The sequence below is a fragment of the Actinoplanes sp. NPDC026670 genome (assembly GCF_040638175.1).
In the GTDB taxonomy this organism is placed as follows: domain Bacteria; phylum Actinomycetota; class Actinomycetes; order Mycobacteriales; family Micromonosporaceae; genus Actinoplanes.
On sequence record NZ_JBEZXU010000029.1, the window covers coordinates 1 to 57,035 of the forward strand.

Sequence of the window (57,035 nt, forward strand, 5' to 3'; positions counted from 1 at the left end):
TCGCCAAGGAAACCCGCAACAAACGCTCATAACCGCAGGTCAGGGGGTTAACTTTCCCGAACCCGCAGAGGGTCAGTTTTCGGAAAGCGCTGACAAATGTGTGCGCTGGTCAACGTTGCCGACCCGCGCCGCCGGCAATGGCAGTGGCAGGCACCCCGGATGTCAACGGTCAGGACGAAGCGGAGCGGGCCGCGGACCCCAGCCGGCCGTCGCCCAGCACGGTAATGCCGCCCGTATTCCAGTGGTGAGCGACGGCTGGCGGACTGGGCGTGGGCGAGCTGACTGCTGGACCCTGACCGTGAAGCTCCGTAGCGACGGCTGACCGTGGTTCGACCGGCGTTGACCGCCGTCTTGGAGCCGGCGGGACAACGGTCAGAGTCGGCTGGCCGAGATCCGCCGCTGCTCGGCGCGACGGTCCCGGGGTTGGGCGGTCCCGCGACGGCAGGTGGGGCGATAGCGGGTGGGCGATGGCAGGCGAGGCGACCGCCGGGGACGACGGTGGGTGGGGTGACGGCGGGTGGGGTGAGGTGGGTGGGTTGTTGGCTGTGTTGCGGTTTGGGGGGAAGGGACTACATTGCGGCTAAGGTGATCGATTGATCTGGATGGCTGTCATGTTTGAACAGTTCACGATCGTTACTGATCCGGTTGGTGGCTCGGTCGGGCTTTCGGCGATCTTTGCCTCGCTTTCTCTGGTCACGTTGTTCGTGCTGCTCGGTGTGCTTCGGATGCGGGCCTGGCTGGCCGGACTGATCTCGCTCGGGGTGGCGCTCGGCGTTGCGGTGATCGTCTACTCGATGCCGATCGGGCAGGCGCTGCTCTCGGCCAGTGAAGGGGCCGCGTTCGGGTTCTTTCCGATTCTGTGGATCGTCATCAATGCGATCTGGGTGTACAACCTGACCGTCGTCAGTGGGCACTTCGATGTGCTTCGGCGGTCGATGGAGCGGGTCAGTCCGGACATGCGGATTCAGGCGATCATCGTGGCGTTCTGTTTCGGGGCGTTGCTGGAGGCGCTGGCCGGATTCGGGACTCCGGTCGCGGTCACTGTGGTGATGCTGATGGCGCTCGGGTTCCGGCCGTTGCGGGCGGCTGCGGTGGCGTTGATCGCGAACACGGCTCCGGTCGCCTATGGGGCGCTGGCCACGCCGATTGTGACTCTCGGGACGGTCACCTCGGGAGCGGTCGCTGATCCGCGGCTCAACACCGACACACTGGGGGCGATGGTCGGGCGGCAGACTCCGATCCTGGCTGTGCTCGTACCCCTGGTGCTGGTGGCTGTCGTCGATGGGCGCCGAGGGGTACGGCAGACCTGGCCGGTCGCGGTCGTCGCGGGGTTGACCTTTGGGGTGGGGCAGTTCGTGGCGTCGAACTATGTGTCGGTGCCGCTCACCGACATCGTCGCGGCGCTGGTCTCGGCGGCCGCGGTGGTGCTGTTGCTGCGGGTGTGGCGCCCGGTCGAGTCACCTGATCTGCACGCAGAAGCGGCATCGGGAGAGCCGGCGGCAGAAGCAGCGGACGGACCGTCGGCGGATGGCGAACGCGCGGTGGCAGGAACAAGGGCAGCCGATCGCGCGGCAGGAACAAGGGCGGCCGATCGCGCGGCAAGAACGGGTGAAGCCGATCGTGCGGCAAGAACGAGCGAAGCCGAACGTGCGGTGGCAAGAACGAGCGAAGCCGAACGTGCGGCAGAAACGAGCGGAGGTAATCGCGCGGCAGGAAGGAGCGAAGCCGAACGCGCGGCGGCAGGAACAAGGGCAGCCGAACGCGCGGCAGGAACAAGCGAAGGCGAACGCGCGGCAGGAACGAGCGAAGGTGAACGCGCGGGCGCGCGGAAAGTGGGGAATGCGGGTGCCGGGGCTGCCGGAACGGTGGGAGGCGCGGGGACGGGTGGCGAGGTTCGGGTGGGGGCGGGAGGTGTGCGGCGGGATCCGGGCGGGGAGGTGTTGCGCGCTTATGCGCCGTACCTGATCATCATTGCGATTTTCTCGGTGGCGAATCTGGCGCCGGTCAAGAAAGCGCTCGCCGGGGAGCCGTGGACGGTTGTCTTCGGCTGGCCGGGGCTGGATGTGCTGGGGGCGAACGGCAAGCCGCTGTCGTCGGTGAATTTCACGTTCGGGTGGCTGCCGGCGGCGGGGACGTTGATGATTCTGGCCGGGATTCTGACGGCGCTGGTGTTGCGGGTCGGGCCGGGTGCGGCGGTGCGGGCGTACGGGCGTACCTATGTGGAATTGCGGCACGCGATCGTGACGGTGATGGCGGTGCTGGCGCTGGCGTACGTGCTGAATCAGTCGGGTCAGACGGCGACGCTGGGCGCTTTCTTTGCGGCGGCGGGTGGGGTGTTCGTGTTCCTGTCGTCGATTCTGGGTTGGATCGGGGTGGCGGTGACCGGGTCGGATACGTCGTCGAATGCGTTGTTCGGGGCGTTGCAGGTGCAGACGGCGGTGAATACCGGTCTGGATCCGGTGTTGCTGGCGGCGGCGAATTCGTCGGGTGGTGTGCTGGGCAAGATGATTTCGCCGCAGAATCTGGCGATCGCGGCGTCGGCGGTGGGGATGGCGGGCCGGGAGGGTGACATCTTCCGGCGGGTGGTCGGCTGGAGTCTGGTGTTGCTGTTGTTCATGTGTGTGCTGGTCACGTTGCAGGCGACGCCGGTGCTGGATTGGATGGTGCCGAAGTAGTGGCGTAGCGGCCGGGGCTGATGCCGAGGATTCGTTTGAAGTGCCGGTTGAGGTGGGGCTGGTCGTGGAATCCGCTGCCGGCGGCGACGGCGCGTAATGGCTGGCCGGTGAGGATGAGGCGGCGGGCGGTGTCGACGCGGCGGGAGATCAGGTATTGGTGTGGGGCCATGCCGAATTCGCGGTGGAATGAGCGGACCAGATGGGCCGGGTCGAAATGCAGGATCGCGGCGGCGGTGGCGAGGGGGAGTCCGTCGATGATGTGTTCTTCGAGCAGGTCGCGCAGGGCGTGTGCGGCGGCGCGGCCGTCCGGCCGCGGTGCGGGTGGTTCGCCGAGGTGGGTGCGGAGCCGGGCGAGGGCGACGGCGAGCAGGTCTTCGGCGGCTGGGGCTTCGGCGGGGGTACGGAGGAGCCGGTGCACCCGGGAGATGGTGTGGTGCAGGGCGCGGTCGGTGATGGCGGGGGTGTCGACGGTGGCGCCGATGAGGTGGGCCGGGAGTTGGTCGTGTTCGAGGTAGAGGACGCGTTTGCGGAAGCCGCCGGGCCGGGCGGAGGTGCCGTTGTGCGGGACGTGCGGGGGTAGGACGGTGATGAGCTGGCCGTAGGCGCCGCGCTGGTGGCGGTCGAGGTCGTAGCGGACGGCGCCGTCGTCGACGAGGAGCACGGTCCAGGTGTCGTGGGCGTGCATGGGGTAGGCGTGTTCGTCGAAGTGGGCGTGCAGCACTTCGGTCACGCCGTGCAGTGGTGGCCGCCAGGCTTCGAGCCGGTGCACGTCAAAATCGTACAAGACCTGGTGGGGGCCTGGTGGCGACGATGTGGCGCATGAGGTTCGACAACAAGATCGCTGTGGTGTTGCGGGATGACCTGTTGACGTGGCAGCGGCTGAACGTGACTGCTTTTCTGGTGTCCGGGCTGGGTTCGGTGGTGCCGGAGGTGGTGGGTGAGCCGTATGCCGACGGTGGTGGGGTGGAGTATCTGCCGATGTTCCGGCAGCCGGTGATGGTGTTCGAGGGTGGCAAGGAGTTGTTGTCGGCGGCACATGGGCGGGCGTTGGGCCGGGTGCGGATGGCGGTGTTCACGTCGGATCTGTTCGCGACCGGGCATGATGCGGCGAACCGGGCGGCGGTGCGTGCGGTGGCGACGGCTGATCTGGATCTGGTGGGGATCGCGGTGTTCGGGCCGCGCAATGTGGTCGACAAGGTGGTCAAGGGCGCGTCGATGCACCCATGAGGTAGGTGGTGGTTTCCGCCTCCGGTCGCCGTGGTGTGGCCGGGGGCGGTTCGTCGTGTGTGGGGTAGCCGCAGCGGATGACGAGGTAAGGGTGGCTGGGTTCGCCGATGAGGGTGGCGAGCAGGCCGCGGGGCCAGGGTGCTTCGACGGGTTCGCTCATCGGGGAGCAGGCGAGGCCGTGGACGGTGGCGGTGAGCAGCAGGGCGGAGAGGGCTTCGCCCGCGCGTAGCCAGTCGGTGGGGGTGTCGCCGGGGCCGTGCAGGACGAGGTAGCGGGCGCCGATGTCGCCGTCGCGCAGGGGTACGGCGCGGTGGCCGGCGGTTGAGTCGGCGCCGTCGGTCCAGTGCGCGATTTCGGGGGTGTGGCCTGGTCGGTGGGTTGCGTCAGAGGCGGCTCGGGCGGTGGTCGCTGCGAGGAGTGGGATCTCGTCCCGGCGTACCAGATGGGTGTGCAGTCCTTGGTTTTCGGCGGCGTGGCGCAGGACGGCGATGGTCTTGTCGCTGGGGGTCTGTGCGCTGAAGGGTCGCCGGTCGGTGTGGCGGCGGGTGATGGCGGCGGCGAGGTCGGTGTCGCGTTGGGTGGCAGGGCGGGTCAGGACGAGGCGGGCGAGGGGGGCGGTGCCGCGTTCGATGTCGACGTCCCAGCCGAGGGCGTGGATGGCGACGGTGGCGTGGTGCAGGGCGGCGCCGCAGCTGAGGTGGGTGAGGTGCTGCTGGGGGTCGACGAGCGGTAGGGCGCGGGTGGGGTCGGTGCGGAGTTCTGCGGTGTGCCGGCCGATCCGCCACTGCCAGGGCTGGGTGTTGAGGATCGAGGGGGCGTGCCGGGCCAGGCGGGCCGCGTGGGCGAGAACTGCCGTCCGGTTGGTCATGGTTCCAGCGTGGGCCGGGTGGGGTGGGCCGGGCAGGGCCGGAGGTCCTCTCCTGGGGTGGCCGGTGATTAGTGGCTGGTGCCAACAAATACGATGATCGCCGTCTGGTTACGGAACGTGGATGCTGAACGCCTCTTCAGGGTGTTTGGTCGCCTCCTCGGTCACGGGGAGTGTTACGCAGCCGTTACGAACCCCCGCGTGAAAGTCTTTCGGAAGCATCGTATGTTGTGCCGAGCAACAAATCGAAGCTTCGGAGGCCCGGCAGCGGGCCCGATAGAAAGGAGACGTCGAGGTGTCCAAGAACTTCCGGGTCCTCGCGTCCGTCGCGCTGGCCGCATCGCTGGCCGCGACCTCCGCTTGCAGCAGCACCCGTGACGAGTCGTCCTCGTCGAGCACCGAGACCTCGAACCTGATCGGCATCGCGATGCCGCAGAAGAGCCTCGAGCGCTGGAACAAGGACGGTTCGCACCTGGACGAGATCCTGAAGAAGGCCGGGTACCAGACCTCGCTGCAGCACGCGGACAGCGTCGAGCAGCAGATCACCCAGATCCAGAACATGATCAACCAGAACCCGAAGGTTCTGGTCGTCGCCTCCATCGACGGCACCGCCCTGGCGCCGGCGCTGGAGAAGGCTGCCGAGAAGAAGGTCAAGGTCATCGCCTACGACCGTCTGATCAACTCGACGCCGAACGTCGACTACTACGCGACCTTCGACAACTACCAGGTCGGCAAGCTCCAGGGCGAGTTCATCGTCGACAAGCTGGGCCTGAAGGACGGCAAGGGCCCGTTCAACCTGGAGGCCTTCGCGGGTTCGTCGGACGACAACAACGCGAAGTTCTTCTTCTCCGGCGCGTGGGACGTGCTCAAGCCGTACGTGGACAGCGGCAAGCTGGTCATCCCGTCCGGCAAGAAGCCGGCCAGCAACGAGGAGTGGACCACCGTGTCCATCCAGGGCTGGAAGACCGAGACCGCGCAGTCCGAGATGGACAACCGCCTGAACTCGTTCTACACCGGTGGCAAGAAGGTCAACGTCGTTCTGTCCCCGAACGACTCGCTGGCCCTGGGTATCGCGCAGTCGCTGGAGTCGAAGGGCTACCTGCCGGGCGCCGACTACCCGATCATCACCGGTCAGGACGCCGACCTGGCGAACACCAAGAACATCCTCGCCGACAAGCAGGCGATGACGGTCTGGAAGGACACCCGCACCCTGGGTGACCAGGTGCTGAAGATGGTCGACGCGATCGTCAAGGGCGGCACCGTCGAGACCAACGACACCAAGACCTACAACAACGGTGTCAAGGTCGTCCCGTCGTACCTGCTCCCGCCGGTCGTCGTCACCAAGGACGACGTCAAGACCAAGCTGGTCGACTCCGGCTTCTACACCGCCGACAAGCTCGGCCTGTAAGTCGAACTCCGGCCGGGCCCACCTTCTGCGGGCCCGGCCGGTCCCGGTCGGTTCTAGAGCAAGCGAGTTGTGCGATGGCCAACGACACGACCCCGATCCTGGAAATGCGGGGGATCACCAAGACCTTCCCGGGCGTCAAGGCGCTCTCGGACGTCACGCTGAGCGTGAGCCGCGGGGAGGTCCACGCCATTTGCGGCGAGAACGGCGCGGGCAAGTCGACCCTGATGAAGGTGCTCAGTGGTGTCTACGGGCACGGCACCTACGAGGGCGACATCGTCTTCGAGGGCGAGACCTGCCGATTCAGGACGGTGCGTGACTCCGAGGAGCGGGGCATCGTCATCATCCACCAGGAGCTGGCGCTCAGCCCGTACCTGTCGATCGCCGAGAACATCTTCCTCGGCAACGAGCGGGCCCGCGGTGGCGTCATCAACTGGGCGCAGACCAACAAGCAGGCCGCCGACCTGCTGGCCCGGGTCGGTCTGTCGGAGTCCCCGGACACGAAGATCGAGGACATCGGGGTCGGCAAGCAGCAGCTCGTGGAGATCGCCAAGGCGCTGTCCAAGAAGGTGAAGCTGCTCATCCTCGACGAGCCGACCGCGGCGCTCAACGACGAGGACTCGGCGCACCTGCTCGACCTGATCCGGCACCTCAAGGGTCAGGGGATCACGTCGATCATCATCTCGCACAAGCTCAACGAGATCGCCGCGATCGCCGACAGCACGACGATCATCCGGGACGGCCACAGCATCGAGACGCTCGACATGCACGGCGCCGAGCCGGTGACCGAGGACCGGATCATCCGCGGGATGGTCGGCCGGGACCTGGAGAACCGGTTCCCGTCGCACGAGCCCACCATCGGCGACGAGGTGCTGCGGATCGCGAACTGGACCGTGCACCACCCCACCGACCACAGCCGGGTCGTCGTCGACCGCGCCGATCTCGACGTGCGGGCCGGGGAGATCGTCGGCATCGCCGGGCTGATGGGCGCCGGCCGGACCGAGCTGGCCATGAGCATCTTCGGGCGCAGCTACGGGTCGGGCATCTCCGGGCAGCTGTTCCTGCACGGCAAGCCGGTCACGCTCAAGACCGTCGACGCGGCCATCGAGCACGGGATCGCGTACGCGACCGAGGACCGCAAGCACTACGGGCTGAACCTGATCGAGGACATCAAGCGCAACACGTCCGCGGCGAAGCTCAAGCGCATCACCAAGGGCGGCGTCGTCGACGCGGCCCGGGAGGTGATCATGGCCGAGCAGTACCGCAAGGACATGAAGACCAAGGCCAACAGCGTGGATGTGGTCGTCGGGAAGCTGTCCGGCGGCAACCAGCAGAAGGTCGTCCTCGCCAAGTGGCTCTTCGCCGAGCCCGAGGTGCTGATCCTCGACGAGCCCACCCGCGGCATCGACGTCGGCGCCAAGTACGAGATCTACGAGATCATCAACAAGCTCGCGGACGCCGGCAAGGCCGTCATCGTGATCTCCTCGGAGCTGCCCGAGCTGCTCGGCATCTGCGACCGGATCTACGCGATGAGCCAGGGCCGGATCACCGGGCAACTGCCCCGCGCCGAGGCCAGCCAGGAGAGCCTCATGCGCTACATGACCATGGAGAAGAGCGGAGCAACCCGGTGAGCGCCACCACCACGCTCGAGCAGCCGAAGGCACAGCCCGAGCCCCCCAGGAAGAACGACGGCGGGTCGCTGAAGGCCTACCTCGGTCAGAACATCCAGCAGTACGGCATGATCGCGGCGCTGCTGGTGATCATCGCGATCTTCCAGGTCACGACTGACGGCCTGATGCTCAACCCGGACAACATCGCGGCGCTGATCCAGCAGAACGCGTACGTGTTCATCCTGGCCATCGGCATGGTCATGGTGATCGTGGCCGGGCACATCGACCTGTCGGTCGGCTCGGTGGTCGCGTTCGTCGGTGGCATCTGCGCCATCCTGATGACCGACTTCGAGCTGTCGTGGCCGGTCGCGGTCGCCATCTCCATCGCCATCGGTGGCCTGGTCGGCTGCTGGCAGGGCTTCTGGGTCGCGTACGTCGGCATCCCGGCCTTCATCGTCACCCTCGGTGGCATGCTGCTCTTCCGTGGCCTGGCGATCGTCGTGCTCGACCAGACCGTCGCCGGCCTGCCCGACGGCTTCAAGAAGATCAGCAACGGCTCGCTGTCGCCGGTCGCCGGCTACCTCGGCAACCTCGACGGCATCACCGTGTTCATCGGTGTGTTCGCGTTCGTCGGCCTGGCCGTCGCCCAGGTCCGGGCCCGGCGTGAGCTGAACAAGCTGGAGCTGCACACCGAGCCGTTCGCCGCGTTCGTCGGCAAGCTGGTCCTGGCCGCCCTGGCCATCGGCGCGCTCACCTACCTGCTCGCGTCCAGCGCGGGCGGCACCCCGATCGTGCTGATCATCGTCGGCGTGCTGGTGCTGATCTACACGTTCCTGATGAACAACACGATCTTCGGCCGGCACATCTACGCGATGGGCGGCAACCTGCCGGCCGCCATGCTGTCCGGTGTGAAGACCAAGCGGGTCAACTTCCTGATCTTCGTGAACATGGGCCTGCTCGCCGGCGTCGCCGCGGTCATCACCACGTCGCGGGCCGGGGCCGGCATCGCCGCGGCGGGCACCAACTACGAGCTCGACGCGATCGCCGCGGCCTTCATCGGCGGCACGTCCGTCAACGGCGGCATCGGCAAGATCACCGGCGCGATCATCGGCGCCCTGATCATGGGCGTGCTCAACATGGGCCTGTCCATCATGGGCACCGACCCGGCCTACCAGCAGGTGATCAAGGGCCTGGTCCTGATCGCCGCCGTCGCGCTGGACATCCTGAACAAGCGTCGCGGCAAGTAAGACCTTCCGGGGGGAAGGAATCAGCGCCGTCCGGGGGGACATACCCGGGCGGCGCTGACATTTTCTGCGCCTCAGCATGTCGCCGGCCCAGCCGAAGGTAGGGGCATGACCGTCCCCGCTACGGAGGGCGACACCGCCTCCGGGCTGACCGTGCGGGTGAGCCGGATCCCGCTGCTGGCCGCCGCCGTCGTGCCGGTCGTGGCGCTGATCTTCTACCTGCTCGCGGACCGGCAGTGGGGGCAGCTGCCCGCGTTCATGCCCGCCTTCCTGGCCGTGGTCTGGGTTCTCGACCTGCTCACCGCGTTCCTGCTGTTCCACCAGTACGTGGCCGGCGGCTCACCCCGGCTCGCGATGCTGGCCGGCGCCTACCTCTGGTCGTCGACGGTGATCGTGCCGCACGCCCTGGTCTTCCCCGGCCTGTTCGCGCCGGCCGGCCTGCTCGGCGCCGTCCCGAGCAGCGCGCCCTGGTTGTGGGCGGCCTGGCACACCGGGTTCCCGCTGCTCATCGGCGCGGCCCTGGCCCCGTGGGGATACCGGCGGCCCACCGGCGGCCACCGTGCCCGGCTGTTCGTGGTCGCCGCGCTCACCCTGGTCGTGGTGGCCCTGGTGTCGGCGGTGACCTGGCTGGTCACGGGCGGGCACGAGCACGTCACGGTGATCATTCAGAACGGCGACTACACGGTCCTGACCGAGCGGTTCGGGCCGTACATCATCGGCGCCAACCTGCTCGCCCTGCTCACCGCCGTCTTCCAGTTCCGCCGCGAACGGACCCGGGGCCTGGAGGCCTGGGCGTTCGTCGCCGTCGCCGCCTCCTGCGGGGACACGGTGCTCACCCTGTTCGCGCGGTCGCGGTTCACCGCCGGCTGGTACGGCGCCCGCCTGCTCGCCCTGGTCGCGGCGCTGGTCGTGCTCGCCGCGCTGCTGCACGAGGTGACCCTGCTCTACCGGCGGGTCCGCACCACCGCCATCGAACTCGCCGAACGCAACGAGCAACTACGCACCGCCAACTCGCTGCGTGACCACCTCGTCGCCGTCGTCTCGCATGAGCTGCGTACCCCGCTGACCGGCCTGTCGGGCATCGTGGAGATCCTCCGCGAAGGCCGTGACCAGCTGTCCGCGACGCAGGTCGACGACATGCTCGGCCGGGCCGACTCGCTGACCCGCCGGCTCAGCCTGCTCACCGAGGACCTGCTGGCGGTGTCGACGCTCGACCACGGCGAACTGCACGTGTCACCGACGGACCTGGACCTGGCCGACGCGCTCGGCGAATGCGCCCGCACCTTTCCCCGCAACGACGTGCATGCCGACTGCCCGCCGGGCGCCGTCGTGCACGCCGACCCGCTGCGCCTGCAGCAGATGCTCGCCAACTACGTACGGAACTCGATCAAATACGGCCGGGCCCCGATCGTGCTGTCCGCGGCGGTCCGGGACGGCACCGCCGAGATCCGGGTCCGGGACCACGGCCCGGGTGTGCCGGCCGAGTTCGTGCCGCGCCTGTTCGACAGGTTCAGCCGCGCCGACGAGGCCAAGGTGTCAGAGATGTCCGGATCCGGGCTGGGGCTGTCGATCGTCGCCACGCTGGCCGCATCGCACGGCGGCCGTGTCTGGTACGAGCCGGCCGACCCGGGCGCCTGTTTCGTCTTCACCGTGCCCGGCCGGATCGATGAACCTGCCGCCGGCCCGCACATGGCCGCCACGGCCGAGAGGATGGCCTGACCATGGCCCGGGTGCTGATCGTGGACGACGACGAGGACATCCGTGACACGACGGCGCTGCGGCTGCGGATGCTCGGCCACGACGTGGTCGCCGTCGACGACGCCGCCACCGCCCGCGACGCCGGGGCGCGGTTCGACGTCGCGGTCGTGGACATCCACATGCCGGGCACCGACGGCATCACCCTGCTGCACCAGCTGCGTGCGCAGCCCGGCACGGCCGGCCTGCCGATCATCTTCTACACCGCGCACTGGTCGGCGTCGGTCGCCGCCGAGGCCGCCCCGCTCGCCGACGTCTATCTGACCAAGAATCAGCCGATGTCGCGACTCGTCCAGGCGATCGACGAGCTGGCCGGCCGCCCCGGGTAGCGTGAACACCGGGCTGCCGCCACGGCTGCCGCAACCGGTGAGGAGAGACGATGACGAGCATTCCCGACGACCTTCGCGACCTGCTGGACCGTCCGCTGTTCGCGGACCTCGCGACGATCCGGGAAGACGGCACGCCGCAGGTCAACCCGATGTGGTATGCGTGGGACGGCGAGTTCCTGAAGTTCACGCACACCAACTATCGCAAGAAGTTCAAGAACATCAGCGCCAACCCGGCTGTCGCGATCTCGATCATCGATCAGGACAACCCGTACCGGTATGTCGAGATCCGCGGTGTCGTCGACCACATCGACGCCGACCCGACCGGCGCCTTCTTCGTCGAGCTGGCCAAACGTTACGACGCCCCGTTCGGCACCGCGGTCCCCAAGGACGCCGCCGACCGGGTGATCATCTACGTGCGGCCGACGTTCGCGGGCGGTCACTGACCACCGGATTCAGCCCGGCGGCCGCGTTGCGGCCTCGGGTTTCCTCGGTCTCGCGGTGACCTCACGCGAGGCGATGGGTTGCGGTTGGTGACAGCCTCGGCCGTACGATCAAAGTGCTGTTGATCTTATGATGACGCGATGTCGTCGCCGGAGATCGTGCTGGACCACCGATTGTTGACCGCCGCTGTCGGGGCGGCCGGCTTCATGCCGGCCGACGAGGGGCGGGCGCTGGCCGAGGCCGCGCTCGCCGCACCCGCCGGGCCGATCCTGGAGGTCGGCAGTTACCTGGGCAAATCGACGCTCTACCTGGCCGCCGCAGCCCGCGCCCGAGGCGGCAAGGTGGTGACCGTCGACCACCACCGGGGCTCCGAGGAGCATCAGGTGGGATGGGAGTACCACGATCCGGGACTCGTCGACCCGCTGACCGGGAAGATCGACACGCTGCCCGGATTCCGGCGGGCCATCGCCGAGGCCGGCGCCGAGGATGCCGTGGTCGCGGTCGTGGCCCGCGCCGAGGAGTTCGCGGCGCTGTGGTCGACGCCGCTGGCGTTGCTGTTCCTCGACGGCAGCCACACCGACGAATCAGCGCAGCGTGACCTCGCGAGCTGGGCGCCGCACCTGGCGGCCGGTGGGGTCCTCGCCATCCACGACGTGTTCCCCGACCCGGCCGACGGTGGGCAGGCCCCCTACCGCATCTACCGCAAAGCGGTCGAATCCGGCGACTATGTGGAGCTCACCGGCTGTGGTTCGCTGCGACTTCTCCGGCGAAACCAGGCGTCCTGAAGATCTCCGACCGCGGATGGGCCGCGTGCAGCGCGTCGACGGCCAGCACCACCGCCGCCGCCGTCCACGTGGTCCGCTCCACCGGCCAGCGCACCCCGTCGGTGAGCACCAGACCGGTCCAGTAGGAGCCGTCCGGCTCCCGCAGATGCTGCATCGCCGCGACCAGCTCGGTCGCGGCGTCCCGGTCACCGACCGTGTCCAGGGCCAGGGCCAGCTCACACGTCTCCGCGCCGGTCACCCACGGCCGGTCGGAGACACAGCGCGCGCCCCGGCCCGGCACCACGAACTCGTCCCACCGCTGCTGTAGCCGCTGCCGGGCCGGTTCGCCGCGCAGCGCCCCGCCCAGCACCGGGTAGTACCAGTCCATCGAGAACCGGTCCTTGTCGGCGAACGCCGGATGCCCGCCGATGGCATGCTTCCGGATCGGATCCTTGTCGGTCGCATCCCTTTCGGCCGGATCCTTTTCGGTCGCATCCTTGTCGGTCGCGTGCCTTTCGGTCGTGTGCTTTTCGGACGCGTGTTTTTTGGTCGCGTGTTTTCGGATCGCTTGGGCCAGCAGGTCGGCGGCCAGGTCCCAATCCGGCTGCGGCTCACCGGCCCGGTCGGCGATCGCGACACCGCAGCGCAGCGCCTGATGAATGCTCGACGACCCGGTCAGCAGCGCCACCTCGTCACCGGCCGCCCACCAGATCTCCCCGCCCGGCGCCTGACAGCCGGTCACGAAATCCAGCGCCGCCCTGATCGACGGCCACATCCGGGCCAGGAAGTCGTCGTCGCCGGTACACAGGAAGTGATGCCAGCAGCCGACCGCCAGATACGCGGCGTGATTGGTCTCGGCCGTGGCGTCGGCGACCACCCCGTTCTCGTAACGCGACGCCCAGCTGCCGTCGGCGCGCTGCGTGCGGCGCAGCCACTCGTAGGCGTCCGCCGCCCGTTGCGTCTCACCGCCGACGTCCAGCGCCATCGCCGCCTCGACGTGATCCCACGGATCCAGCTGCCCGCCGGCGTACCAGGGAATCGCCCCGGAACCCTCCTGCTCGGCGGCGATGCTGGCGACTGTGACCCGGATGTCGTCGGCGCTCAGCACGCCCGGTAGGTCAGGCACCGACACCCACGGTCACCTCCTCCTTTTTCAGGTAGATCGCCACGCTCTTGCCGATCAGCGGATTCAGCGCCTGCTCCAGCACCCGGGTCAGCGCCGGCTTCTCGGTGATGTCCCACACCAGCATCCGGTGGTAGGCCTTGGTCAGCCCGGCGTCGCCGATCGCGCATTTCAGCCACCAGTACGGGCTGTGCAGCGCATGAGCGAACCCGTTGCCGGTCACCGTCAGGCCCGCGTCACGCAGCCGGCCGGACAGCTCGTCCTCCTTGTAGATGCGCACGTGGCCGCCCTCGTTGGCGTGGTACTCGTCGGACAGCGCCCAGCACACCCGCTCCGGCAGCCACCGCGGCACCGTCACCGCCGCCAGCCCACCCGGCCGCAACACCCGGGTCAGCTCCCGGATCGCCGTCACGTCGTCCGGAATGTGCTCCAGCACCTCCGACGCAATGATCCGGTCGAAACTGGCGTCCGGGAACGGCAGGGCCAGCAGGTCACCTTGGATCGTCGTGGCGCTCGCCCCCACCGGAACCTCACCGGCCAGCTCCATCGCCGCACACCAGGACGCGGTCGTGGCCAGATCCTTGACGCTCAGATCCAGGGCGACGACGTCCGCGCCCCGCCGCAACGCCTCGAAGGTGTGCCGGCCCTCACCGCAGCCGAGATCGAGGACCCGCATCCCCGGCCGCACGTCCAGCCGGTCGTAGTCGACGGTCAACAATGTGCCCCTACCTGCCCTTTCATTCCGTTGCTCCCCGCACCGGCGGCGCCGTTGTGGGGTCTTGTCTCGCACTTGTCCTCGGGCCGCCTCGCTGCCGGCGGCTTCCTGTGTCGTGTCTCGTCCTGCCCAGCCTCGCGGTTGCGAGTTTCGGCCTCGTGTCCCGTCCCGTCTCGGCCTCGCGGTTGCGGGCTTCGGCGTTCCTGTCCCGTCTCGGCCTCGCGGTTGCAGGCTTCGGCGTTCCTGTTCCGTCTCGCGGTTGCGAGTTTCGGCCTCGTGTCCCGTCTCGGCCCGGCCCTGCGGCTGCGGGTTTCGGTCAGCGGCTTCCGGCCTCGTGGGCCTCCGGCTCGCTGGCCGTGGCCGGCCTGCGGCTCTTCCCGTGCGCGGCGATCGCGTCGGCATACCACTCGGCGGTCCGGATCGCGGTCCGCCGCCACGTGAAATGCTCGACCGCCCGCCGCCGTCCCTCCGCGCCGAGCCGCCGGCGCAGGGTCTCGTCGTCGAGCAGCCGCCCGATCGCCGCCGACAGCGCCCCCGGATCACCCGGCGGCACGTGCAGCGACGCCAGCCCGTCCGGCCCGGTCACCTCCGGCAGCGCCCCCGCCGTAGTCACGACCAGCGGCACCCCGCACGCCATCGCCTCCACCGCCGGCAGCGAGAACCCCTCATACCGCGACGGCACCGCGGCCACCGTCGCCGACCGGAACAGATCAGCCAGCTCCCCGTCGGAGATCCCCGACACGAACCGCACCGCATCGTCCAGACCCAGCCGCGTGATCGCTTTCGCCGCCGCGCCGTCCGGCCGCGCCGAACCCACCACGACCAGCTCCACCTCATGGTCGGCGCGCAACTTCGCGACCGCCTCGATCAGCTCCGGCAGCCCCTTCAGCGGAACATCCGCACTGGCCACCGTCACCACCCGGCTGACCGTCGGCAGCTTGTTCGGCGTGTCACTCCCGGCTGGGCCGACCGTCTTTTTCGGCGTGTCGCTCCCGGCTGGGCTGATCGTCTTCTTCAGCGTGTCGCTCCCGGCCGGGCTGAACGTTGGCACCTTTTTCGGGGCCTCGCTCCCGGCCGGGCTGAACGTGTCGACGTCCACACCGACCCCGATCACCCGCAGCCGCTCGGCGGGCACCCGGAACGCCTCGACGATCTCGTCGCGCGCCGCCTGCGACACCGTCGTCAGCCACGGCAGCCGCCGCGCCACCCGCCCCTGCATGCGTGTGAACGCATACCACCGCCGCAACGAGGCCCGCCGTTTCCAGTCCGGCGCGGCTGCCAGCTCGAGATCCCGGTCGACCGTGATCGGATGGTGAATGGTCGCCACCAGCGGCGTATCGGACCAGCTCAACGGCAGCAGCCCATAGCCGAGGCACTGGTTGTCGTGCACCACGTCGAACTCGGCGAGCCGCTCACGCAGATGCCGCCACGCCCGCAACGAGAACGTCAGCGGCTCCGGAAACGCGCCCGTGCACATCGCCGTCCACTCGAGAACATCGATGCTGCTCTTGAATTCCGAGCGCTTCGGCGTACGAAACGGATCAGGCTCGCGATACAGGTCGAGGCTCGGCAGAACCGTCAGATCGACCCCGTCGTCCAGCTCCGGAAGCGGCGGCCCCGAGAACACCTCCACCCGGTGCCCGAGCCGCACCAGCTCCCGCGACAGATGCCGGACATAGATCCCCTGCCCCCCACTGTGCGGTTTGCTCCGATACGACAGGAAGGCGATGCGAAGAGGCGCGGAGATCACCAGATGACCCTAAGAGGCGGGGGACAGATGATCACTACTGTTCCGGCCTGAGGATTCGATCACTTTACGAAAATCAGAAACATTCTCACTCTGTACGGCCACAGCACCCCCGCAACGTACCCACCCGAACACAGCTAGTCATTCCTGCCCGGCCCCCTTCCACCCCGTCGGATCATCCCGCCCCGGAAGCCAGACAGAGGGCAGCCGCCGACGCCTGCACCCGGAAGCCAGACAGTGGCAGCCGCTGAAGCTTCCGCCCGGCCGCCGAGCAGAGCCTGCCGTTGGTGCCTGCACCCGTTGATGCCTCCATTCGGCCGCTGAGCGGAAGCTGCCAATTACGCCCCCATTCAGCCGCTGAGCGGAAGCTGCCGTTGACGCCTCCATTCGGCCGTAGAGGGGAAGCTGCCGTTGACGCACCCCATTCCGGCCGCTGAGCGGAAGCTGCCGTTGACGCTTCCGCCCGGCCGCTGGGCAGAGTCGGTCGGCTGCGCCGGAGCCGGTGTCAGCGGAACGACCACCGCTGGTTACCGCCGCCGGCGCAGGTCGTGACGATGACCGCGTTGCCTGGCCGGGCCCCCACGTAGGGGTCGGTCAGGCAGCGGCCGTTCGCCGCGTTCGTCAGAGTGCCATCGCTCAGCAGTTGCCATTGTGCGGTCGTGCGCCCGTCACAACCGGTCAACTCGACAGTGCCGTCACCCACGAGATAGGCGCACAGGCCGAGCACTTCCAGGGTGCGGTTCGAGTTGAGCTTCCAGCGTTGCGGACTGGTGCCGTTGCAGTCGTCGATGTGGACGTCGCTGCCCTCAGCGGCGGTGCCGCCACGCAGGTCCAGGCACAGCCCGTTACCGGTGACCAGCAGCCCGCTCCCGCTCGCGATCGCCGTGGGCAGCAGATCGATGGGGGCCACCGGCGCCACCGGCGTCGTGCTGCTCGAACCACCGGCCGTCGACCCGGCTGACGGATTCGCCGAAGCCCCACCGGTGGCCGCGGACGTGACCGCCGTCCGGGTCGGCCGTTTCGACGAGACCGTCTCACCGCCCGCGCCGGGACCGGTGACCTGGCCGTCATCCTGGGGTTCGCTAGGCACGACACCCTCCGACGTGGCCGGCCCCACCGCGGCCGGCAACGACTGCCCAGGCACCGACACCCAGCTCTCCTGCCGATCGCTGGGCCGCAACACCACATACCCGGCGATCGTGACCAGCGCAACCGCCGCAGCCCCACTCAACAACACGATCCGACGCCGCCGATTGGCGCCCGCACCCTCCGGCGCACGCTCGGGATCCTCAGCCAGAACACCGGGAACCGTCGGCAACAACTGCGTGGGCATCTCGCCGGCCCGCTGCTCCACCGGCCAGGTCGACGCCGACGAAGGTGGCTCCTGCCGAGCGCCGTCCGGCAGAACGAACGGACGCACCAGCAACGGATCACGTTCGTCGCCCACTTGGCGTTGCCACCCCCGGTCTCGGTACCGGTGCCCCAACTTACCGTCATTCAGCGACCGGCGTGGGGACCGTTCAGTCGAAGTTCGTCGTTATCTGCCCGCCCAGAACCAGCTCCCCTGGTCACCGCAGCCCTCAACCCGCAGCCCGGAGCCCTCGAGCCCGCCGTCCCATGCCGGAGCTCGCGGCCCGTACCCCACGTCCCGGAAGCCCGCGGCCCGCGGCTTATAGTCCGGAGCTCGCGGCCCGTAGTCCGTAGGTGGCTGCCCGGAGCCGCGAGCCCGAAGCCGGAGCCCGGAGCCGCGAGCCCGAAGCCGGAGCCCGGAGCCCGGAGCCGCGAGCCCGGAGCCCGGAGCCGGGAGCCCGGAACCGCGAGCCCGGAGCCTGGAGCCCGTGGCCCGAAGCTCCGGCGAGCCGGGAGCCCGTGGCCGACTCCCCGAAGCTCCGAGTCCGGACCGTCGGTGTGCGCTGTCCGCCGCGCGGAGAACGGAAGGCCGCCGTGCGAAGCGGAACGGGTCCGCTTCGCACGGCCTGGCGTCAGGACTTCCAGAACGAGCGCTTCGCGGCGGCCTTTCCGGCGGCGAACTCCTCCAGCACCCGGATCGCGGTCGCCCACCTCTCCTCCAGCGGCGTGTCGCCGCGGAGCAGGGTGATCAGCTCCCGGACCGGGTCGAGTGCGGTGTCGGTGACCGGCTCGAGCAGAACCGTGAGGCGACTGACCAGGTCGTCGAGCAGATCACGGCGGTCCAGTGACGGCTGGCCGACGGCCTCGTGCAGTCGCGAGACCTCGACCGCGGCGAGTTCCCGCAGTTCGTCCACGGACAGCCCGTCGCCCGAACCGGATTGGCGTGACTTCGCCTGGACCGGTGCACCGACACGGGACCGCCGCACCGCTCCGGTGAACCCACGTGGCATCGCAGCCGCGCTCTCGGCGGCGGAATCGGTCCGGGCCGTGGCCTGCCCACCACCACCGGCGCCGGCCGGCGGTGCGGACGTGTCGGCGACGCCGAAGGATGCCGGTTCGGCAACGGACCAGACGGCGCTGTCGGCTTCCGGAGCGGCACCCACCGTCGCCTCGTCGGCGAGCGTGTCACGGGCGACCGCACGCTTGGCGCGAGTCGGCATGAACCCGGGCCGGCTCGGCATCGGCGCACCCGGGGCGGGCGCAGCGGGCGGCGGCATCGGCGGAACCGCGCCGGCCACTGCCGCACCGACGGCGCCGGGGAACGGCGACGATGACGCCAGGTAGACCGGCGCCGGCATCGGGGGAGCGGTGGACTCCCACCCGGACGGCATCTCGACCGGCTGGGTGACCTTGCGGGTCTCGCCGCCCTCGTTGACGACCCGGGCGTCAACCGCCACGAATGCGGTGAACCGGCACAGCACACCGAACCGCAGCGACGTGCCGACGATCTCGGTCTCCAGCGAGAGATCACCTGACGCGTACGCATCCTCCAGGTCGCGCAGCCGGGCCCGTGCCCACAGCGAGGTGACAGCCGTCTCGGAGCGCTGCTGAACCGCGACAGAGGTGCGGAACTCCTGGTCGTCACGGGTACGGCCGGTCACGGTGAGCGCACCGCCGGGCGCACCGGTGTAGCGGCCGGTGATCACGAGCGGCACCCCGGGGTAGAGACCGGGCAGGCGCGCCGGGCTCCGCGTGCCGTCGGTGGGCGTGAACCCGTCACCGGTGACGGCGACACCGGTGACCACCGGCGCGCCGATCCGCCGGTGGATCTGCTCCATCGCCTCGTCGAGACGGTCTTCGCTCTCCACCAGTTCGGCCCGGCCTGCGCCGATCGCGGCCAGCCGGCCGAGGAACCCGGCGTTGACCGCCCGGTCGATACCGACGGTGTGCACCCGGATCGTGCCGATCAGTGGGGTCACCTGCTTGACGATCTGATCCTCGTTGCCGACCTGACCGTCGGTGACCAGGACCAGCACACGGTCACGGCCGGGACTGTCGGCCAGCAGAGCGAGGCCGGCGGTCAGCGGGCTGAGCAGCTCGGTGCCGCCGCGCGCGTCGGCGCGGGCCAGGTGCTCGACAGCCCGGTAGCGATGCCGGTCGGTGGCCTCGGCCAGTCCGGAGCCGAGTCCGGCCGGCCGGTCGACCTCGTGATCGAAGGTGAGCACAGCGAACCGGTCATCGGCGGTCAGGGTGTCGATGACCCGGGCCGCGGCACGCCGGGCGGCCACCATCTTCCAGCCGCCCATGCTGCCGGAACGGTCCAGCAGGAGGACGACGTCTTTCGGGCGCGGGGCGACGGCGGGCTCCGGCGGCAGCACCACGAGCTGGTACGTCCCCTGCTCGCCGTCGTCGTCGGGCACCGCGACGGCGGACTCGGCGCCAGCCGCATACGCCAGCCGCAGCACGAAGTCACGGTCGGCCCGCTCGCCCGGCGCGATCCGCAGGGTCCCGCCCTGCTCGGTCACGGTGTGCAGACTGGACCGGACCTCACCGAGCTCGAGACCGGCCGGGTCGACATCGACGCTGATGGACAGCCGCAGCGGATTGGGGAACCCGGGCAGCAGGACCGGTGGCGAGATCCGCGACGCGTCGGGCACGGCGTCGGTGTCCTGCTGCTGGCCGTCGCCGGCGGACGGGCCGGGCAGTGGGAGGCCCGGCACATACCGCGGCGCCACGACCAGGGGGAACCGGAAGGTGGCCGCGCCGTCCTCATACGGCAGAGGGCCGACCAGCCGCAGCGAGACGGTGACCCGCTCGCCGGGCAGGATGTTGCCGACCCGCATGGTGAAGACGTCCGGTCGCTCCTCCTCGGCGATGGAGGCCCGCTGCCCGGCGGCGATGGCCTGGTCGTAGCGCTCCCGGGCGGCGCCGCGCTCGTGCAGCTCGGCGGTGACGACCCGGTCGGCGGCGGTCATCGTCATGCCGGTGACCGCGGCCCGGTCGGGCAGCGGGAAGACGTAGGTCGCCTCCAACGCGGTGTCGTGGGCGTTGACGAACTCGGTGGTCAGCTCGGTGCGGACCAGCAGGCCGCTGATGGAGGCGCGCACGTCGAGACGGTCCAGCGGAAGGTTGCCGCGATCGGTGAGCAGCGTGCCGAAGCCCGCGCCGGACACCTGACGGTGACGCTCCAGCTCAGCCGATCCCATCGGGTTCACGGAAATGATCATGCGGTTCTCCCATCGGTGAGCCCGCGGGAAGCGAGCAGTTCGAGCAGAGGACGGGCTGCCGCGGCGATGTCGTCGCGGTCCAAGTCGGTGGGGTGGTGGGGCAGCAGCAGGATCACGCCGTCACCGAGGGGCACCCCGGTGATCAGCGGCAGCACCGGCGGTGTCGGGCCGAGCGCCTCGACGACGGCGGCGATGTCACGCCGGGTGATGCCGGACTCGGTGTCCGGCGGGGCGCCGCCGGCGGACGCGGGGGAGAAGGCCTCCACGGTGAGATCGCCGTCGTCGGCGAAGGCGTCGGCGTTGAACGACAGTGGATCCGGCGCGGCGGGCGCCGCCTTCCAGAACGCCGGGCGGACCGGTGGCGGCGCGGCCGGCGGCTGATCGGCGCCGAGGAGCCGATCGGGCACCCGCGCGACCGCGGCGAGGGTCTGCTCGGAGGCGCCGGCGAGCTCCTCCTGGATCTCGGCCAGGGTGCGCCCGGCTGCCTGCCGCCGCTTGATCGCGACGAGCTGCAGGAGATGACGCGGCCCGTAGAGGACCGTGCGGCCGCGCGTGCCGAGTGGCCGGTCGACCAGGCCGATCGTCGTATACCACCGGATCGACCTGCGGTCGGGCAGCTCCCGGACGCGGCCGTTGGGTGCGCCCGAGTACTCCGCGGCTAGTGCCGCGCTCACCCGCTCGACCAACTGCTCCATCGTCCACATGCCAGAACAATGACACTGTCACCATGACACTGTCAATGCCATAATGGCGATCTGCCCGCCCCGCAGGCGCGGTGACGGGCAGATCGTCGGGCCGTGGGTCTACGCAGTGGGCTGATAGGGCTCGCCGTCGACCGTCAGCGTGTAGGGGGCGTATTGCGTGACCGTGCCGGTGGGCTCGTCGTAGGCGACGATCGCCACCACCTTCGGATAGTGGCGCAGCTTGGCGAAACCGCTCAGCGGCACCACCTTGACCCGGTTCTCGGCCAGCCCGACCAGGGTCACCTGCCAGTGGTGCACCGGGATCGGGTGGATCTCGGTGGGCGACTTCCAGCCGTCGAGGCTGTTGCCACCGACCGCGGTGGCGCCCACCTTGACGTCCTTGAGGTGCCACCCGCCGATGCTCACGGCACTGTCGCTGACATAGCGGAAACCCAGCAGGACCGACTTCCCGGCGTACGGCTCCAGGTCATAGGAGAGGGTGACGTCGGCGGCTTTGCCGGTGATCGCCGCGCCGAGCGGCCCCTCGACCGTCCGGTCGCCCTTGAGCATCTGATAGGTCCGGCCGCCGTCCGCCGACACTGTCACGTACCCGTAGTCGAAGTTGTCCTCCAGGCCGTAGGTCGTGGTGAACCGCAGCACCGGGTCGGTGGCCGGCACCTGCACCTCGCGGACCGCTGTCGCGTCGGTGTCCGGGGTGTTGCCGGAGAAGAGCATGTCCGAGTCCAGGGTCCAGGCCAGCGGCACCGGCGGCAGGGACGGCGCCCCCTCGAAACCGACCGTCCGCCACCCGTGCGGCAGCTTGAGGTAATCGGCGCCGTTGGGCGGCGCGCCGGGCCGGCCGTGGGCCGACGGGTTGTCCAGGTTCACCGTGGACCGCAGGCTCCGGGCGGTCACCCGCTGCCGTGGCACGCCCCGCACGACGCCGCCCGGGTTGCCGGCGACCTTGTCCACCAGCGTCATCACCTGGAAATCGTGCAGTACGTCGTGCAGGTTCTCGTCCTTCGGCAGGGCGGCCGCGACCGCCGCGAGCCCGTGGTTCTCCTTGTCCAGGTGCATCCGGGTGAGAGTCTTCGCGCCGAACCGGTCGTGGAGGTAGAGCATGAGCTGATAGGTGATGCCGTAATCGGCGAGGACCTCGTCCGGCTCGCCCTCGTTCCACAGGTTCGGCGAATTGGCCGGCCCGCCGCAGTCGCGCGGGTTCGGGTTGTAGGCGGTCTTGACGATGCCGAAACCCTGGAAGCAGACGAGGTGGTTGTCGAAGCCCCGATGCCGTACCCCGATGTCGGTCTCGGAATAACCGGCGAGACGCTGGGCGTAGTCGGCCATCCCCTCGCTGATCCACGCCTCCTCGTCCGGGTCGGTGTAGTAGGTCAGCAGGTGCTGCCACTCGTGGGCGAAGGTCGACTCGTACATCCGCGGGCGCGCCGGGCGGCTGACGCACGGATCGTCGGCGGGCTCGTGTGCCGGGTCGGCGCCGGTGCGATGCGCCCAGTCGAAGGCGTCGATCGTGATCACGTTGCGGTCGAAGAGCTCGTTGAGCTGCTCGGAGAAGAACCCGGAGATGTAGGTGAGCCGTTTCGGGAAGTCGAAGTAGTTGTCGTCGCGGATGTTGTCGACGAGTGTGACGGTCCGGTTGCCGGCCCCGGTGAAGTCGCCGGGCAGCCCGGCGTTGGTGCCGGCCCGGTCCGGCGGGGTGCTGAAGGCCTCGGTCTCCCGCGGGAAGATCACCTCGTCGAACTCGCGGACCAGCGAGGTGACCTGGGCATCGGTGACCTCGGTGGAGTTCTTGCGGCAGTCCTTCTCCGGAAAGGCCAGATCGTTGGCCACCCACACCTCGATGTGCTCGCCGACGCCCCGCAGCGTGTAGTCCTTGCGATAGACGTCGCCGTCGATCGAGTTGAGCCCGGCCCAGCTGCGGACAGTGCCGACGTCAGGCGTTCCCGCGGCGATGCGCGCGCCGGGCCGGGGCTCGTAACTGGGGACCGGGAACGGCTCACCCTCGAAGGTGAGCCGGTCCAGATCGGGTTCGAGGGTCTCACCCTCGAAAGGCGGCATCGGGGTGCTCGGCGCCGGCGGGGGATCAGTCGGTGGCGCGGCCGGCGCCGGGCCAGCAAACAACGGGATGCAAGCGGTAATTGCCGCGAAGCTGGCAAATAGGGTACGCGTCACGTCTCGGGACGCTACCTCCGATCGCCGGATCGTGACGCCAACACCGGCCGTTGTGGATCAGGAAACCTCCCGGCGGAGCACACGGACCGCCCCCAGCACCAGCGGAAGGACCACCCACACCCCGGCCGAGACCGCCAGCCGGGCCCACTCGCCGGAGGTCATGTCCGGCTCCGTCATCGCCTGCGAGGTCACATTGAGATCCAGCCACTTCGACGCATCGGCCAGCACCCGGATGCTGCCGCCCAGAATCGACCACACCGTCGGCAGCGCGAAGAAGACGACGATCGCCAGCGGAGTGTTCAGCAGCAGCGCGCCGAACGCGTTGCCCATCAGCACGAAGATCACCTGGAGCAGCAGACTCTGCCAGATCAGCGACGGGTCCAGGCTCCACGAGCCGTCACCGCCTGCCGCCGGCGCGATCAGGTTGGCCATCGCCGCCAGCAGTGCCGTGGCCGCCGTCGCGGCGACCGCGATCAGGGCGCCCGCCGCCACCTTCGCCAGCAGCACCCGGGCCCGGGCCGGCACCAGAGTGAAGGTGGCCAGCGCCGTCCGCTGCGACCACTCGCTTGTCACCGACAAGATGCCGAGCACCGGCAGCAGGACCGCCGACGGCACCAACCCGAACGTGTACAACGCCGCGAAGGTGATCTCGCTGTCGTCGCCCCAGCCCAGCAGGATCCCCGACGTCGCCACCGTGGCCAGGCCGATCACGATCAGCAGCCACATCCCGGCTCTGGTGTCGGCCAGTTTGCGCAGCTCGACCAGGGTCAGCCGGGCCATCGGCACCGGCGCGGCGGCGCTCGCCGGCACGGTCGCCGGCATGACGTCACTCGTGGTCGCGGTCATCGGTGCGCCCCTTCCGGCTCGGCGCCCGCGGTGAGGCGCAGGAACATCTCCTCGAGACCCCCGGCGCCGGCCGGCCGCAGCTCGAGCAGCACCACCCCGGCCGCGGCGGCGGCCTGCCCGATGGTCTGCGGATCGGACGGCACCAGGACACTGCCGTCCGCCGACCGGGTGCCGGTCAGACCCATCCGCTGCAACAACGCGTCCAGAGCGGCGGGATCGGTGGTCCGCACCGTCGTCCCGGCCGCGCCGAGCAGGTCCTCCTTGTCGCCCTGGGTGAGGATCCGGCCGTTGCCGATCACCACCAGCCGGTCGGCGACCACCTCCACCTCGCGCAGCAGATGCGAGGAGAGCAGGACCGTGCCGCCACGGTCGGCGAAACCGCGCAGCAGCCCGCGCATCCAGTGGATGCCCTCCGGATCCAGGCCGTTCGCCGGCTCGTCCAGCACCAGCACGGCCGGATCGCCGATCATCGCGTACGCCAGACCCAGCCGCTGCCGCATGCCCAGCGAATACGCCCGGACCCGCCGTTTCGCCGCCGTCCCGTCCAGCCCGACCCGGGCCAGCCGCTCCGGCACCCGTGCCGTGTCCAGCCCCATCGTGATCGCCGCCAGAGCCAGGACCTCCCGCCCGGTCCGCCCGGCATGCTGGGCGGACGCGTCGAGCAGCACTCCGATGTGCCGCCCCGGGTTGCCGAGCCGCCGATACGGCACCCCGGCCACCGTGGCCCGCCCCGACGTCGGCGGGGTCAGACCACAGATCATCCGCAGAGTGGTGGACTTGCCGGCGCCGTTCGGCCCGAGGAAACCGGTCACCGTGCCCGGCTCACAGGTGAACGACACGTCGTCGACGGCGCGCTGTGGCCCGTACGTCTTGGTGAGGTTTTGAACCGCAATCATGCGACCCAGAGTGAGTGAGACGCGGCGGCCGCCGCGTCGGCCGAGAGTCGATGCTCGTGAAACCTTGGTATATGCCGAAGCATCGACTTTGGTCGGTACCGGACGGTGGCCGGCCGCCCCTAGAGTCGACGGCGTGGGAGCGTCCTCGCCGGAATACCGCTGGTTGTGGCCGTCCGCGCTGGCCGCGGACCCGGCCGGGCCACTGGCTGCGCGCCGCTCCACCCGCGACTGGGTGGTCGACAGCCTCTGCTTCCTGATCGCCTTCGCCTTCACCGTCTGGATCACCGTCGAGCTGCTCGACCCGGGCTCCGAGACGACACAGACCTGGGGCGCCACACCGGTGTGGCTCACCGTGCTCGACGCGGTGACCAGCACGATCGCCGCAGTCGGCCTCTGGTGGCGGCGCCGGTTCCTGACCGTGCTGGCCGTCTACGGCATTCTGCTCACGACGTTCTCGATGGCCAGCGCCTTCACCCTGCTCATCGTCGTGTTCACCGTCGGTGTGCACAGGCGCTTCGCGGTGCTCGCCGGCTACACGGCGCTGGTCGTCGCCGCCAACGCGATCTTCGCCAGTGCCCGGCCGGAGGAGAGCATCGGCTACTGGGAGGCGTTCGGCTGGGGCGCCGTGATGACCGTGATCGCAGCGCTCTGGGGCATGATCATCCGCGGCCGCCGGCAGCTGATCGTCACCTGGCGTGACCGGGCCGAGCGCGCCGAGTCGGAGCAGCGCCTCCGGGTCGCCCAGGCCCGCGTCCTCGAGCGCACCAGGATCGCCCGGGAGATGCACGACGTCCTCGCCCACCGGATCTCGCTGCTCAGCCTGCACGCGGGCGCGCTCGAGTTCCGGCCCGGCGCGCCACCGGAGGAGATCGCCGGGGCGGCCGCCGTGGTGCGGTCCAGCGCCCACCAGGCCCTGCAGGACCTGCGGGTGGTGATCGGCGTGCTGCGCACCGGCCAACCCGAGGACGAGCAGACCCCGGAGCGGCCACAACCCACCCTGAGCGCGTTGCCCGCGCTCGCCGACGAGTCCCGGTCCGCCGGAAACCGGGTCCGGCTGGAGATCGCTCCCGCCCCCGAGTCCGTGCCCGCCGCGATCGGCCGCGCGGCGTACCGCATCGTGCAGGAAGGCCTGACCAATGCCCGCAAGCACGCCCCTGGCGCGGCGGTGCGTGTCGTCGTCGGCGGCCGGCCCGGCGAAGGCCTGAGCATCGAGGTCCGCAACCCGATGCCGATCACCGTCCCGGCCCGCCCGATCCCCGGCACGGGCATGGGCCTGATCGGCCTCGCCGAGCGGGCGCTGCTCGCCGGTGGACGCCTCGACCACGGCCGCGCCGACGACGACTTCGTGCTCACGGCCTGGCTGCCATGGCCGGCCTGAAGCCCCGCTGCCGAGCAGTCGGCGGCCGATTCGGAAGGTCCCAGATATCCGCGGTCCAGCGGGAAGGAACGACGGGGGTGGCGGTAGAGATGGGTGGACCGGGATGAGCGCGGTTCGGGTGCTGATCGTCGACGACGATCCGCTGGTGCGCGCGGGTCTGTCGATGATCCTGTCCGGTGACGACGGGGTCAGCGTGGTCGGGCAGGCCGCAGATGGGGCCGAGGTGCCGGCCGCGGTCGAGCGGCATCAGCCCGACGTCGTGCTGATGGACATCCGCATGCCCGGCGTCGACGGGCTGGCCGCGACCGAGACGCTGCGCGAGCGGCCGGGAGCACCCGAGGTGCTGGTGCTCACCACGTTCGACGCCGACGAGTTCGTGCTGCGTGCGCTGCGTGCCGGGGCGGCCGGGTTCCTGCTCAAGGACACCCCGCCGGGCCAGATCCGCGACGCGGTGCTGCGCGTGGCCCAGGGCGAGGCCGCCCTCTCACCGAGCGTCACCCGCCAGCTGATCGCACACGTTGCCGCCGGCACGTCCCATGATCCAGGCGCCGACCCGGACCGGCGCCGGGCCGAGACCCTGCTGGCCCGGCTCAGCACCCGGGAACGCGAGGTCGCGCTCGCCGTCGCCCAGGGCCGCTCCAACGCGGAGATCTCCACCGAACTGCACATGTCGGTGGCCACGGTCAAAGCCCACGTCTCCCGGGTGCTCACCAAACTCGACCTGAACAACCGGGTCCAGGTGGCGCTACTGGTCCACGATGCCGGCCTCGCCTGACCGACCAGTCCAGCGTCTTGACGTCTCCGCGATGCGGCCCTTCGCCTGGGTGATCAGTCCATTGTCTGGGTCATCTCCGCGATGCGGCCTTCGCCTGGGCGATCAGTCCAGTGTCTGGGTGATCTCCGCGATCCGCCTTTCGCCTGGGCGATCAGGCCAGCGTCTGGGTGATCTCCGCGCGGCCGGCCGAGAGGACGAGCCGCCCACGGGCCCCGTTGACCAGGGGAAGGTAGGGAGCGACATGCCCGCATTCGACGTCGGCGACGATCGGCACACCCAGACCGCCGAGCGCGTCGAGGACCGCCTCGGTCTGGCTCAGGTTGCCGGTCGGCGGAGCTGCGGTACGCCCCACGAGCACCGCCGTCGCGTTGTCGAAGAACCCGTTGAGGCGCATCCCGTGCAGGTTCCGGCAGATCGTCGCCGCGTCGTCACCGGCCGCCTCGACATAAACGAGCAGCCCGTCCGTGGTGAAACCCGACGTGTTCGCATATTCGGTGCCGGCCAGATTGCACAACGTCTCGATGCACCCGCCGATCAGCCGCCCCTCGACCTCCACGTCACCCGAGCCGTCCAGCCTGGTCCAGCCGCCCTCGGCATCCAGCACGAACTCGTCGACCTCCGGGTTCGTCCGGTAGTCGACCCAGCCCTTCTCCCGAAAACGGCCGGGCGAAGTCTGGGTGAACGACTCGCCGGGTGCCAGCGTCACGACGTCCAGCCAGGACAACAGGCCCGCCGGCGGCCGGTACGGGGTGTCCATCAGGTTGTTGCCGTGCACCGTGGCCACCCCGGTCAGCAGCGTCAACGGCGTGATGATCGTGGCCATGTCGGAGTACCCGACGAGCCACGTCGGCTCAGCCGCACCGATGGCGTCCCAGTCGAGCAGCGGCAGCAGATCGATCGCGGTCTCTCCGCCCCACGGCGGCACCACGGCCCGGATCGCCGGGTCGGTCAGCATCCGGGTCAGTTCGGCGGCACGCTGCGGTGCCGGGGCGCTCACATGCCGGGAGCCGTCCATGCATTCGCCGACGACTACCTCGTACCCACGGCTCTGCACGGTCTCGACGGCGACCTGCAGGCGGCGGCTCATGCTCTCGTCGACGCCGCTGGACGGCGAGGTGACGCCGACGAGGTCACCGGGACGCAACGGTGATGGGTACCTGATGGTCATTTCATGGATCATGGCACAGGCGGCCGGGCGCTCACTCGAAGAGGGAATGCCGGCGGCCGCCGTCGGAGCGGGCACGGGCCCGGCGCCGCAACTGGACCACCACGGCATCGACGGCGGCGGCCACCGACCAGGCGGCGAGCAGCCAGCCGGGAACGATCCAGCCCGCGCGGAACAGCAGCACGGCCAGGATCGCGCAGACGACCATCCCGAACAGTGCGAGGACCAGCCGCAGGTTCAGCGGGCTGTACGGCTCCTCGACTGTGCCGCGGCGGCCGCGAGGTTGCGCTCCGAGTGGCATCCCGGCAACCTACCCGACCCGGCCACAGCCGAAACGAACACCCGCTTCCGATCGAATACCCGCTTCCGAACGAAGGCCTGCTTCCGAACGAGGCCGTAGCGCTGCCTGCCGCCGCGCCGTGTGAAGAGCGCCGCGCCGTTTGAAGAACGCTGCCGCGCCGCGCGACGAACGCTGCCCCGCCGCGCCGCGAACAACGTGGCCCCGCCGCGCCGTGCGACGAACGCTGCCGCCCGCCGCGAGGATAGAACCGCGCCGGCGGCGCCACGCAAGGACGAACGAAACCGGCCAGAAGACCGAAACGAGCGCACGCCGGAAGATCCAATTCACCCGAACCATTCATGATCGACATTTTCCTATATCGCTCGAACGTCGTGAGGGCCATGATGGAGGCCGGTCATCGATTCAGGATCGATTCGACACGGGAGGCGCCATGTCCCAACCGGAAAGGAAGCTCGGCACTTGGCCGATCTTCGTCATCGCGGTCTCCGCGATGACCCCGCTCACCGTGGTCGCCGGCGCTCTGCCGCTCGGCTACGGCGAGGTGAAGGAGAAGGGCATCCCGGTGGCGTACATGCTGGTCGCCGCCGTGCTAGGAGTGTTCGCGGTGGGTCTGGCCGCGATGGCGAGGCATGTTCCCAACAGTGGCGCCTTCTACGCGTACGCATCGATCGGCATCTCCCGTCCGGTCGGCGTGGGCACCGCCTTCGTGGCGCTGGTCGCCTACAACGCGATGCAGATCGGTCTCTACGGCGCTTTCGGGGTGGCCACCCACAACGCATTGTCGATCTTCGGCATCGACATATCGTGGATCATCTGCGCATTGATCGGCTGGGCGGTGATCGCCTTTCTCGGCCGGCTCGACATCGATCTCAACGCCCGCATTCTCACCGTACTGGTCTGCGCCGAGGTTCTCATTGTTCTGATCTTCGACGCCGTGATGCTCGGCAACCCCTACGGCGGAACGATCACTTTCGACACCCTCAACCCCGGCCTGATCGCCACCGCGGGCGGCGTGTCACTGCTCGTCGCCGCGATCGCCGGCATGGTCGGGTTCGAAGCGCCGCTGGTCTACGCAGCTGAAGCCCGTGATCCACGGCGCACGATCGCCCGTGCCATCGGGTTCACCCTGCTGGTTGCGGCGTTCCTGTACGGCGGCACGGCATGGGCGATGTCGGTCGTCGCCGGCCCCGACAACATCGTCGTCATCGCCGGCCAGCATCTGGACGACCTGTTCTTCTTCCTCCCCGACCCGTACCTCCCGGCCGTCCTCGTCGACCTCGGCCGCATCTTCTTCGCGACCAGCCTGTTCGCCGCGATGCTCGCCTTCCACCACACCGTCGCCCGCTACGCGCTGACCGTGGCCCGCGAGGGCGTCCTGCCCGCCGGCCTGGCCCGCACTCGCGGCGGCGTGCCGGTCGCCGCCTCGACTGCGCAGTCCGTGCTGGCCCTGGTGGTGCTGATCGTCTTCGCGATCGCCACGTGGGACCCGACGACCGACCTGTTCTTCTTCGGCACGGTCTCCGGCGGCCTCGGCGTACTGGTTCTGATGACCATCGCCGCGGTGGCGGTCGTCCGGTTCTTCCGCCGCGGCGAACACGGCGAGACCCGCTGGCGCCGCGCGATCGCCCCGTGGATCTCGGTGGTCTTCCTCTCGCTGGTGCTGCTGCTCACGGTGGCCTTCTTCAGCGTCCTCCTGGACACCGACAACATCGCCAAGATCTGGTCCCCGATCCTGTCCTTCGTGGCCGCCCTGGTGGCCGGCATCATCTGGGGCCGCAAACTCCGCCGCGAACGCCCTGACATCTACGCCGTCATCGGCACCGGCCACCCGCCGCTGGCCCCCGGCGAATCCGCACCCCCGGTGATCACCGACGCCCCCACAACCGAGAGCCAAGCAACTCCTGACACCCCGCCAGCCGAGAGCCAAGCAACTCCTGGCACCCCGACAGCCGAGAGCCCGGCAACTCCTGACGCCCCGCCAGCCGAGAGCCCGGCCGTCGCGGTTGAGCGTGAGGCTGCTCCGGAGGCCCCGGCGGCCGAGCCCACGATCCCGGACGAACCCGCGACCGGACTGCCGGACGAGCCGGCGACCAGGAAACCCGGCGATCCCGTCACCGCGACGTCTGCGCCTACGGCGACGGCGACCAGCACGGACAGCAACGGCAACACGGCGGACGTCACCGCATCCGAAACCGCCGCGGCCGAGACCACCAGCGGCGGGCAAGGCTCAGCCGGTTCCCCAAACAGCAACGGGGGTACGCCGGAAGCCTCCCGCCCAGCGCCCCGTGCCCGCAAACGTGCGCCTGCCGGAACGAACACCCGTCGTCGGCCGGCCTCCACAGCCCCGCCCAGCGAGCCGGCCCCCGACACCGCCGCCGGCCAGCCGGTGAACGGCACAGCCGACAACGGTTCCGCTCCGGAGCCTGAGGCCGGTCCCGACCAGCCCGCCGAGCCGAAAGCCGCCAGCCCTCGTCCCACCCGGCGCCCGGCCCCACGTCCACGCCGTCCGCAGCCTTCCGACACCGCGGTCCCCGCCGATTCCGACTCCCCGGAAGAGCGCTGACCCACCCTGGCACGCAAGCCGGCTGCCCACCCCGCCCCATCGTCGATCTTGTTGACTTCGGACACACCTGTCTCGCCCTCGAGTTTCGCCATTTGCGCAGCGGCATTGCAGATCAGGGCCACAGCTGAAGTGAATCTTGCATTCGCCCTGGTAAACGCGATCCCCAGCGAACTCCGCAAGATCACCATGAGGCCTGATGACCTTGGGCGGCCGTCCAGAGGCGATGCCGGGAGCGGGCCGCCGAGAGCGGATCCGTCGGCCGCAGCGATGGCCGGCGCGCACGTTCGCCAGGCCGGAGCGGTGGTCAGCGCACACGTTCGCCGATCGTGTGCGCTGGCTTCGCTCTGGAGCCTGTTGTCTTTTGGGTTTGGTCGGTCTTGGGCCCGTGGGCGGGTTGGTTTCGGTTGGGCGGGGTGTGGCCTGTTGGGCCGCGTAGCGGCCCGACAGGCCTTGCCTGCCGGGTTGTCCGGTGGCGAGGTGGGTGGTGGTGATGCCGAGTTGGCGTAGGCGGAGCAGGTTGGTGACGGCGGCGGCGAGGCGTAGTTCGCTGGTGGCGGCGGTCAGGCCGCGGCGCAGGAAGTGGCGTAGCCCGCGGCGGTCTTTGAGCCAGGCGTTGCCGGGTTCGACGGTGCCGGATCGTTGCCGGTAGAGGTCACGGCCTTCGTCGGTGTTGAGGCGCTGGTCCATGTGCTGGCGGGTGACCGCGTCGGGGTGGGGTCGTTCGCGGCTGGTGGCGATGAGCCGGTCGGGTCCGGGCACGGTGAGGTTGTGGTCGCTGTCGTAGCCGGCGTCGCCGAGCAGGACTCCGATGGTCAGGTCGGTGCGGCCGGTGTGTTCGGTCAGGGCGGCGGCGATGCTGGTGACGGCGGTCTGGGTGGTCTCGTACTGGCGTAGGTCGTTGGGGTCCTGGGTGGCGGTGGCGTGCAGGAAGAAGTGGTCCTGGCTGAGCGCGGTCTGGCAGTTGTAGCCCTGCAGGTAGCCGTTACGGGTTTTCAGCAGCCGCGAGTCGGGGTCGGTCAGGTTCGCCCGTGGTGTCTTGTTCTTCTTGCTGTCCGGCTCGACAACACCAGCGGCAGCGGCAGCGGCGGCGGCGGTGAGGGCGTTGTCGTAGGCGGTGCGGGCTTTACGGACCCGGCAGTGCTGATCGACCGGGACCGGCCGGGTGCCGCTCGTTCGGCGGCCGGCGGCGCGGGCCTGCTGGTCGCGGTCGTGCCAGGCGTCGAAACGGCGTTGGATCCGGGTGCGTTCGGACTGCCAGCGGGCGTGGGTGGCCTGGACTGCGGTGACGGCTTTCGGGCGGGGCCCGGTGATCGGGGTGTCCGGGTCGGCGAGTCGTTTCAGGTAGTCGTCGGCCTGGTCGCGGGTCGCCTGTTCGCGGGCCTGTCGTTCGGTGTTCTGGGCGGCGATCTCGTCGAGGGCCTGCCGGATCCGGCGGGACCGGCCGGACCGGTCGCGCAGGTCCGGCGGTAGTTCGTCACCGCGATTGTTGCCGTGTTCGGCGTCCTCGGCGGCGTCGGTCGCGGCGGCCTGGGCGAGGTGTTGTTCGGCGAGGCGCCGTAGTGTTTCCTCGCTGCGGTTGGCGTTGCGGGCGGCGTTCCCGGCGATCTTCGTGCCGTCGAACGCGACGACGCCGAGGCGGACCATGCCCATCCGGGCTGCCAGTAGCAGGGTCTCGGTCAGCAGTGCGGCCAGTGCGGTCTCATGCTGCTGCCGGAACCGGGCCAGGACGGTGTGGTCCGGGACGTCGCCGGCGCAGATGATCCGGAACGCGACGTCGGTGTGGCAGAGCCGTTCGATCTGCCGCGACGAGCGGACACCGTGGGCCATGGCGTAGACCAGCAGGGTGAGCAGCATGTCCGGGTGGAAACCCTGCCGGCCGACGCCGCCCAGTCTTGCGCGGGCGTGGAAGGCCGTGGTGTCGAGTTGGCCGACCGCTTCGATCACGAACCAGACCAGGTGGTCTTCGGGGAGCCAGTCCGTCATCGACGGCGGCAACAGGAACGCTTGGTCACGATCGACGGGCCGGTACCACTTCGCCATCCATAAATGATCACAAACATGGATCAACACGGCTAGTCACCCGTAACCACCGAAACCAAAAAGCAACAGGCTCTCTGACGGGGACGGGCGCACACGTTGTGCCATCCGTGTGCGCCGGTCGTCGCTCCGGCGAGGGTGAAATCGCACATTGCCGCATTGTGTGCGCTGGTCGTCGCGGGTTCGGCCGAATGCCGGCGACCGCGTCTGGCCGAGCGCCGACACCACGTCGGGCCGAGCGCCGCCGACCGCGTCCAGCGGAAGGCCGACGACCAAGGCTTGCGACGACGGACACCTGTGCGCCGTCACCCAAACGATCCCCGAAATGGCGAAAATCGAGTGTCTCGCCGAAGTCCACAAGATCGACGACGAAAGGGCGCTGGCGGCGTGCGTTGGTTGAGACGAGGGGGTACTGGCGCCCGTGAGCTGGTTGAGACGAGGGGTGCTGGCGGCGGGCGCCGGTTGAGACAAGGGGGTGCTGGCGGGCGTGCGAGGGGGTGCTGGCGGCGTGAGCTGGTTGAGACGAGGGGTGCTGGCGGCGTGAGCCGGTTGAGGCGAGGGCGCGCTGGCGGCGGGCGCCGGTCGAGACAAGGGGGTGCTGGCGGCGCGCGCTGGTTGAGACGAGAGGGTGCTGACGGCGGGCGTCGGTCGAGACGCGGGGTGCTGGCGGCGTGGAAGCGGGCTGGGTGGGGCCGTGGGCGTGTCCGGGTGCCCGGCGGCCCCACCACTCGTGGCGGAATGGGCGCTACGGCTCGGAGAGCGTGCCCGGGATGGCTTGGACTGCCGGGCCGGTGAGGTGTCGTGGGGTGGCTGGGCCGGGGGTCATCGCAGCATCCCGGCTCGGAAGGCCTGTGCGACCGCGTGTGCTCGGTCGTTGGCGTCCAGTTTTCGGAACACTTTCTTCAAGTGGCTGTGAATGGTTGCCGGGCTCAGGTACAGGTCAGCGCCGATCTGCTTGTTGGTCTTGCCGTGCGAAACCAGGGTGAGGACCTGTACTTCACGATCGGTGAGTTCGCTCGTGTGGCGGGACCGGCGCGGGGCGGTCCGGAATGCATCATTCATGAAGATCGTTTTCCCGCTACCTGCACAAGTAGCGCAACCGATCATCGATAACGGTTGTGGTTGGCACACTCGCCCAGCGCGAAGAGTCAACCACGCTTCGTGACTGTCATTGACCAAGTGCCCCACTTGACTACGGAGAGTGCAGGAAGCGGGCCTAGCCGTAGCAGTGGGCGCTCCGGGCGTACCGAAGAAAGGGAAGTAAGAATGCGGGGGCCGCCGACAGCGACCCCCGCATGGGGTGGAAATGGCGGCGACCCCCGCCGGGCGGTCAGTTCTCGGCGTGCTGCTGCTTGCTGGGGGAGCCGGTCAGGCTGCCCGCATGTGCCTTCAGCGACGGATCGCGGCTGGATTTGATCAGGCTGGCGACCGTCGTGATGATCAGGATGCCGATGATGACGCCGAGCGAGACGGGTGTCGACACCTCGGGAACGGCGTCGCTGATGTCCTTGTGGGCCCAGTGCAGCACCAGCTTGACGCCGATGAAGGCGAGGATCAGCGACAGGCCCGTGGAGAGGTACACGAGGCGGTCGAGCAGGCCCTTGACCAGGAAGAACAGGGCGCGCAGGCCGAGCAGGGCGAAGGCGTTGGCGACGAAGACGATGTACGCCGACTCGGTCACGCCGAACACCGCGGGAATCGAGTCGAGGGCGAACAGCAGGTCGGTGCCGCCGATCGCCAGCAGAACCAGGAACAACGGCGTGACCATGCGTTTGCCGTCGATCCGGGTGACCATCTTGCCGTCGATGTAGTCGTCGGTCACCGGCAGGAACCGGCGGCCGGCCTTCACCAGGGCGTTCTCGCCGACGTCGGGATCCTCGTCGCGGTGCCGGAAGAGCTGCACCGCGGTGTAGAGCAGGATCAGGCCGAAGATCAGGAACATGAACGAGAACGCGCTGAGCAGGGCGGCGCCGAGCGCGATGAAGATCACCCGGAGGACCAGCGCGATGATGATGCCGAAGGTGAGCACCTCTTGCTGGTATTTCTCGGGCACCGCGAAGGTGGTCATGATGATGACGAAGACGAAGAGATTGTCGACCGACAGGCTCTTCTCGACGATGTAACCGGCGAAGTACTCAGTACCGTGACCCCAGCCGTAGACACTCCCGAAGACGATGCCGAAGACGATGGCGACGGCGATGTAGAAGATCGACCAGCCGGCGGCCTCGCGGAAGCCGACGACGTGTGGACGGAGCACCCCGAGAGTCAAATCGAGGGCGAGCAGGGCGACGATGACACCGATGGTGACGATCCACCCGAGCGCGGAGACCTCAAGCATGCTTCACAGGATCTCCAAAGATTCTGCAAACATCCTGAGAAACGGCCTCATCCGACAAGGAATGAGCGCTTCGCGAGGCCCATCCAGAAGCCGTCGATCGGCTGCGCGGGCGCCTGATCCGGGTCCTCGGATGCACCGAGAGTGAGGAACATCGGCGCGAAATGTTCGATCGTCGGGTGCGCGTACGGCATGCCGGGCGCACGGTCGCGGAAGTCGGCGAGCTCGTCGACGGCGCCGCGGGTCAGGGCTTCGGCGGCCCACGCGTCGAACTCCCGGGACCAGCCGGGCGCGGCCGCGTCGGGGCGCCAGTCGCGCAGGAACGGCAGGCCGTGTGTGGTGAACCCGGACCCGATGACGAGCACCCCCTCGTCGCGCAGCGGGGCGAGCCGGCGGCCGAGGTCGAGCAGCGCGTCGGGTTCGAGGGTGGGCAGTGACATCTGCAGCACCGGGATGTCGGCGTCGGGGTACATGACGGTCAGCGGCACGTACGCACCGTGATCAAGTCCGCGGCCGGTCTGGGCGACGGTCTGGTGGTCGGGCATGAGTTTGCGCACCGACTCGGCGAGCTCGGGCGCGCCCGGCGCGCGGTACTGCACCTCGTAGTAGCGCTGGGCGAAGCCACCGAAGTCGTAGACCAGCGGAACGGTCTCGGTGGCGCCGAGCATCAGCGGCGCGGACTCCCAGTGCGCCGAGGCGACCAGGATCGCTTTCGGTCGTGGGAGGCCGGCGGCGAGCTCCTGGAGCTGCGCCACCCAGGTGGGGTCGTCGACCAGCGGCGGGGCGCCGTGGCTGAGGAAGAGGGCGGGCATCCGCATGGCAACCTCCGTTGAAGCTTCAACTAATTACCACCGAAGCGTACGCCGGTTTAGTTGACGCTGCAACTAAACCCGGTATTGACGCGGACGTGGCCACGTAATTACATCGAAACCAGGCCCGAACCCAGCGTCGCCGGTCCGTCACCGCTGGGTACCGAAGGCGAAGGGACCGCGCATGACCCCTCGAGGCGGCGATGCGCTCCGTCAACGTTGCCGGAGCGATCGCCGCCTCGCGGCAGGCGCCGGCCGATGACGGCCCGGGTCAACCCCCTCGTCCCGCGTGGCAGCTCCGCCGAACGGCCCTTCGACGTGGTGGTCACCCCGGAGAACGCCGGCTGGGACTACAGCGGGCTGCGCGTGGTGCACCTGCCGGTCGGCGGCCGGGTCCGGTTCCCCACCGGCTGCGACGAGATGCTGGTCCTGCCCCTGTCCGGCGGCTGCGATGTGGCCTGTGACGACGAACGGCTCACCCTGACCGGCCGGCGATCGGTCTTCTCCCGGGTCACCGATTTCGCCTACCTGCCCCGGCAGACCCAGGTCACCCTGCGCGCCCCGAACGGTGGACGTTTCGCGCTGCCTGCCGCCCGCGCCGAACGCACCCTGCCGTTCCGGTACGGGCCGGCCGAGGACGTGCCGGTCGAGCTGCGCGGCGCCGGGCAGGCCAGCCGGCAGGTGAACAACTTCTGCACCCCGGAGACGTTCGAGACCGACCGGCTGATCGCCTGCGAGGTGCTCACCCCCGGCGGCAACTGGTCGTCGTACCCGCCGCACAAACACGACGAGCAGGGCGACGGCGAGAGCAACCTGGAGGAGATCTACTACTTCGAGGTGGCTGCCTCCCCGGCGGGTGGCCACGGGTGCGGATTCCAGCGGGTGTACGGCCACCCGGACCGCCCGATCGACGTCTGCGCCGAGGTGCGCACCGGCGACGTCGTGCTGATCCCGTACGGCTGGCACGGCCCGTCGATGGCCGCGCCCGGCTACGACCTGTACTACCTGAACGTGATGGCCGGCCCCGGAGAACGGCGCTGGCTGGTCCGTGACGACCCGGCCCACGGCTGGGTGCGCGGACGCTGGGCCGCCGAGCGCGTCGACTCCCGGCTGCCACTTACCTCGATCCGCGAAAAGAGGCGAGCGTGAAACAGCGGCTCACCGTCGGTCAGGCGGTGGTGCGTTTCCTGGCCAGCCAGTGGACCGAGCGGGACGGCGTCGAGCAGCGGGCGGTGGCCGGCTTCCTCGGCATCTTCGGGCACGGCAACGTGGCCGGAATCGGTCAGGCGCTGTTGCAGGCACAGCGCACCGGAGCCCCCGACATGCCGTTCCGGCTGGCCCGTAACGAGCAGGCCATGGTGCACACGGCGGTCGGGTACACCCGGATGCGCAACCGGCTGTCGGCGATGGCGTGCACCGCCTCGATCGGTCCCGGCTCGACCAACATGCTCACCGGCGCGGCCCTGGCCACGATCAACCGGCTGCCGGTCCTGCTGCTGCCGTCCGACGTCTTCGCCTCCCGCGCCGCCAGCCCGGTCCTGCAGGAACTCGAGGACCCGCGGGCCGGCGACGTCTCGGTCAACGACGCCTTCCGCCCGCTGTCACGGTTCTTCGACCGGATCCAACGGCCCGAGCAGCTGCCACACGCCCTGCTCAGCGCGATGCGGGTGCTCACCGACCCGGTCGAGACCGGTGCGGTCACCCTCTGCTTACCCCAGGATCTTCAGACGGAGGCGTACGACTACCCGGACGAACTCTTCACCAAGAGGGTCTGGCACGTGCCCCGCCAAGCGCCCGATCCGCTGGCCGTGGAACGGGCCGCTGCCGTGATCCGTGGCGCGCAACGCCCGCTGATCATCGCCGGCGGGGGAGTGATCTACTCCGAGGCGTCGGCCGCTCTCGACCGGTTCGCCCGGGAGACGGGCATCCCGGTCGCCGACACCCAGGCCGGCAAGGGCGCCCTGAGCTGGGACCATCCGAACGCGGTGGGCGGGATCGGGGCGACCGGCAACCCGGTGGCCAACCGGCTGGCCCGCTACGCCGACGTGGTGATCGGGGTCGGCACCCGGTACAGCGACTTCACCACCGCCTCACGGACCGCGTTCCAGCGGCCCGACGTGCGGTTCGTCAACCTCAACGTGACCGGGTTCGACGCCGGGAAACTGTCCGCGCTGCCCCTGGTCGGTGACGCCCGCGCCGGACTTAACGCGCTGCTCCCGGCCCTGCACGGCCGCCGGTTCACGGGCGACTTCCGCGACGACGTGGCCGCCTGGCGGGCGGCCGTCGACCACGCCTGCCGGGGTCGCGGCGCTCCCGGCGAGCTGCCCACCCAGGCCGAGGTGATCGGAGTGGTGAACGAGGCCTGCGGCGCCCGCGACGTGGTCGTCCAGGCGGCCGGGAGCCTGCCCGGGGATCTCCAGCGGCTGTGGCGGGCCCGTGACCCGAAGCAGTACCACGTCGAATACGGCTACTCGTGCATGGGCTTCGAGATCGCCGGGGCCCTCGGGATCAAACTCGCCGAACCCGGCCGTGAGGTGTTCGCCCTGGTCGGCGACGGCTCCTACCTGATGATGGCGCAGGAGATCGTCACCGCGGTCGCCGAGGGCGTCAAACTCATCGTGATCATCGTGGAGAACCACGGGTTCGCGTCCATCGGCGGGCTCTCCGAGCAGGTCGGGTCGCAGCGGTTCGGCACCGAGTACCGGTACCGCAACCAGCGCAGCGGCGACTACGACGGCGCCCGCCTGCCGGTCGACCTGGCCGCCAACGCGGAAAGCCTGGGCGCCTCGGTGATCCGTTGCCGCGGCATCGCCGACCTGGTCGAGGGCATCAAACAGGCCCGCGAGGCGGAACGGCTGACCGTGCTGCACATCGAGACCGACCCGGCCCCGTCAGCGCCCGCCTCGGAATCCTGGTGGGAGGTGCCGGTCGCGGAGGTCGCCACCCTGCACAGCACCCGCGACGCTCGAGCCGAGTACCTGGCCGGAAAACGAGACCAGCGCCACCACCTGCGCCCCGGCGGACTCTGAACCGGAACCCGCACACCCAGAGCCAGCCCGCCGCATCACGCTGGTTCGCGTCGCATCACGCTGGGTCGCGTCGCGTCCCGCCACGCCGCTCGTGTCGCGTCCTGTTTCTGGTGCCGGCTCCCGCCCTCGCTTCGTGATCTTGCACGATTCTTCTGGATTCTTGCGATCTTGCACGATTGTTCGTGTTGGGGCGTGGTTTGGCTTGCAAGAACCACTTCGCGGCGGCGATCTTGCACGATCCTTCACGTCGGGATGTGGAGAAGGTTGCAAGATCTGCATGAGGGTGCAAACTCGTGCAAGATCGGCGGGCGGGGCGCGGCGAGTGCGGCGGGGCGCGGCGAGTGCGGCGGGGCGCGGCGAGTGCGGCGGGGCGCGGCGAGGCGCGGCGAGCGAGCGGGGCGGGGTGCCCCTGGATTGTTTTGTGTTGCTGACATTGGGGGCGCGACGACGCCTCTCTCGTGGCGGGAGAGCGGGTAGCCGTACCCAAGCGTGGGTTTGATCTTGGTTTTGGGGATGGAGGCCGTGAGAGGGCTCGCGGCCTCCATCGACCGCTTTCAGTTCGGTAGGACCAGGACCTGGCCTGGGAAGATTCGGTCCGGGTCGGTGATGATGTCGCGGTTGAGGTTGAAGATCTCGCGCCAGCGAGTCTCGTTGCCGAGCCGCTCCCGGGCGATCCGGGACAGCGAGTCGCCCGATTTGACGGTGTAGAGCTTCGGGATCGGGCCGACCGGCTGGTTCGGCGGCAGGAAGAGGACCTGGCCTGGGAAGATGCGGTTCGGGTTCTGGATGGTGGCCCGGTTCAGCACGAAGATCTGCGGCCAGCGGGCCTCGTCGCCCAGTTGCTCGCGGGCGATCTTGGCGAGGCTGTCGCCGCGCTGGACCGTGTAGGTGCGCGGCTTCTGGCCGCCCGGCAGGACGCCGGCCAGGCGCAACAGGTCGGCCAGTTCGAACGTGCCGGGCTTCTCCGACGGCAGGGTCGGTTTCCAGCCGGGCTGCTTGAGGATCGAGTCCTCGCTGCGCCGGACCAGGCCGACCAGCACCTCGGCGATGATCGTGCTGCCGACCGGGCCCAGGTGGGCGCCGTCGTGGAAGGCCTTCGCCTCGGCCAGCACGTAATACCAGAGCGGGGTCCGGGTCAGGAACTCGCTCTCGTCCAGCGCGGCCCGCTGGGCGTCGCTGCCCGCCGCCTGCCGGATCTGGTCCTTGCTGAGCACCGGCACGCCGAGCAGGTCGGCGACCGCCTGGCCGGTCGGCAGCCGCAACCGGTAGCCGCGCAGCAGGTTGCGCACCGCGAGCCGGCCCGCGTCAGCCGGCGCCTCCGGTTCGCCGGTGGTCTTCTTCAGGCGGAACAGCGCGCCACCGCCCAGTGCGGCCAGCTGCGTGTCGATCTTGCGGGTCTTCATCACGGCGTCGCCCGAGCCGACGATGTTCTCCCACTCGATGATCCAGTTCTCCGGCAGGTTGTCGGCCGCCTCCAGACCGAGCTCCTCACCGAGCTGGCCGCTCAGCGCGGTGAACACGAACAGCAGATCCAGGCTTCCCGGCGGTCGCGTGTTCGTCCGGAAGTTCGAGTTGAAGTTGTAAAGACTACGAACCATCGAATGCCCGAAACGGTACGCCGCGACGGCGAACTCGATCGGCATGAAGAACGGCTCGGCGTGCGGGTTGAACCATTTGTTCCCGTGTACGACCACGTCGTCGACGATCTTCTTGTCGGCGACCTTCTTGAGGAAGTCCTGTACCACGATGTGCTGATAATGCTGGCGCAGCACCCGCCGGGCGTCACGGAACGAAAGCCCCTGGTCGATCAATTTGTTGTGCGCCTTCAGGAATGCCACGTGCAACTGCGAGATGATCGTGTTCTCGTCGTTGCGCGGGTCGCCGATCAGTGCCGCCCGGTCGAACTTCGGGTCGGCGTTGCGCGGCTCGCGGGGCAGGTCGTTGTCGTCGCCCTTGCCCTTGGGGCGGGCCAGCGGCGGCGGGTTCGGGTTCGGCGGGTTCTGGAGCGTGATCTTGTGGACGTCGCCGACCAGCATGCGGTCATTGTTGTCCGGGTCGCGTGGGGCCGGCGCGCCGTAGAGGCTGTCCAGGTCCAGCTGGGCGGTCCGCTGGTTGCGCAGCACCCTGCGGATCTGCTCCGGTGACAGCGGCGTCATCCCGGGGTCCAGCAGCACCGCCATGCTGCCGGAGCCGAGGCCGGCCGAGGCGTCGTCGATCTCCAGCGTGATGTCGTGATCGATGAACTGGCCGAGATAGGTGTAGGCGGCCGGGATCGGGCTGTCGTCGGGCCGGCTGTCGTCGTCGGTCATCGCCTGGCCCAGCCGCTTCAGCTTGGCCGGGGTGTCCGGTAACCGTGGCAGCAGGTTCGCCTCGTCCTCCTGCAACGTCGGGAAGAGCAGGTCGAAGGGATGGGTGGCGACCGGCGGCGCGAGGGCGAACGCCAGTGGTGACCGGGCGGCGAATTCGGCGAGTTCCCGTTTTGCCCGGTCGATGTCTTCATCGGAGATCGAGCGGCCGTGTCCGAGACGAGGCATGGTGATTACCTGCGCTTTCGCTAGCCTGATATCGGCGCATTTCGCACATGATGGATCGCCAAACGGCCGAATCATTCGGTGTCTCTCTCAGCGGCAACCCTAGGCATCGGCCGCGCACGGCACGGACAACTGCTTGACACCTGGCGGCGCTGTTGTTGGCAAATGGTGCCAACAAAAACATGTATCAGGCGATCCCCCGGGCGGGGGGGTCAGTGCACGCGCAATCCGTCGAACGCAAGATCGGAAATGGTGTCGGCAATGGTTTCCGGGGCGCCGCGTTCCGGTTTGTACCACTCGATCAGTGAATTCACCATGCCGAAGATCAGCCGGGCCGCGGTCGCCGGGTCCACGTCGGCCCGCACACCGCCCTCGGCCTGCGCCTGTTTCATCAGATCGGTGACGATCCGGTCGAACGCCCGCCGGCGGGCCACGGCCTGCTGCTCGGCCGCCGTGTTGCCGTGCACCCGCAGCAGCAGGGTGACGAACTCCAGCCGCTCGGCCAGCACCAGGACGCTGCGCCTGATCAGGCGCCTCAACCGGACGGTCGCCGGGTCCGGACTCTCGACGGCCTCCCGCGCGGCCTCCTCGAGCGCGCCGAGCGCCCGGTCCACCGCCATCGTCAGCAGCTGCTCCTTGCTGGTGACGTGGTGGTAGAGCGTCGACTTGGTGATCCCGAGCGACTCGGCGATGTCGAACATGCTCGTCGCGTCGTAGCCGTGCGCGTTGAACAGCCGGACGGCGGCGGTCAGCACCGCGCTCTGATCATGGCCGGGGCGGCCCCGGCGGCGGCTGTTCTCCATCGGCAGAATCTAGCCCCTTGATTTACCGACCGATCGGGCGGTTAATGGAGGGCATGACGAGTCCCGCTGAGCTCTACCAGACCCATCGCGAGTTGCTGGACCGCGCGATCTCGGCGGCCGCGGCACGTGACTACTGGTCGGCGTTCCCCGAGTCACCCAGCAAGAAGGTCTACGGCGAGGAGGCCGCGCCGGCCGGTGACCGGGCCTTCACGGCGCTGCTCGGCAAGCCGTTCCCGGTCGACGTGCCGGGCGCCGTCGGCGCGGTCGCCACCGAGCGTTCGCCCTACGGCATCGAGCTGGGCGTCAGCTATCCCAAGGCCGACCCGCTCGCGCTCGTCGCGGCCGCCCGCGCCGCCGTCCCCGCCTGGCGCGCCGCCGGGCCCACCGGCCGGGCCGGAGTCGCCGCCGAGATCCTCACCCGCCTGCACGCCCGGGTCTTCGAGCTGGCCCACGCCGTCCAGCACACCACAGGCCAGGCCTTCGTGATGGCGTTCCAGGCAGGTGGCACCCACGCGCTCGACCGCGGCCTGGAGGCGGTCGCCTGCGCGCTGTCGGCCACCACCCGCCTGCCCGCCGGCTCCTCCTGGACCAAGGGCGACCTCGCGATGACGAAGACCGCGACGGTCGTCGGCCGCGGCGTCGGCCTGGTCATCGGGTGCACCACGTTCCCCACGTGGAACGGCTTCCCCGGCCTGTTCGCCAGCCTCGTCACCGGCAACCCGGTGATCGTCAAACCCCACCCGGGCGCGGTGCTCCCGCTCGCCATCACCGTGCAGGTGTGCCGTGCGGTCCTCACCGAGGCCGGGCTCAACCCCGACGTGGTGACCCTCGCCGCCGAGGAGCCCGGCGACCACATCGCCGGCACCCTGGCCACCCACCCCGACGTGCGGATCGTCGACTTCACCGGCTCCAGCGAGTTCGGCGACTGGCTGGAGGCCAACGCCCGCCAGGCAGTCGTCTACACCGAGAAATCGGGGCTCAACACCGTCGTCGTCGACTCCACCGACGACTACCAGGGGCTGCTGCGCAACCTGGCCTTCTCGCTGTCGCTGTACAGCGGTCAGATGTGCACCACCCCGCAGAACATCCTGGTCCCACGCGACGGCATCGAGACCGACGCCGGGCACCGTGACGCCGCTGAGTTCGGGGCCGACCTGTCGGCCGCGCTCGGCAAGCTGCTCGGCGACCCGCGGCGGGCCGCCGGCACGCTCGGCGCGATCGTCAACGACGGGGTGCTCGGGCGGCTGGAGGAGGCCGCGTCCGGGCCCGGGGTGCTGCACCCGTCGGCGGCCGTCAGTGACGAGCAGTTCCCCGGGGCCGTCATCCGCACTCCGGTGGTGGTGCGGCTCGACGCCGCCGACGAGAAGGTCTACACGCGGGAGTGCTTCGGCCCGGTGTCGTACCTGATCACCACCGACTCCACCGAGCACAGCCTCGCCCTGTTCGTCGAGACCGTCCGGGCGCACGGGGCGTTGTCGGCGCTCGTCCACTCCACCTCGCCCGAGGTCATCGACGCGGCTCGGGAGGCCGCGCTCGACGCCGGGGTGCACCTGTCGGAAAACCTGACCGGGGGAGTGTTCGTCAACCAGACCGCGGCCTTCAGCGACCTGCACGGCACCGGGGCCAACCCGGCGGCGACCGCTTCGCTGACCGATGACTGGTTCGTGGCCGGGCGCTTCCACACCCTCCAGTCCCGCCGGCACGTGGCCGCCTCATGACCGCTGCTTCCGCGTCTGGCTCGTCGTCGGTTCCGGCCGTGCCTTCGGTGTCTGGCTCGTTGTCGGTTTCGGCCGTGCCTTCGGTGTCTGGCTCGTCGGCGGCTTCGGCCGTGCCTTCCGGGTCCGGCTCTTCCTTGTCTGGCTCGTCCGTGCCGGCCTCTTCGGCTGTGCCTTCCGCGCCCGCCTCTTCCGCGTCGGACTCCGCCATTGCCGGTATGTCGGCTTTTGCCGAATTTGAGGCGGCGATCGCCCGGGATCAGCGGATCGAGCCGGCCGATGAGATGCCGGAGGGGTATCGGAAGACGATGATCCGGCAGATCGCGCAGCATGCGCACTCCGAGATCATCGGCATGCAGCCGGAGGGGGACTGGATCACCCGGGCGCCCACGCTGCGCCGCAAGGCGATCCTGCTCGCCAAGGTGCAGGACGAGGCCGGGCACGGGCTGTACCTCTACTCGGCGGCCGAGACCCTCGGCGCCGACCGTGGCGACCTCACCCGGCGGCTCATCGAGGGCCGGCAGAAATACTCGTCGATCTTCAACTATCCGACCCGGTCGTTCGCCGACGTCGGCGTGATCGGCTGGCTCGTCGACGGTGCCGCCATCTGCAACCAGGTCCCGCTCTGCCGCAGCTCCTACGGGCCCTACGCGCGGGCGATGATCCGGATCTGCAAGGAGGAGTCGTTCCACCAGCGGCAGGGCTACGAGCTGCTGATGACCATGATGCGCGGCACGGCCGAGCAGCAGGCCATGGTGCAGGACGCCGTCGACCGCTGGTGGTGGCCGTCGCTGATGATGTTCGGGCCGCCCGACGCCGAGTCACCCAACACGGCCCAGTCGATGGCCTGGAAGATCAAACGGCACACCAACGACGAGCTGCGGCAACGGTTCGTCGACATGTCGGTGCCGCAGGCCGCCGCGCTCGGTGTCACCCTTCCCGACCCCGACCTGCGGTGGAACGCCGATCGCGGCCACCACGACTTCGGGCAGCCCGACTGGGCCGAGCTGAAACGGGTCATCACCGGCGGCGGCCCGATGAACGAGGAGCGCATCAGGCGCCGGCGCGAGGCCGACTCGGACGGTGCCTGGGTGCGCGAGGCAGCCGCGGCACACGCGGCGAAAGGGACGTCATGACCAGTCACGAGTGGCCGCTGTTCGAGGTGTTCGTGCGGGCCAAGCGCGGCCTCAACCACGTGCACGTCGGGTCGCTGCGGGCGGCCGACCACGAGATGGCGCTGCACCACGCGCGTGACCTCTACACCAGGCGCAACGAGGGCGTCAGCATCTGGGTGGTCAGGTCCGACGCGGTCGTGGCCAGCGACCCGGCCGCCAAGGAGTCGTTCTTCGAACCCAGCGGCGACAAGGTGTACCGGCATCCCACGCACTACGCGATCCCCGACTCCGTACCGCACATCTGAGGAGCCGGCCATGGCCTTCGACGACGCCTACGACGCGCTCACCGATCATGAGGACGATGCCCGCTGGGCGTACGGGACCGGGTTCAGCGACCCGCTCGCCGGGGTGGCCGCCGACCTGCCGGACGGGGTGGACCGGGCCGACCTCGCCGCGTACTGCCTGATGCTCGGCGACGACGCACTGATCCTGTCGCACCGGTTGCAGCAGTGGGTCACCCGCGCTCCCGAACTCGAGGACGAGCTGGCTCTCGCCAACATCGGCCTGGACCTGCTCGGGCAGGCTCGGCTGCTGCTCACCCGGGCCGGGGTGGCCGAGGACCGGGCCCGTGACGAGGACGAGCTCGCCATGCGCCGGGCCCCGGCGGAGTTCCGCAACGTGCGGCTGGCCGAGCGTTCCGACGACGACTTCGCGCACCTGGTGGCGCGGCTCTGTGCCTTCTCGGTGTGGCGGCTCGAGCTGTTGCAGCGGCTCAGCGGGTCGAGGGATCCGATGCTGGCGGCCATCGCGGCCAAAGGCGTCAAGGAGGTGACCTACCACCGGGACTACGCGGCCCAGTGGGTGGTCCGGCTCGGCGACGGGACCGAGCTGTCCCATCAGCGGATGGTGGCGGCGGTCGATGCTCTGACGCCGTTGCTCGGGGAGCTGTTCGAGCCGCATCCGGTGGAGAGCCGGCTCGCCGCGGCGGGTGTCGCCGTGGATCCGGGTGGGTTGCGGGCCGCGTTCGACGAGGTCTGGGCGTATGTGCTGACCACCGCGACCCTCGGGGCGGCTGCGACGCCCGTCCCCGCCCCGTCTCACGAGCCCGCCGCCGCAGTCTCCTCCGCGCCGGCTTCGTCCGCGCCGGCTTCGTCCGGGCCGGGCTCGTCCGCGCCGGGTTCCTCCGCGCTGGTCTTCTCCTCGCCGGGCTCGTCCGTTTTTGCGGGTGGGCGGGACGGGGTTCACGGGCCTGAGCTGGGGGAGATCCTCGACGAGATGCAGGGGCTGGCGCGGTCGGTTTCCGGGGGTGCGTGGTGATGGCGACGGCGGCGGACGTCGTCGCTGAGGTCGTCGACCCGGAGCTGCCGATGCTTACGCTCGCCGAGCTGGGGATCGTGCGGGATGTCCGGGAGGACGACGACGGCGTTCTGGTGACGATCACACCGACCTACTCGGGGTGCCCGGCCATGGAGACGATCCGGGCCGACATCCGGGTGGCGCTGCGGCGGGCCGGTTTCGGGCGGGCCGAGGTGCGTACCGTGCTGGCGCCCGCCTGGACCACCGACTGGATCAGCGAGACCGGCCGGCGCAAACTCGCCGCAGCCGGGATCGCGCCGCCCGGAGCGGCTCCCGGTCGTGTGGTCGGGCCGATCCCGCTCACTCTCGGTGTGCGCGCCGAGGTCGCCTGCCCCCGTTGCGGGCAGCCGTCGACCGAGGTGCTCGCGGCGTTCGGCGCTACCGCCTGCCGTGAGCTGCGGCGATGCCCCGCCTGCCGGGAACCGTTCGAACATGTGCGGGAGATCTGACATGCCATTCCACCCGCTTCGGGTCGCCGCGATCGACAGGCTGTGCGCCGACGCGGTCGCTGTGACGTTCGAGGTTCCGGCTTCGTTGTCGGCCGTGTTCCGGTTCGGTCCGGGTCAGTCGCTCACCGTGCACCGTGACGGCGAACGGCGTACCTATTCGATCTGCGCTCCTGCCGGGTCCGCGCCGCGGATCGGTGTGCGGGAGGTGCCGGGTGGCCTGATCTCCCGGTGGATCGTGCATGATCTTCGGCCGGGTGATCTGGTGGAGGTCGCGCCGCCGTCCGGGACGTTCACCCCGGACCTGGCCGCCGGGGGCCACCATGTGCTGATCGCGGCCGGGTCGGGGATCACGCCGGTGCTGTCGATCGCCGCCTCCCTGCTCAGGGGGGTTCCGGCCGGTCCATCGCGGGCGGCCGGATGGCTGGATCGGGTGGCACCGAATCTGCGGTCTCCTGCGCTGCGGTCGCCGGTGCCGGCCGGGCTTGCCGGGACGCTTGCTGCTGGATTTGCTGGGACGCCTTCGGCACCGTCTGCCGCTGGGCTTGCTGGGACGCCTTCGGCACCGTCTGCTGCTGGGCTTGCCGGATCGGGTTCGGCTTCGCCTGCTGCTGGGCTTGCCGGGTCGGGTTCGGCCTTGTCGGCGGCGTCGGCTGAGGCTCGGGTCACGCTTTTCTACGGCAACCGGCGGGCTGACACCGTCATGTTCGCCGAGGAACTGGCCGACCTGAAGGACAGGTATCCGGACCGGCTTGAACTCGTGCACGTGTTGTCCCGGGAGGCGCGGGAGTCCGAGCTGTTCAGTGGACGTCTCGACGCCGCGCGGCTGCGGGAGTTGCTGCCGCTGATGACCGATGTGCCGGCGGTCGGCCACTGGTGGCTGTGCGGGCCGTTCGGGATGGTCACCGATGCCACCGCGGTTCTCGGTGAGCTCGGGGTGCCGGCTGGGCGGGTGCATCGGGAGCTCTTCTGGGTGGATGAGGCGCCACCGCCTCCGGTTCGGCCGGAAGAGCTCGCGGACGGGCCGATCTGCGAGGTCACCGTTGTGCTGGATGGGCGCAAGACGACCGTACCGATGCCGGAGGGTGTGACGCTGCTCGACGGAGCGCAGAAGTCGCGGCCGGATCTGCCGTTCGCCTGCAAGGGCGGGGTTTGCGGCACGTGCCGGGCGCGGGTCACCGATGGCGCGGTGACGATGCGGCGGAACTTCGCGCTGGAGGAGGCCGAGGTCGAGGCCGGGTTCGTGCTGACCTGCCAGTCCCTTCCGGCGTCGCCGAAGGTGGTGGTCGATTTCGATCAGTGAGCCGCTCTGAAAACGCGTATCGGTCCGGGTCGGTGCGGTGCACAATCGACCGGATGCGGATCAGGCGAGCACGGTTCGGTGACCTTCCGGCGCTGCGGGAGATCGAGCGGGCCGCGGGGGTGCTGTTCCGGGAGATCGGCATGCCGGAGATCGCCGAGGACGAGCCGTTCTCGATCGAGGTGCTCTTCGGCTATGTGACCGCGGGCCGGGCCTGGGTCGCCGTCGAACCGGTCGTCGACCCGGCAGCGGACCGGGAGGATGCCACCACGGTCGGAGTTGATGCCGCCACGATCGGCGTAGATGCGGTGCCGGTCGGCGTTGGTGCGGTGCCGGTCGGTGTTGGTGCGGTGCCGGTCGGTGTTGGTGCCGTGCCGGCCGGTTATCTCCTCGCGGACCTTGTGGATGGGAACGTCCATGTCGAGCAGGTGTCGGTTCATCCGCGGTTCTCGCGGCGAGGTGTCGGGCGGCTGCTGATCGATCGGGCCATGGAGTACGCGGCCGGTGTCGGCGCGCCGGCGCTCACCCTGACCACCTTCGCCGAGGTGGTGTGGAACGCGCCCTATTACCGGCGTTGCGGGTTCGAAGTGATGGACGACGCGATGATCATGCCGGGGCTTCGGGCCGTGCGGGAGCACGAGGCGGCGGCGGGGCTCGATCGCTGGCCCCGGGTCTGTATGCGGAAGCTGGTCGAGGCGCGTTCCAGGCAGACGCTCTCTTCCGGGTGAAATGCCCGAAACCAGCGGCGATTTGCGGATTTGTGGGCATGAGTTGTCGCCAGGATGGGCCGGAGAATGCAGCCGGCACCGGGAGAAGCGATGAAGAAGTCCCTGACCATTCGCGTCATCAGCGGCGTCCTCGTCGCTTCGACCCTGCTCGTCGTGCCGGCCACCGCAATGGCCGCGGTCCGCGAACTGAACCGCCCGACGGACGCTGCGGCGGCCGCGGAGAACGGCGGCAGCGCGGCGGCCGTGGAGAATAGCGCCAGCGCGGCGGCCGCGGAGAACGGCGGCAGCGCGGCGGCTCGGGCCGAGGATGCCGGATATGGCGGCGGGACTGCGCGCCCACCGGCGGAATCAGATGCCGGCAAGGTGAAGCCCCGGGTCGTCGGCAACCTGCCGTTCCGGCTCGGCGTCCCGGGAGTCGCGGCGTCCGGGGTCTACACCGGAAACCTGCAGGTCGCGGTCACCCTCAAGGTCACCGGGCGGGCGCCGTGCGGCATCCTCCAGCTGACCCGCAACGGCCCCGCCGACGGCATCGAGTGGCACACCGTCGGGGCGTTGTGCAGCCCGGGGACGGCGACGTTCCGTACCCAGGTCAATCGCCTGTGGGGAAGCCGGGCCCTGCCGTCGATCCGGCTCTGCAACGGCGACAGCCTCGGCTTGGCCGAGGGCGTCGACTGCGACAAGTTCACCCCACCGAGCGGCGCCTGAGAAACCCGCCCGCGGCGCCTGAGAAACCCGCCCGCGGCGCCTGAAAAACCGCCCGCGGTGCCTGGGAAACCGCCCCGGCGTTGCTTGAAATCGCTTCGCGCGCCTGGGAAATCGCTTCGCGTTTCCTGGGAACCTCAGCACAGCAGCCGGGTGACGCCCTCCGAGGTGATCCGGTCGTCGAGGCGTGTGCGGTCCAGGTTTGCGCAGAGCACGATCGACGCCCCCGCGGTCAACGGCGCCATCAACCAGATCAACGGTTCCTCGCACGCCGCCGTGTCGATCAGGATCCGGTCGCCCGACCCGAATCCGCGGGCCGCCGCCATTCCGGCCGCAGCTGCCCCGTACTCACCGAATGTCGTGCCGTCGACGGTGGCCGCCGCGCCTGCCTCGACCCCTTCCGGCGGTGGCGGCACGCCGAGGCGTGCCCGCGCCGCCGGCGCAAAATCACGATAACCAGGGGGTACGTCCGGAGTCGGGCCGCCGTCGGGGGCCAGCCCGAGCACGAACCGATGTCCGGCCGGTGGCACGTCCTCGAGCCAGCTGCCGACCCGCCGCCGTTCGACGAACGTGACGTCCAGCGCCGGACCGGTGTCCGGGGACAGGCCCGCCGCGCCCCAGCCCCGGAACGACACCTCGATCCCGGCCGCCCACGCCCCGAGCAGCACGGCCGCGGTCTGCCAGTGCGGCGGCAGCAGCACCCCGGCCCGGCTGCCACGACGCAGCCCACAACCCGCGGTCAGCAGATCCGCTGTCGCGGCCACCCAGACACCGAGCTCGGAAGCGGTGAGCCGGGTCTGTTCACCGGTGGCGTCGTCGTAGAAGGTGATCAACTGGTCGCTCATCGCGCCCCACCCTAACGAGACGCCCCGGGGTCAGGACTTCGAGCCGACCCGCTCGACTTCGCCGATCACGTCCCAAAGGATCTGCGGGACGTCCGGGGTGCCCTGAACGGTCGACACCGTCTTACGGAAACCATTGCGGTACGTCACCGTCACCTCGTAGGCGTAACGGTCGCAGCACGGGTTCTTCGGGTGGTACGAGGCGCGCAGCCGCAGGAACTGACGGGTGCTGACCATCCGCAGCGAGGGCCGGCCGTCAGGTGTCCTGCCGGTGACCACGAAGGTGTCGTCACGCCCGGTGAAACCGCCGGAGCGTTCGAGCGTGATCGACGACGCCAGAACGGGGGCCGCCGTGGCCGGGGCCGCCGGGGCGATCGTGGCGACGGCGCATGCGGCGACCAGGGCGGCGAGACTCCTGCGGGTGATGGTGCGACGTTTCATGGCGTCCTCCGGTTGTCCGGGGCCCCGATTCGCGGAGCCGTACTCCTGACAACACCGGGCAAATCGCCTTGGAAACGGACAATCATCCCCTCGGGAGGGTCACGCCGCCTGGATCTGGTTGATCTCCCGTGCCTCGGCCGCGTAACGGGCCAGCAGGTGAACCGTGCGCGGGCCGGCCTCGCCATCGGCCGGCAGCCCGGTCCGTGCCTGGAAGTAGCGGACCGCCTCGGCCAGCTCCGCCGGATCCGGCCCGACCCGCACCCCGAGATCGGCGAACAGTGCCCGCAGCACCTCCGGATCCGCCGGCGGAACCGGCTCCGACCAGCCGATCAGACCGCCGACGGCGTTGCCGACCAGGCTGAGCATTCCTCGTGCTGACATCGTGACCTCCCGTGTAGTGGGTGATCCCAGCATCTCCGCGAGACCTGTGCCGAACATCTGCCCACCGTCTCCAAACCCTGTGTGCCGCTGCGACTTTCGGCCGATCCGGTGGGTCGGCCCGTCGTCGTCATGGCGCTCAACGCGGGTTCCTCGGTGAGGGAACTGGGGCCTCCGGCAAACCAGGCTTCCGCCGTCGGCTGACTGGACATTCCGGAAATCCGATCGGCCGAAAGCGCACGGCTGGTCCGAGGGTCGCTCGTCCGGGGCGCTCGGTCAGTCCTGACCCCCGGTTCCGGGTTCGCTGCCGCTGCTGTCACTGTCACAGAGGGTGGACCTGGCCAGGATGACCAGTTCGCGAGCGGCGGCATCCGGGAGCCCGTGCCCGGCGAGCTCCTCGACGACCGCCCGCCGCGGCTGCCCGGCGGCGAGCGACGCGCAGGCCTGCCCGCCCATCTCGGTGATCTCCTCGTTCCGCAGATCCACCGTCGCGTCCGACAGCCGCCCGCGCACCGCGGCGACGAACCGCTCATCCGAGGCCGCCAACCCCATTTCATCCACCGACGCCGATGGATGCGCGGCCGCCGCGTCACTCACGGCAGGCGCTGGATCAACCCATTGCGGTACGGGCGGAGAGCTCGCACATCCCGCCAGCACCGCGACGGCCACCCCGGTCACGAGGGCGCCGGCCCACCGGCGTCCTTCCCCCGTCGCCGTTCCGGCCGGATCCGCTGTCGTTTCGAGGACGGGCCGTGTCACCGGATCCACCACGGCGGCCCCCGCAGTCGTTTCGAGGACGGGCCGTGTCATCGGACCTCCCGCAGATCGGCGGGCCGGCCCCGGCGCAGCGCCGCGGCGGGCTCACTGATGGTCGGCCCGAACGGGCGTCGCTCCACCACCGGCCGCACCCGGCCGGGACAGGTGGCTGCCGGCGATATGGGCGATTCGGGGATCGCGCGGACGGTGGCGGACTCTGCCGGATCGGGGACGAGGATTGATGCCGGATTGCCCGGGAATGGCTGGGGGAGAAACACCCGGCCGACCCTAGACGCCGGACCTGGGGTTGGGAGTTGCCGCGCCGGAGCCACCCTTCCGGGCGACCGGCGGGCACAGCGAAGTCACAGACGGCTCACCGCTGCGGAACAAACTTCGGGCGCACAGTCGATCACATGACGGACCTGATGACGCGCCCCTCCCGGAACGACGACCAGGCCGGCGGAGGCCACGATGCGCGGAGCCCGTACGGGCGGCATCGGGTCACCTACGACCTCCCGCCGACACACATCCCGCCGATGATGGTCCACGCCCCGCGCGATCCGCGGTGGATGAAGCGGGTCGCCGGCGGCGCGGCGATCCTCGTGCTGATCGCCGGCGGCGGCGCGGGCGGCGCGTTCCTGGCCGAGAACTATCTGAGCTCCAGTCCGGCGCTGGCCGCGACGACCTCCGCGACGACCATCACCGAAACCTCCGACCTGGCGCCGATCGTGGCGAAGGTCCAGCCCAGCATCGTCACGGTGCTGGTCGACAGTGCCCGGTCGTCGTCACTCGGATCCGGCGTGATCCTGTCCGCCGACGGCCTGATCCTGACCAACAATCACGTGATCGAATCCGACGGTACGGTGAGCGTGCGCCTGTCCGACGGCCAGACCGTGCCGGCCGAAGTGGTCGCCACCGACACCACGCACGACCTGGCCCTGGTGCAGGCGACCGGACTGAGCGGCCTGACTCCGGCCACGTTCGCCACCGACGACAGCATCGAGGTGGGCGACACGGTCCTGGCGTTCGGCGCCCCGCTGGGCCTGGAGGGAACCGTGACCTCAGGCATCGTCTCCGCCCTGAACCGCAGCGTGAACACCGGCGACGAGAAACTGTCCGGCCTGCTCCAGACCGACGCCCCGATCAACCAGGGCAATTCCGGCGGCGCTCTGGTGGACACCTCGGGCCGGGTGGTCGGCATCAACGTGGCGATCGCCACCGCCGGCGACAGCACCGGCAGCGTGGGCCTGGGCTTCGCCATCCCGGCCGACACCGCCACCGCCGTCGTGAACCAGCTCCGCGCCCAGCTCTGACCTCACTCGCTCCGCACCGGGGGTGCCCAGAACGCGCCGGGTGACGGCAACGCCGCCTTCACCGACCCGCCGGACTGGGACGGGACGTCGGAGCTCAAGGCGATCGTGCACTACCCGGATCGGCTGCGTCGGTAAGGGTTTCGTGGTCGTGTCGGTGAGCGCGAACGGTCTCAACGCGAACATGGGCACCGCCCCCGAACGCGCCCACCTGATCAACCGGCACCTGGCGATGCTCCAGCAGCTGACCACCACGGGGCGGGGACCGCTGGCCGGCCGCTTCACCGACGCCGTCACCGGGCGGCGGTCCACCGTCGACTTCCGGGGCCACCTCGACATGACGCGAGTGGGGACGCTGGGGCACTCGGTCGCCGGCGAGGGTGTGTACTACCAGGCGGGCGGCCATCCGCCACCCACGGAGATCCGGACGCGTCAGACGGGGCCGGGGAGCCGGACGGTGAACCGGGTGCCCCGGCCGGGTTCGCTCTCGACCTCGATCGTGCCGCCGTGGGCCTCGGTCAGTTGACGGGCGATCGCCAGGCCGAGGCCGCTGCCACCGGTGGCCCGGCTGCGGGACTCGTCGGACCGCCAGAATCGGTCGAAGATCTTCGGCAGGTCGGCCGGGGCTATGCCGGTGCCGGTGTCGCGTACCGTGATCGTCGTGTCCTCCGTGCCGACGGTGACCGACCCACCCGGCGCCGTGTGGCGGATCGCGTTGGAGACCAGATTGCCGACCACCTGCCGCAGCCGTGCCTGGTCCGCGGTGACCACCGGATCGCCGGTGATGTCGGCCTCCAGCCGCACCCCGGCCGCGTGGGCGCTGACCTGGTGACTGTCGACCACCTGCAGGAGCACGTCACGCAGCGGGGTCGGCTCCAGGTCGACGCGCAGCGTGCCGGCGTCGGCGGCGGCCAGGTCGCGCAGGTCGTCGATGATGTGCTGAAGTTGCAGGGCCTCCTCGTGCAGCAACGCCAGCAGTTGGGCGTCGGTGGGCGCCAGGTCGTCCTGGGCCGCCTCCAGCCAGGTGCGGATGTTACCGAGTGGGGTACGCAACTCGTGCGCCACGTCGTTGACCAGGGTGCGGCGCTGTTCGTCGGCCTGTTCCCGGCGGCGGGTGGCGTCGTTCAGGGCACGGGCCAGCCGGCCGATCTCGTCGCGGGAGGAGACCGTGGCCGGCACGTGTAGTGCGGCGGCGTCGGTGAGGGTGCGCAACGGCCTGACGAGCCGCCATCCGGCCAGCACGGTCACCAGCACGGTGCCGAGCAGGACGGCGGCGGCGACCGCTGCGATCCGCTGTATCCCGGCGCCGGACAGGCTCAAGGTGGTGCGGTCGTCGCCTGGTGTGGTGACGAACAGCAGGACGCGGGGCGCCACGTACGGCCGTAGCTGCATGCGGCGTGCCGAGGCGACACACTGCTGGACGACGTCGGCGGGACCTGCTGGTTGCAGTTGCGACGGCATCGCCCAGGTGACGTCGTCGTTCCTGGTGCGGACCACCGGTCTCGTCCCGAGGTAGGCCTGGAAGGTAGGTGTGATGCGCAGCCGGTCGGCGCGGTCACCGAGGCCGATGCAGCGGGCGGCCATCTGCTCCAGCGCCCACAGGGCCTTCTTCTCGCCGGCGCTGACCAGACTGTCGAGGCCGGTCGAGCAGCTCTCGATGGAGTGGTCGGGCACCGGTGTCCCGAACCGGGATCCGGCGCTGGTGAGCAGGATGCTCGGCCGGCCGGTGGGGGCGACGTCGACGACTCCGCGGTAGCCGAGTTTACGGAAGCAGCTCAGAGCGTTCGCGGCCTCCTCGTTCATGACGTACCGGTCCTCGCTGGGCACGACGTAGGGGCCGACTGCCCGCTCGTCGATGCGCTCGACGCCCCCGGTCAGGCCCAGGTCGACGTCGAGCGGGTCGACGGCGGCCGCCGGAAGGCTGTTCTCCGGGACGGGACCTGTGTGGGAGTCCAGGACGACCTGGCGGTCGTCGGTGGTCAGGGTGATCCGCCGGCCGATCTCCGCAGCCCGCGTGTGGACCATGGTGGCCGCGCCGGACCAGTCGTGATGGGTGGCCGCATAGCCGAGCAGCGCCTGATAGACGGATCTCTGGTCGGCGGCCGCGCCACCCTGCTCGTGGCTGATCGCCCGGGTGGTGGTGGTCGCGGCCAGCCAGGCGGTGGAGGCGATGGCGGCCACCGCGATCACCATCGAGGTGATCAGCAGACGGGTGATCAGGCTGTGCCGGACCGGGACGCGGTCAGCCGTCACCGGGACCGGCCGCCATTTTGTAGCCCACACCGTGCACGGTGAGCAGCAGCCGGGGCCGCCGCGGGTCGGTCTCGATCTTGCGGCGCAGGTTCACCACGTACACGTCGATGGTCCGCTCGGTGGAGCTGCGGTCGATACCCCTGGTGTGGTGCAGCAACTGTGCCCGGGTGAGGACCCGGCCGGGCTGCTCGGACAGAGCGGCCAGGATCGCGAACTCGCCGCGGGTGCAGTCGACCGGCTCGCCGTCGACGGTCACCCGGTGGCCCACCGGATCGATGCCGACCCGGCCGATCCGCCGGATCCGGCGAGCCTCCGCCTCGGGACCGCCCCGGGAGGCGCGGCGCAGCAGGGTACGGACGCGCGCCACCAGTTCCCGCGGGCTGACCGGTTTGGTCAGGTAGTCGTCGGCGCCCAGCTCCAGGCCGAGCAGCATGTCGTTCTCGGTGCTGCGGGCGGTGAGCATCAGCACCAGCACGTCCGACTCGTCCCGCAGCGTGCGGCACACCGTCAGCCCGTCCAGGCCCGGCATCATCACGTCCAGGACGAGAAGGTCGGGCCGGTCCCGGCGGGCGGTGTCGAGCGCGGCCCGGCCGTCATGGACGACGGTGGTGTCGTGACCGTCGGCGACGAGGTAACGCCGAATCCCCTCGGCGTGCCGCGCGTCGTCGTCGGCGACCAGGATTTTCGCGCCCGTGTCGGAGCCGCCCGTGTCGGAGACGCCCATGGCGGAGATCATAGGTGGTGGCATCGGCTCCTCCGGAACGGTTCAGACGCTGGACAGCGACGCGGTGGGGTCCAGCCGGGCCGCCCGTACCGCCGGGTAGGCGCCGGCCAGCACACCGATCCCCAGGGCGCCGACGAGCCCGGCGGTGACC

The 57,035-nt window shown here is 69.9% G+C and carries 49 protein-coding genes and 1 pseudogene (1 of these 50 running past the window's edge); 24 read left to right on the forward strand and 26 right to left on the reverse strand.

The window, feature by feature from the left end; genetic code table 11:
• Window positions 1-602: 602 nt before the first annotated feature.
• A complete protein-coding gene (locus AB0E94_RS26620) occupies window positions 603-2,675 on the forward strand; it encodes an L-lactate permease (protein ID WP_360331298.1) in 2,073 nt (690 codons plus the stop codon).
• Here AB0E94_RS26620 and AB0E94_RS26625 read toward each other — a convergent pair.
• Window positions 2,629-3,444 carry an AraC family transcriptional regulator gene (locus tag AB0E94_RS26625; protein WP_360330967.1) on the reverse strand — a complete coding sequence of 272 codons (816 nt, stop codon included), beginning with the start codon at window positions 3,442-3,444 and terminating at the stop codon, window positions 2,629-2,631. The genes AB0E94_RS26620 and AB0E94_RS26625 overlap by 47 nt on opposite strands.
• A 50-nt stretch (window positions 3,445-3,494) precedes the next feature.
• Here AB0E94_RS26625 and AB0E94_RS26630 point away from each other — a divergent pair, with 50 nt between their 5' ends.
• A complete protein-coding gene (locus tag AB0E94_RS26630; protein WP_360330970.1) occupies window positions 3,495-3,902 on the forward strand; it encodes a DUF2000 domain-containing protein in 408 nt (135 codons plus the stop codon).
• Here AB0E94_RS26630 and AB0E94_RS26635 read toward each other — a convergent pair.
• A complete protein-coding gene (locus tag AB0E94_RS26635) occupies window positions 3,877-4,770 on the reverse strand; it encodes a nitroreductase family protein (protein WP_360330973.1) in 894 nt (297 codons plus the stop codon). The genes AB0E94_RS26630 and AB0E94_RS26635 overlap by 26 nt on opposite strands.
• Window positions 4,771-5,062: 292 nt before the next feature.
• Here AB0E94_RS26635 and chvE point away from each other — a divergent pair, with 292 nt between their 5' ends.
• From chvE to AB0E94_RS26670, 7 genes are all read left to right on the forward strand, one after another.
• Window positions 5,063-6,175, forward strand: a complete 1,113-nt coding sequence (gene chvE / locus AB0E94_RS26640; RefSeq protein ID WP_360330976.1) for a multiple monosaccharide ABC transporter substrate-binding protein — start codon at window positions 5,063-5,065, stop codon at window positions 6,173-6,175.
• Between the two features lie 74 nt (window positions 6,176-6,249).
• The gene (gene mmsA, locus AB0E94_RS26645) at window positions 6,250-7,803 is read left to right on the forward strand and encodes a multiple monosaccharide ABC transporter ATP-binding protein (protein ID WP_360330979.1); all 1,554 of its coding nucleotides are present in this window, start codon (window positions 6,250-6,252) and stop codon (window positions 7,801-7,803) included.
• Window positions 7,800-9,029, forward strand: a complete 1,230-nt coding sequence (gene mmsB, locus AB0E94_RS26650) for a multiple monosaccharide ABC transporter permease (protein WP_360330982.1) — start codon at window positions 7,800-7,802, stop codon at window positions 9,027-9,029. Before mmsA ends, mmsB begins: the two co-directional genes overlap by 4 nt.
• Before the next feature lie 105 nt (window positions 9,030-9,134).
• Window positions 9,135-10,745 (forward strand): MASE4 domain-containing protein, encoded by a 1,611-nt coding sequence (locus AB0E94_RS26655; protein ID WP_360330984.1) that lies wholly within the window; start codon window positions 9,135-9,137, stop codon window positions 10,743-10,745.
• A 2-nt stretch (window positions 10,746-10,747) separates the two neighbouring features.
• Entirely contained in the window at window positions 10,748-11,110 is a 363-nt protein-coding gene (locus tag AB0E94_RS26660) for a response regulator (protein WP_360330987.1), read from the forward strand.
• A gap of 50 nt (window positions 11,111-11,160) precedes the next feature.
• Complete coding sequence (locus tag AB0E94_RS26665) at window positions 11,161-11,553, forward strand: PPOX class F420-dependent oxidoreductase (protein ID WP_360330989.1); 393 nt, start codon at window positions 11,161-11,163, stop codon at window positions 11,551-11,553.
• 138 nt (window positions 11,554-11,691) lie between these two features.
• Window positions 11,692-12,336 carry a class I SAM-dependent methyltransferase gene (locus tag AB0E94_RS26670; protein ID WP_360330992.1) on the forward strand — a complete coding sequence of 215 codons (645 nt, stop codon included), beginning with the start codon at window positions 11,692-11,694 and terminating at the stop codon, window positions 12,334-12,336.
• Here AB0E94_RS26670 and AB0E94_RS26675 read toward each other — a convergent pair.
• From AB0E94_RS26675 to AB0E94_RS26715, 9 genes are all read right to left on the reverse strand, one after another.
• A complete protein-coding gene (locus AB0E94_RS26675; RefSeq protein WP_360330995.1) occupies window positions 12,287-13,441 on the reverse strand; it encodes a prenyltransferase in 1,155 nt (384 codons plus the stop codon). The genes AB0E94_RS26670 and AB0E94_RS26675 overlap by 50 nt on opposite strands.
• Window positions 13,434-14,555, reverse strand: a complete 1,122-nt coding sequence (locus AB0E94_RS26680) for a methyltransferase domain-containing protein (protein ID WP_360330997.1) — start codon at window positions 14,553-14,555, stop codon at window positions 13,434-13,436. Before AB0E94_RS26680 ends, AB0E94_RS26675 begins: the two co-directional genes overlap by 8 nt.
• Entirely contained in the window at window positions 14,470-15,903 is a 1,434-nt protein-coding gene (locus AB0E94_RS26685) for a glycosyltransferase family 4 protein (protein WP_360331000.1), read from the reverse strand. Before AB0E94_RS26685 ends, AB0E94_RS26680 begins: the two co-directional genes overlap by 86 nt.
• A gap of 502 nt (window positions 15,904-16,405) precedes the next feature.
• Window positions 16,406-17,347: a ricin-type beta-trefoil lectin domain protein gene (locus AB0E94_RS26690; protein ID WP_360331002.1), complete on the reverse strand. Its 942-nt coding sequence runs from the start codon at window positions 17,345-17,347 to the stop codon at window positions 16,406-16,408.
• A 535-nt stretch (window positions 17,348-17,882) separates the two neighbouring features.
• Window positions 17,883-20,477, reverse strand: coding sequence for a VIT domain-containing protein (locus AB0E94_RS26695; protein ID WP_360331005.1), 2,595 nt, complete (start codon window positions 20,475-20,477; stop codon window positions 17,883-17,885).
• On the reverse strand, window positions 20,474-21,172 hold the full coding sequence (locus AB0E94_RS26700; RefSeq protein ID WP_360331007.1) for a MerR family transcriptional regulator: 699 nt from the start codon (window positions 21,170-21,172) through the stop codon (window positions 20,474-20,476). The genes AB0E94_RS26695 and AB0E94_RS26700 overlap by 4 nt, the downstream gene beginning before the upstream one ends.
• A 108-nt stretch (window positions 21,173-21,280) precedes the next feature.
• Window positions 21,281-23,236, reverse strand: a complete 1,956-nt coding sequence (locus AB0E94_RS26705) for a peptidase M6 immune inhibitor A (protein ID WP_360331010.1) — start codon at window positions 23,234-23,236, stop codon at window positions 21,281-21,283.
• Window positions 23,237-23,407: 171 nt separating this feature from the next.
• Window positions 23,408-24,196: an ABC transporter permease gene (locus AB0E94_RS26710; protein ID WP_360331012.1), complete on the reverse strand. Its 789-nt coding sequence runs from the start codon at window positions 24,194-24,196 to the stop codon at window positions 23,408-23,410.
• The gene (locus AB0E94_RS26715) at window positions 24,193-25,092 is read right to left on the reverse strand and encodes an ATP-binding cassette domain-containing protein (protein ID WP_360331015.1); all 900 of its coding nucleotides are present in this window, start codon (window positions 25,090-25,092) and stop codon (window positions 24,193-24,195) included. The genes AB0E94_RS26710 and AB0E94_RS26715 overlap by 4 nt, the downstream gene beginning before the upstream one ends.
• Window positions 25,093-25,225: 133 nt before the next feature.
• Between AB0E94_RS26715 and AB0E94_RS26720 the strand changes: the two genes are divergently transcribed.
• Together AB0E94_RS26720 and AB0E94_RS26725 are read left to right on the forward strand one after the other, a co-directional pair.
• Complete coding sequence (locus tag AB0E94_RS26720; protein WP_360331017.1) at window positions 25,226-26,470, forward strand: histidine kinase; 1,245 nt, start codon at window positions 25,226-25,228, stop codon at window positions 26,468-26,470.
• A gap of 103 nt (window positions 26,471-26,573) precedes the next feature.
• Window positions 26,574-27,245 carry a response regulator transcription factor gene (locus AB0E94_RS26725; RefSeq protein ID WP_360331020.1) on the forward strand — a complete coding sequence of 224 codons (672 nt, stop codon included), beginning with the start codon at window positions 26,574-26,576 and terminating at the stop codon, window positions 27,243-27,245.
• A gap of 151 nt (window positions 27,246-27,396) precedes the next feature.
• Here AB0E94_RS26725 and AB0E94_RS26730 read toward each other — a convergent pair whose 3' ends face one another.
• Window positions 27,397-28,413: a S66 peptidase family protein gene (locus AB0E94_RS26730; protein WP_360331023.1), complete on the reverse strand. Its 1,017-nt coding sequence runs from the start codon at window positions 28,411-28,413 to the stop codon at window positions 27,397-27,399.
• A 31-nt stretch (window positions 28,414-28,444) separates the two neighbouring features.
• Window positions 28,445-28,711 carry a hypothetical protein gene (locus tag AB0E94_RS26735; RefSeq protein ID WP_360331025.1) on the reverse strand — a complete coding sequence of 89 codons (267 nt, stop codon included), beginning with the start codon at window positions 28,709-28,711 and terminating at the stop codon, window positions 28,445-28,447.
• A 430-nt stretch (window positions 28,712-29,141) separates the two neighbouring features.
• Here AB0E94_RS26735 and AB0E94_RS26740 point away from each other — a divergent pair, with 430 nt between their 5' ends.
• Entirely contained in the window at window positions 29,142-31,274 is a 2,133-nt protein-coding gene (locus tag AB0E94_RS26740; RefSeq protein WP_360331028.1) for an amino acid permease, read from the forward strand.
• 516 nt (window positions 31,275-31,790) lie between these two features.
• Here AB0E94_RS26740 and AB0E94_RS26745 read toward each other — a convergent pair.
• The 4 genes and pseudogenes from AB0E94_RS26745 to AB0E94_RS26760 all read right to left on the reverse strand — a co-directional run.
• A pseudogene (locus tag AB0E94_RS26745) lies at window positions 31,791-33,314 on the reverse strand (transposase); the annotation flags it as partial.
• Window positions 33,315-34,133: 819 nt separating this feature from the next.
• A complete protein-coding gene (locus AB0E94_RS26750) occupies window positions 34,134-34,418 on the reverse strand; it encodes a LuxR C-terminal-related transcriptional regulator (protein ID WP_360331030.1) in 285 nt (94 codons plus the stop codon).
• 223 nt (window positions 34,419-34,641) lie between these two features.
• Complete coding sequence (locus AB0E94_RS26755; RefSeq protein WP_360331033.1) at window positions 34,642-35,649, reverse strand: TerC/Alx family metal homeostasis membrane protein; 1,008 nt, start codon at window positions 35,647-35,649, stop codon at window positions 34,642-34,644.
• A 47-nt stretch (window positions 35,650-35,696) separates the two neighbouring features.
• Window positions 35,697-36,464 (reverse strand): class III extradiol ring-cleavage dioxygenase, encoded by a 768-nt coding sequence (locus AB0E94_RS26760; RefSeq protein WP_360331036.1) that lies wholly within the window; start codon window positions 36,462-36,464, stop codon window positions 35,697-35,699.
• A 249-nt stretch (window positions 36,465-36,713) separates the two neighbouring features.
• On the opposite strand from AB0E94_RS26760, the gene iolB reads away from it, so the two are divergent.
• Both iolB and iolD read left to right on the forward strand, forming a co-directional pair.
• Window positions 36,714-37,604 carry a 5-deoxy-glucuronate isomerase gene (gene iolB / locus AB0E94_RS26765; RefSeq protein WP_360331038.1) on the forward strand — a complete coding sequence of 297 codons (891 nt, stop codon included), beginning with the start codon at window positions 36,714-36,716 and terminating at the stop codon, window positions 37,602-37,604.
• Window positions 37,601-39,484, forward strand: a complete 1,884-nt coding sequence (iolD, locus tag AB0E94_RS26770; protein WP_360331041.1) for a 3D-(3,5/4)-trihydroxycyclohexane-1,2-dione acylhydrolase (decyclizing) — start codon at window positions 37,601-37,603, stop codon at window positions 39,482-39,484. The genes iolB and iolD overlap by 4 nt, the downstream gene beginning before the upstream one ends.
• Window positions 39,485-40,038: 554 nt before the next feature.
• On the opposite strand, the gene AB0E94_RS26775 is transcribed toward iolD, so the two are convergent.
• Together AB0E94_RS26775 and AB0E94_RS26780 are read right to left on the reverse strand one after the other, a co-directional pair.
• Window positions 40,039-42,018 carry a LysM peptidoglycan-binding domain-containing protein gene (locus AB0E94_RS26775; protein ID WP_360331044.1) on the reverse strand — a complete coding sequence of 660 codons (1,980 nt, stop codon included), beginning with the start codon at window positions 42,016-42,018 and terminating at the stop codon, window positions 40,039-40,041.
• A gap of 209 nt (window positions 42,019-42,227) precedes the next feature.
• A complete protein-coding gene (locus AB0E94_RS26780; protein ID WP_360331046.1) occupies window positions 42,228-42,818 on the reverse strand; it encodes a TetR/AcrR family transcriptional regulator in 591 nt (196 codons plus the stop codon).
• Between the two features lie 53 nt (window positions 42,819-42,871).
• Between AB0E94_RS26780 and paaN the strand changes: the two genes are divergently transcribed.
• From paaN to AB0E94_RS26820, 8 genes are all read left to right on the forward strand, one after another.
• Window positions 42,872-44,536 (forward strand): phenylacetic acid degradation protein PaaN, encoded by a 1,665-nt coding sequence (gene paaN, locus AB0E94_RS26785; protein WP_360331049.1) that lies wholly within the window; start codon window positions 42,872-42,874, stop codon window positions 44,534-44,536.
• Between the two features lie 215 nt (window positions 44,537-44,751).
• On the forward strand, window positions 44,752-45,669 hold the full coding sequence (gene paaA, locus AB0E94_RS26790) for a 1,2-phenylacetyl-CoA epoxidase subunit PaaA (RefSeq protein ID WP_360331052.1): 918 nt from the start codon (window positions 44,752-44,754) through the stop codon (window positions 45,667-45,669).
• Window positions 45,666-45,953 carry a 1,2-phenylacetyl-CoA epoxidase subunit PaaB gene (paaB, locus tag AB0E94_RS26795; protein WP_360294260.1) on the forward strand — a complete coding sequence of 96 codons (288 nt, stop codon included), beginning with the start codon at window positions 45,666-45,668 and terminating at the stop codon, window positions 45,951-45,953. Before paaA ends, paaB begins: the two co-directional genes overlap by 4 nt.
• Window positions 45,954-45,963: 10 nt before the next feature.
• A complete protein-coding gene (paaC, locus tag AB0E94_RS26800) occupies window positions 45,964-46,965 on the forward strand; it encodes a 1,2-phenylacetyl-CoA epoxidase subunit PaaC (protein ID WP_360331054.1) in 1,002 nt (333 codons plus the stop codon).
• Window positions 46,965-47,453, forward strand: coding sequence for a 1,2-phenylacetyl-CoA epoxidase subunit PaaD (paaD, locus tag AB0E94_RS26805; protein ID WP_360331057.1), 489 nt, complete (start codon window positions 46,965-46,967; stop codon window positions 47,451-47,453). The genes paaC and paaD overlap by 1 nt, the downstream gene beginning before the upstream one ends.
• Before the next feature lies 1 nt (window position 47,454).
• Complete coding sequence (locus AB0E94_RS26810) at window positions 47,455-48,753, forward strand: 2Fe-2S iron-sulfur cluster-binding protein (RefSeq protein WP_360331059.1); 1,299 nt, start codon at window positions 47,455-47,457, stop codon at window positions 48,751-48,753.
• Between the two features lie 140 nt (window positions 48,754-48,893).
• On the forward strand, window positions 48,894-49,478 hold the full coding sequence (locus AB0E94_RS26815; protein WP_360331061.1) for a GNAT family N-acetyltransferase: 585 nt from the start codon (window positions 48,894-48,896) through the stop codon (window positions 49,476-49,478).
• Between the two features lie 90 nt (window positions 49,479-49,568).
• Complete coding sequence (locus tag AB0E94_RS26820; protein ID WP_360331063.1) at window positions 49,569-50,183, forward strand: hypothetical protein; 615 nt, start codon at window positions 49,569-49,571, stop codon at window positions 50,181-50,183.
• A gap of 134 nt (window positions 50,184-50,317) precedes the next feature.
• Here AB0E94_RS26820 and AB0E94_RS26825 read toward each other — a convergent pair whose 3' ends face one another.
• From AB0E94_RS26825 to AB0E94_RS26840, 4 genes are all read right to left on the reverse strand, one after another.
• Window positions 50,318-51,025, reverse strand: coding sequence for a TIGR03089 family protein (locus tag AB0E94_RS26825; RefSeq protein WP_360331066.1), 708 nt, complete (start codon window positions 51,023-51,025; stop codon window positions 50,318-50,320).
• A gap of 30 nt (window positions 51,026-51,055) precedes the next feature.
• The gene (locus AB0E94_RS26830) at window positions 51,056-51,463 is read right to left on the reverse strand and encodes a hypothetical protein (RefSeq protein WP_360331069.1); all 408 of its coding nucleotides are present in this window, start codon (window positions 51,461-51,463) and stop codon (window positions 51,056-51,058) included.
• A 99-nt stretch (window positions 51,464-51,562) separates the two neighbouring features.
• The gene (locus AB0E94_RS26835) at window positions 51,563-51,844 is read right to left on the reverse strand and encodes a peptidoglycan-binding domain-containing protein (RefSeq protein WP_360331072.1); all 282 of its coding nucleotides are present in this window, start codon (window positions 51,842-51,844) and stop codon (window positions 51,563-51,565) included.
• 273 nt (window positions 51,845-52,117) lie between these two features.
• Complete coding sequence (locus AB0E94_RS26840) at window positions 52,118-52,393, reverse strand: DUF732 domain-containing protein (protein ID WP_360331074.1); 276 nt, start codon at window positions 52,391-52,393, stop codon at window positions 52,118-52,120.
• A 617-nt stretch (window positions 52,394-53,010) separates the two neighbouring features.
• Here AB0E94_RS26840 and AB0E94_RS26845 point away from each other — a divergent pair.
• Both AB0E94_RS26845 and AB0E94_RS26850 read left to right on the forward strand, forming a co-directional pair.
• Entirely contained in the window at window positions 53,011-53,910 is a 900-nt protein-coding gene (locus tag AB0E94_RS26845; RefSeq protein WP_360331077.1) for a trypsin-like peptidase domain-containing protein, read from the forward strand.
• Between the two features lie 154 nt (window positions 53,911-54,064).
• Window positions 54,065-54,433 (forward strand): hypothetical protein, encoded by a 369-nt coding sequence (locus AB0E94_RS26850; RefSeq protein ID WP_360331079.1) that lies wholly within the window; start codon window positions 54,065-54,067, stop codon window positions 54,431-54,433.
• Here the strand turns inward: AB0E94_RS26850 and AB0E94_RS26855 are convergent.
• The 3 genes in view from AB0E94_RS26855 to AB0E94_RS26865 are tightly spaced (at most 42 nt apart) and all read right to left on the reverse strand, a layout consistent with a single transcriptional unit that may run on beyond the window.
• A complete protein-coding gene (locus AB0E94_RS26855) occupies window positions 54,340-56,160 on the reverse strand; it encodes a HAMP domain-containing sensor histidine kinase (RefSeq protein WP_360331082.1) in 1,821 nt (606 codons plus the stop codon). The genes AB0E94_RS26850 and AB0E94_RS26855 overlap by 94 nt on opposite strands.
• Window positions 56,150-56,884, reverse strand: coding sequence for a response regulator transcription factor (locus tag AB0E94_RS26860; protein ID WP_360331085.1), 735 nt, complete (start codon window positions 56,882-56,884; stop codon window positions 56,150-56,152). The genes AB0E94_RS26855 and AB0E94_RS26860 overlap by 11 nt, the downstream gene beginning before the upstream one ends.
• Before the next feature lie 42 nt (window positions 56,885-56,926).
• Window positions 56,927-57,035, reverse strand: partial view of an ABC transporter permease gene (locus AB0E94_RS26865; RefSeq protein WP_360331088.1) — the 3' end only. The gene runs 1,082 nt beyond the window's last position; only the last 109 of its 1,191 coding nucleotides appear in the window; its start codon lies off the right edge, out of view; its stop codon occupies window positions 56,927-56,929.

Bases quoted from the DNA above. Each gene is read 5' to 3' on its own strand.
- AB0E94_RS26620 (WP_360331298.1), top strand. From the start codon at position 603: ATGGCTGTCATGTTTGAACAGTTCACGATCGTTACTGATCCGGTTGGT.
- AB0E94_RS26630 (WP_360330970.1), top strand. From the start codon at position 3,495: ATGAGGTTCGACAACAAGATCGCTGTGGTGTTGCGGGATGACCTGTTG.
- AB0E94_RS26635 (WP_360330973.1), bottom strand. From the start codon at position 4,770: ATGACCAACCGGACGGCAGTTCTCGCCCACGCGGCCCGCCTGGCCCGG.
- mmsA (WP_360330979.1), top strand. From the start codon at position 6,250: ATGGCCAACGACACGACCCCGATCCTGGAAATGCGGGGGATCACCAAG.
- AB0E94_RS26655 (WP_360330984.1), top strand. From the start codon at position 9,135: ATGACCGTCCCCGCTACGGAGGGCGACACCGCCTCCGGGCTGACCGTG.
- AB0E94_RS26660 (WP_360330987.1), top strand. From the start codon at position 10,748: ATGGCCCGGGTGCTGATCGTGGACGACGACGAGGACATCCGTGACACG.
- AB0E94_RS26665 (WP_360330989.1), top strand. From the start codon at position 11,161: ATGACGAGCATTCCCGACGACCTTCGCGACCTGCTGGACCGTCCGCTG.
- AB0E94_RS26670 (WP_360330992.1), top strand. From the start codon at position 11,692: ATGTCGTCGCCGGAGATCGTGCTGGACCACCGATTGTTGACCGCCGCT.
- AB0E94_RS26680 (WP_360330997.1), bottom strand. From the start codon at position 14,555: ATGCCGACGCGATCGCCGCGCACGGGAAGAGCCGCAGGCCGGCCACGG.
- AB0E94_RS26695 (WP_360331005.1), bottom strand. From the start codon at position 20,477: ATGATCATTTCCGTGAACCCGATGGGATCGGCTGAGCTGGAGCGTCAC.
- AB0E94_RS26700 (WP_360331007.1), bottom strand. From the start codon at position 21,172: ATGGAGCAGTTGGTCGAGCGGGTGAGCGCGGCACTAGCCGCGGAGTAC.
- AB0E94_RS26705 (WP_360331010.1), bottom strand. From the start codon at position 23,236: ATGCCGCCTTTCGAGGGTGAGACCCTCGAACCCGATCTGGACCGGCTC.
- AB0E94_RS26710 (WP_360331012.1), bottom strand. From the start codon at position 24,196: ATGACCGCGACCACGAGTGACGTCATGCCGGCGACCGTGCCGGCGAGC.
- AB0E94_RS26715 (WP_360331015.1), bottom strand. From the start codon at position 25,092: ATGATTGCGGTTCAAAACCTCACCAAGACGTACGGGCCACAGCGCGCC.
- AB0E94_RS26725 (WP_360331020.1), top strand. From the start codon at position 26,574: ATGAGCGCGGTTCGGGTGCTGATCGTCGACGACGATCCGCTGGTGCGC.
- AB0E94_RS26730 (WP_360331023.1), bottom strand. From the start codon at position 28,413: ATGACCATCAGGTACCCATCACCGTTGCGTCCCGGTGACCTCGTCGGC.
- AB0E94_RS26735 (WP_360331025.1), bottom strand. From the start codon at position 28,711: ATGCCACTCGGAGCGCAACCTCGCGGCCGCCGCGGCACAGTCGAGGAG.
- AB0E94_RS26740 (WP_360331028.1), top strand. From the start codon at position 29,142: ATGTCCCAACCGGAAAGGAAGCTCGGCACTTGGCCGATCTTCGTCATC.
- AB0E94_RS26750 (WP_360331030.1), bottom strand. From the start codon at position 34,418: ATGATCGGTTGCGCTACTTGTGCAGGTAGCGGGAAAACGATCTTCATG.
- AB0E94_RS26755 (WP_360331033.1), bottom strand. From the start codon at position 35,649: ATGCTTGAGGTCTCCGCGCTCGGGTGGATCGTCACCATCGGTGTCATC.
- AB0E94_RS26760 (WP_360331036.1), bottom strand. From the start codon at position 36,464: ATGCGGATGCCCGCCCTCTTCCTCAGCCACGGCGCCCCGCCGCTGGTC.
- iolB (WP_360331038.1), top strand. From the start codon at position 36,714: ATGACGGCCCGGGTCAACCCCCTCGTCCCGCGTGGCAGCTCCGCCGAA.
- AB0E94_RS26775 (WP_360331044.1), bottom strand. From the start codon at position 42,018: ATGCCTCGTCTCGGACACGGCCGCTCGATCTCCGATGAAGACATCGAC.
- AB0E94_RS26780 (WP_360331046.1), bottom strand. From the start codon at position 42,818: ATGGAGAACAGCCGCCGCCGGGGCCGCCCCGGCCATGATCAGAGCGCG.
- paaN (WP_360331049.1), top strand. From the start codon at position 42,872: ATGACGAGTCCCGCTGAGCTCTACCAGACCCATCGCGAGTTGCTGGAC.
- paaA (WP_360331052.1), top strand. From the start codon at position 44,752: ATGTCGGCTTTTGCCGAATTTGAGGCGGCGATCGCCCGGGATCAGCGG.
- paaB (WP_360294260.1), top strand. From the start codon at position 45,666: ATGACCAGTCACGAGTGGCCGCTGTTCGAGGTGTTCGTGCGGGCCAAG.
- paaC (WP_360331054.1), top strand. From the start codon at position 45,964: ATGGCCTTCGACGACGCCTACGACGCGCTCACCGATCATGAGGACGAT.
- paaD (WP_360331057.1), top strand. From the start codon at position 46,965: ATGGCGACGGCGGCGGACGTCGTCGCTGAGGTCGTCGACCCGGAGCTG.
- AB0E94_RS26810 (WP_360331059.1), top strand. From the start codon at position 47,455: ATGCCATTCCACCCGCTTCGGGTCGCCGCGATCGACAGGCTGTGCGCC.
- AB0E94_RS26815 (WP_360331061.1), top strand. From the start codon at position 48,894: ATGCCGGAGATCGCCGAGGACGAGCCGTTCTCGATCGAGGTGCTCTTC.
- AB0E94_RS26820 (WP_360331063.1), top strand. From the start codon at position 49,569: ATGAAGAAGTCCCTGACCATTCGCGTCATCAGCGGCGTCCTCGTCGCT.
- AB0E94_RS26825 (WP_360331066.1), bottom strand. From the start codon at position 51,025: ATGAGCGACCAGTTGATCACCTTCTACGACGACGCCACCGGTGAACAG.
- AB0E94_RS26830 (WP_360331069.1), bottom strand. From the start codon at position 51,463: ATGAAACGTCGCACCATCACCCGCAGGAGTCTCGCCGCCCTGGTCGCC.
- AB0E94_RS26835 (WP_360331072.1), bottom strand. From the start codon at position 51,844: ATGTCAGCACGAGGAATGCTCAGCCTGGTCGGCAACGCCGTCGGCGGT.
- AB0E94_RS26840 (WP_360331074.1), bottom strand. From the start codon at position 52,393: ATGGGGTTGGCGGCCTCGGATGAGCGGTTCGTCGCCGCGGTGCGCGGG.
- AB0E94_RS26845 (WP_360331077.1), top strand. From the start codon at position 53,011: ATGACGGACCTGATGACGCGCCCCTCCCGGAACGACGACCAGGCCGGC.
- AB0E94_RS26860 (WP_360331085.1), bottom strand. From the start codon at position 56,884: ATGGGCGTCTCCGACACGGGCGGCTCCGACACGGGCGCGAAAATCCTG.